Here is a 40,980-nt window from a genome sequence, read left to right on the forward strand (position 1 = left end):
GCAACCTCCAACTGCTCTACCAGGGCCGATCCCCCAGCTCCGGCGGAGACTACGGCCTCCTGCCCTACCGACCCGGCCTACTCACCCTGCAACGCTGACGGGTGAATCTGTTGCGGCGGGCTCGGTGCGTGCCGAGCCCGCCGCGCTCGACGTCGGACGTGCCTACGAGCTGAACAGCTGCTGCCGGGAACAGCGCACCGGGGATGCGGCCGTCATCGCTTCGCGGCCCAGAAGACGTAGACCGCGCCGTACGGCACGGCCGCCGTCGCGCCGTCGGTACAGGCACCGGCCGGGGCGACGCCGCCCGAGGTCAGCAGGCGGCTGATGTACGCGACGTCGCTGAGCGCACCGGCGCCGCTGTGGGTGTCCACCGTCAGCAGCAGCTCCGGGATCGTCCCCGAACGCGGACTCTCCGCGGTCTTCTTCGCCGTGATCAACGAGTTGTCGCGCTCGGACTGCCAGCTCGGGCCCTTGAAGTGGTGGACCCGGCCGCCCGTGCCGATCAACTGGGCCTCCGGCACGGACGCGCCGGTGAACACACCGCCGACACACGTGTAGGTCTGCGTTCCGCCAGTGACGACGTACGCGCCGACGGGGCGAGAGCCCGCCGGTGGCTTGATGGCCGGGGCGATGCGCGGGATGGTCACCCGGCGCGCGTCCGTGGGGGCCGGCGCGGCCACTTCGGCGGCGGACGCCTGATGGGTGATCGCACCGATCGCCGTCATGACACCGGCCATACCGACGACCGCAAGCGCCCGAACCCGGGAGCGAGACGTGCTGAGCATGCGATTCCTCCGATTCGGGTAGGCGCACCTGCACCCACGTAATCCTTAACGGACGGAATGCGCACACCGATCAGCGGCACACCGGAATTGACCGATCGTTCATCTGGCCCGGCGCTCTCGTCAACACATTCGTGAGCTGATCAACCGGTGGGGGCCGTCAACCTACGGGCGGTCCGTGCACGGGCCGCCCAGCGCCCGTCCTGATACTGCACGTCGATGGAATGCGCGAAGGCCGCGGACACATTCTCGGTCGTCACGGTCACATCGGCGGGACCTGCCGCGACGGCATTCCCGCCCCTGATGAGCAACGCGTGGGTCGTCGTGGTCGGGAGTTCCTCGAGATGGTGGGTGACCATGATCGACGCGAGGCGAGGGTGGGTCTCGCCGAGGAGGTCGATGGTCTCGAGCAACTGTTCCCTGGCCGCGACGTCGAGACCGGTTGAGGGCTCGTCCAACAGCAGCAGCCGCGGTTGACTGACGAGCGCCCGGGCGATCAGAGCACGGCCGCGTTCGCCCTGCGAGAGCGTGGGCCAGCGCTCGTCGGCGGCACCTGCCAGGCCCAGTGTGCGGAGCAGGGAGTCGGCCCTGTCGAGGTCGTCCCGGGTTGGTTGCCAGCGCGGCGGGATGTCGACCGATCCGACGAGTCCGGTCAGAACGACCTCGCGGATGGTCAGGGGTGACCGCAGCGGGTGGCGCGGGTTCACGTGACCGATCGACCTGCGCAGCAGTTGCATGTCGACGCGGCCGAGTTGCTGGCCGAGGACCCGGGCGGTGCCGGAGCTCGGATGCGTGACCGCGCCGCAGAAACCCAGAAGCGTGCTCTTGCCCGCTCCGTTCGGCCCGAGCAGGGCCCAGTGCTCGCCCTCGCGCACGGTGAGACCGATGCCGTGCAGGATCTGCTTGCCATCCCGTCGGAACGTGACGTCGCGCAGTTCGACGACGAACGGAGCGGGGTGTCTGCCTGTGGTCATGGAAACGCGTGGCCTTCTCTGTCGAGCCGGGGCGAGTGGCCGGTCAATGCTGGCGCGGCTGACTCGCACGGTGCCACCGAGAATGCGCCGGCAATCAGTGATGAAGGCCACGCCACCTACCGACCAGCGCCTCCCGGTCAACTGCCGCGCACCCTGCGTTCACGCACACAGTTCTGATGTAGTTCAAACGAGGCGTGTCGCTGCACGTGTTGGCCGCCGCCTCCGAGACCGCCCAGCGGTACGCGTACTCGAGTTTCACCGTGCCGGCGGTCAGCGTGGGGGCGACACCGACGCGCTCACTCGACGGTGTGCTGACCCGCCTTGATCACCTGGTCATACTCACTGCGTCGGGCGTCGTAGGCGGACTCCAGGAACGCCTCCGAGTCCGGTCCGATCGGCAGCCGCAGCGGCGGCGAGTCCATCTGGCCGAGCCGCCAGACCACGTCGGCGAAGAGTTCGGGGGAGTTGATTTCCGCCTTGGCGTTCATGCCACGTAGCGCGCCGAGCATGCCGTCGTCGACCGGCGTGTAGTCGGCGATACGGTGCTCCGGCATCACCAGGTTGGCGCTGTAACCGGTGGCGAAACCGCCCGGCTGCAAAATGGTCACCTTCACCCCGAGGTGCGCGGCCTCGACGGCCAGCGACTCGGCCGCCCCCTCCACCGCGAACTTGCTCGCGGTGTACGCGGCAAGACCCGGGAAGGGGACCATGCCGGCGACCGAGCTGACGAAGATGGCGTGCCCGCCGTGCTGCGCCCGCCACACCGGCAGCACCGCGCGGGTGAGCCGCCAAGGCCCGAACACGTTGGTGTCGAACTGCGCGGCGAGTTCCGCATCGGAGACCTCCTCGAAGGTGCCGAACTGTCCGTAGGCCGCGTTGTTGACCAGGACGTCGACGCCGCCGAAGGCGTCCACCGCCCGCTCGACGGCTGCCGCGCACTGCTCCGGATCCCGTACGTCGAGGGCGGCGGCCACCACGTTGCCCGGGTGCCGCGCCACCAATCCGTCCAGGGTCTCCGACCGCCGGGCCGTCGCCACCACCTGTTCGCCCTCGGCGGCCAGCCGGCCCGCGAGAGCCAGACCGAGCCCGCTCGAACACCCCGTGATCAACCAACGCTTCGTCATGCCCTCGGCCCGCCCTATCCATTGAGTAATTCAGCGATTGCAGAGTGTCAAAAGCAGCGTGAGAGGTGAAGGTGAATTGACCGTCGCCAACCGGACGAGTCGGGTATCCGGCACGACGCCGTCGGTGCGGCTCGCACTGATCACAGCAGCGACCGGGGCGGGTTGGACCACACCGCCCACGCCGGACCGTCGGGTCAGATCACACCCGCGCCGGCCGGCGGAAACGCCCGGCACTGCCCGTCCTAGGCTCGACAGGGTGTGGCGACGGGAGTGGGTGCGTCAGCGTGCCGCATAGCGTTCGGGGCATGAGCGGGACCGCGATGGCCCGCCGCCGGGGCGTTGCCGTGACCCTGGCGCTGGAAGTGCTGCTTGTCGTGCTGGGCTTCGGCGTGGCGCAGCAGGTCGATGTCGACGGTGAGAGCAAGCCCCAGCCCGTGGCCAACCACCTCGGCCGCGACTTTGTCGACATCAGGTCCGTGCCGTCCGCCCCCACCGCTACCGCGACGGTGCCCGGCGCGGCCAGCGGTACCTTCACGTGGGACTGCGGCCGTAATGAGGTCGGCCACCGCAACACCGCCAACATCGTGATGGCGCCCGGATATCCCGGCCAGGCGCATCACGTGCACGACTACGTCGGCAACGTCTCCACCGCCGTCAACTCGACCCCTCGCACCCTCGCGCGGGCGGCGACCACCTGCCACAACGGTGATCGGTCGACCTACTTCTGGCCGGTGCTGCGCACAGTCGGGGCCGGCGGGGCGACGGGCCACGACGGTGAGATCCAGGTGCCGGTGCAGTTGACACTCACCTACTTCGGCAACCCGCGGGGAAACGTGGTTGCGATGCCGCAGCAGCTCGCCGGCACGGTCGGAGATGCCGTCGCCGTCACCAGCGGCGGTGCGAACGCGGCAGCGACGTGGACCTGCTCCAGCACGCCGGAACGCCGTACCACGGCGTATCCCGTCTGCCCGGGAGGCGACTCGGTGCTGCGGGTCTACGACTTCCCGAGTTGCTGGGACGGTCGGCGGACGGACAGCCAGAGTCACCGCGCCCACCTGGTATTCCCCTCTGGAGGCGGCGACTGCCCCCACAGCACGTTCCCGGTGCCGCGGCTGCGGCTGACCATCGCGTACGACATCCCGCCGGGCGTCCGGTTTCAGATCGACGCCTTCGACGGTCAGCGCAACAGCCCCCTGACCGACCATGGATTCTTCGTCAACCTGATGCCGGAGCCGCTGATGGCGAAGGTCGTGACCTGCCTCAACACCGGGCGAGTTTGCCGGGAGGGCTGATCGCCGCCAGGACGGTGGGCCGCTCCGGCCCCTCGCCCTGGCGGCTTGGCCGCCGGCACCCGGGCCGGCGTTACCCGGCGGCCCGACGTACGCCCTGCCGCTGCCTTACTGCGGGCGGCCGACCTCGAACCGGCCGTCGGGCGACTTCACCGTGACGCTGACCGTCTTCGGCAGGCCGGCAACCTGGGCGGAGCAGGAGAAGCGACTGCCCACGGTGACCGACTGCCCCGTCGGGCAGGCGACGTTGTTCGCGTCGAGCTGGTAGTCGTCGCGCAACACGGTCAGCACCCCCTGCTGGAGCGCCGCCGTGTCGAAGACCTTCCGGTTGAGGAAACCGGGCCAGACCAGGCCGAGCACGGCCACCAGCGCGACCAGGGCCACGACCGGGCCGGCCAGGCCCGCCACGAGCTTCGGGGAGATTCGCCGCCGACGCTCGGCGCCTGCGCCCGGGGCCGTCGAGGCCGGTCCCCACTGCGGCGGTGGTGCCGGTGCCCAACGGGGGGCGGGCGGGGATACGCCGTTGTCGTCGGCTCCGAAGCTCCCGTACGGGTTGCTCATCGTCGTCTCCTCCGGGTTCAGCGAGCGGCAGCCGGGGTGGGCACGTCGACCACCTCGGGCAGGGGCTTGGTCTTGCCCCCGGTCGGATTGATCGCGAACCAGGTGCCACCGACGCCCTGTCCCTTGATGTCGCCCGGCTTGGTGTCCTTCGAGAACAGGTAGACCGGCCAACCGGCAATGGTCACCTGGCAGGTGCCGTCCGCCCGCTCGACGTAGCCGACCAGCTGCGGGTTGATCCCGCTCGGGTAGATCTGGCCGGGCGACTTGATGAGCAGCGGGGGCCAGGTCTTGGCGCAGTCACCGTTGCAGTTGGACTTCGATGGCTTGGCCGTGTCCTTGTCGAACCGGTAGAGCGTCATGCCCCTTCCGTCGGCGACGTACGTGCCGATGTCGGCGGACGCGGTCCCGTTCAACTGCACGATGTTGCTGCCCCGCCCCATGTTCGGCGCGGGCGGGAGCGAGACGTCCGACGGCCCGCTGTAGATCTGCACGCGACGCTGGGTCTTCGCCACCGTGGGTTTCGGCAGCGGGGTCACCGGAGCCTCGATCACCTCGGGGTTCTCTTCCGGGGTCGCGGCGGCCGAGACGGTCGGGCTCGGCTGGCCGACCGTCGGAGCGGCGGCCGGCGCCGCCGATCCGGCTTCCTTGTCACCACACGCGGCCAGGGCCGCCAGGCTGGTCAGTGCGATCGCGGCCCGCGCGATCCGGCTGCGCAACAACATCTGTGCTCTACCTCGTGTTCGGGGAAGAACCGTGCCCGTATGCGCGGTCCGGCACCCACACGACTCGATCGGCGAAGTGGTTCACCGCGGCGGCGGGAAGAGCCTCCGGTCACGAAGCCGAACTTTCCGCTGAACCGTTTCGGGTCGCCGTCCGTGTGGGTGGCGGCAACGGCGAAAGACGGTTCACGACAGACCGCCTGACGAGCCGGAGAGACCCGAAGAAACGAGGGAGCGGAAACGTGGCTACTTACCACATCGTCAGCGAGGACATGCAGGAGTCGGCGAGCTGGCTGAAGCAGAACATGCAGACGCTGCTCGACGGGATGACCCAGGCCAAGAGCAAGATCGACACGCTGATCCAGGGCGGCTACAACACCCCGGGGGCACAGCAGCAGTTCGGCCCGTACTTCGAGGAGTACAAGGGCAGCGTGGACCAGACCCTGCACGGCATGGAGGGCATCAGCCAGTACCTCACGCAGGTCAGCGACGCCTTCTCGGACACCGACACGCAGACCGCCAGCAGCCTCGGCCGCTGACGACCGGACGGTCTCGGGGCCGCGTGGTGAGCACATCACCACGCGGCCCCGACCGTTTGTTCCGACGGACCATCCGACCAGGAGAACCACGTGCGCCTGTTGCTCACCGTTGCGGATCCGTCCACCGTCGTCACCGACTACCAGGTCGAGGCGAGCCCCGAAAACACCGTCGGGGAACTCGCCGAGGCACTGGCCGCGCGTCGCGCGGAGCCCGGTGACACGCCCCCGACGATCTTCGTCGCCGGAGCGCCGCTGGACCCCCGGCTCACCCTCGCCGAGGCACCCCTGCGCCAAGGCGCTGTGCTCGGCCTGGACCGACCCGTACTCGAGGCTCCCCCGCAACCGCCCGGCCTGCTGGAGGTCCGCGTGGTCAGCGGAACCGACGCCGGCAGTGTCCACCAACTCGACATCGGCGAGCACGCGATCGGTGCCGCGAGCATCAGCCGCATCCGCCTCACCGATTCCTCCCTCGCCGCCGTGATGGCCTGGATCCGAATCACCCCGGATGGCGAGTGCCGCCTACGCCCGGCCCAGCCCGGGCTGCTGCTCGACCGCGCCGAACTCGACGGCGAACAGATGTGGCCCCCCGGTGCGCAGCTTGCCGTGGGCTCGTCCATGCTGGAACTACGCCGCCCGGTCCGGGCGGAGGCCGCACTGCAGATCTCCGAGGACCGCACCGGCCTGGACTACAACCGCCCGCCGCGGTTGCTCCCCGCAGCCCGGACCACCCAGTTCTCCCTTCCAGGGCCACCGTCGCCACCCGATCGGCGACCGATCGCCCTGATCACCGTGTTGGCCCCGCTGGTCGTGTCCGGGGCTGCCTACCTCGTCACGCGGAATCCGCTGACCCTGCTCTTCGCCGCCCTGTCACCGCTGGCGTTGATCGCCAGTCAGGTCGGTGCCCGCCGCCAGGGAAAGGTCACCTACCGCACCCGACTCGCCGAGTACGAGGCGAAGAGAAGGCGGATCACCGCCGAGGCGCAGGAGGCGCTGACGGCCGAGCGGCTGGCCCGGCGGGACAACTTCCCCGACCCGGCGGCGGTGCGCCTGATCGCCGTGGGGCCGCAGCGCCGGCTCTGGGAACGGCGCCACACCGACCCGGACTTCCTTGAATTGCGAGCCGGTAGTGCCGACCTCCCGTCCGAGGTGGTGCTCCGGGATCCGAGCCAGGACGAGCACCGCCGCGAGATCCGGTGGAGCGCGCTCGACGTACCGGCGACCGTGCCGGTGCGCCAACACGGCGTGGTCGGCGTCGCCGGCGGCGCGGTCGCCCGCGCCACAGCACGGTGGATGGTGGCGCAGGCGGCCACCCTGCACAGCCCGGAGGACCTGCAGATCTATCTGCTCGCCGCGCCGGCGACGAGGAGGGCTGGTCGTGGGCCGGCTGGCTGCCGCACGCGACACCGCGCGACGGCCAGGACACCCTCGCCACCGTCGGCGCCGACACCCAGACGGTGGCCCGGCGGGTGGCCGAGCTGATCGCCGTCATCTCGGCCCGCTCCGCCGAGCGAACCGACGGCGCCTTCCGCGACATCCTCGTGGTGCTGGACGGGGCGCGCCGGCTGCGTTCCCTGCCCGGCGTGACGCAGATCCTGCGGGAAGGGCCGTCGGTCGGTGTGCACGCGATCTGCATCGACACCGAGGAGAAGCTGTTGCCGGAGGAGTGCCAGGCGGTCGTCGCCGAGCAGGCCGACGGAACGCTGCTGGTAACCCGGACGCTCGCCGCCCCGGTCTCCGGGGTCCACCCGGACCTGATCTCGTTGAACTGGCTGCGCTCCGTGGCCCGCGCGCTGGCCCCCCTGCGCGACACCGGCGGCGCGGACGACGGCGCTGCCCTGCCGGACGCGAGCCGGTTGCTCGACGTACTGGGCATGGAGCCGCCGGAGCCCGACGCGGTAGCGGCGCGGTGGACCACCGGGGGCCGGACCACCGAGGCCGTGCTGGGCGTCTCGCTGGACGGGCCGTTCGCCCTGGACCTCAAGCGGGACGGGCCGCACGCCCTGGTGGCCGGCACCACCGGCTCCGGAAAGTCCGAGCTGTTGCAGACCCTGGTCGCCTCGCTCGCCGTCGCCAACCGACCGGACGCCATGACCTTCGTCCTGGTCGACTACAAGGGTGGTAGCGCGTTCAAGGACTGCGTCCTGCTGCCACACACCGTCGGCATGGTCACGGACCTCGACACCCACCTGGTGAGCAGGGCGCTGACCTCGCTCACCGCGGAGCTGCGGCGGCGGGAACACATTCTCGCCGAGGCGGGCGCGAAGGACATCGACGACTATGTCGACCTGCTGCGCCGCGAGCCGACCCGGACCCCGATGCCGCGGCTGCTGATCGTGATCGACGAGTTCGCGTCGATGATCCGCGACCTGCCGGACTTCGTGGCGGGTCTGGTCAACATCGCTCAGCGGGGTCGGTCACTCGGCATCCACCTGGTGCTGGCCACCCAGCGCCCGGGCGGTGTGGTGTCACCCGAGATCCGGGCGAACACCAACCTGCGGATCGCGCTGCGGGTGACCGACAGCAGCGAGAGTCAGGACGTGCTGAACGCCCCGGACGCGGCCTCGATCTCCAAGTCGACGCCCGGCCGCGCCTTCGTACGTCTGGCGCAGTCGTCGCTGGTGCCGTTCCAGGCCGGACGGGTCGGCGGCTTCCGTCCAGGAGTTCGCACCACCGCCCGGCAGGTTCCGTGGCTGGCACCGCTCTCCTGGCCGGACCTGGGGCGGTCGGCGCCGACCCGGCCGGGCGTCAAGGCCGAGCCGTCCGCCGAGCTGACCGACCTCGCCGTGCTGGTCGAGGCGATCCGGGGCGCCAGCGTTCAGCTGGACATCCCGCCGCAGCACAGTCCGTGGTTGCCGGCGTTGCCGAACAACCTGATCGTGGACGCGCTTCCCGCCGCACGCGGCAGCGGCTACCACCTGCCTTCGGTGGCCTACGGCCTGCTGGACCTGCCGGCCCAGCAGGATCAAATGCCGCTGGAGCTGGACCTGGGGACGCTGGGACACCTGCACGTCATCGGTTCGTCGCGCAGCGGCCGGTCGCAGACGCTGCGGACGATCTCCGGGACGGTGGCCCGTACGCACTCGGCGGCGGACGTCCACCTCTACGGCGTCGACTGCGGCAACGGGGCCCTGCTGGCCCTCAACGACCTGCCGCACTGCGGTGCGGTGGTGCAGCGCACGGAGGCGGAGCGCCTCGGTCGGCTGTTCGGCCGCCTCGTCGCCGAACTGGGACGGCGACAGCAACTGCTCGCCTCCACCGGCTCGGCGAGCCTCGTCGAGTACCGGGCCGGCGTGGCCGAGGGAGAACGTCCGCCACACGTCCTGCTGCTGCTCGACCGGTTCGAGGTCTTCGACAAGACCTTCGCCGACTACGACAACGGCAACATCATGGCGGCGCTGCTCACGCTGCTGCGGGAGGGCGCCGGTGCCGGGATCCACGTGGTGCTGGCCGGTGACCGGAGCATGTTCTCCACCCGAATCTCGTCGACCACTGACGACAAGCTGGTGCTCCGACTGACCGAGCGCAGCGACTACAGCATGGTCGGCATCAACTATCGGCAGTTGCCCGATGAGATCGAGGCGGGCCGGGCGATCCGGGCCGTCGACAGCGCGGAGGCGCAGATCGCCCTGCTCGCCGAGGACAGCTCCGGTCAGGGCCAGGCGCGGGCCCTCGCCGAGATCGCCGAAACCGCTGGCCGGCGGGACGCCGATCTCGCCGACGCCGCCCGCCCCTTCCGGATCGACGTGCTGCCGGACGAGCTGACCCTGGCGGACACCCGGACGCTGGTGCGGCCGGCCTCGCCACTCTGGACGATGCTCGGGGTGGGCGGCGACGAGCTCACGGCGATCGGCCCGGACCTGGAGAACATTCCCACCTTCATCCTGGCCGGACCACCACGCTCGGGTCGGAGCACCACGCTGCTGACGATGGTCGCCGGCCTGCTGGAGAAGGGGACGCCCGTGGTGATCGCGGCCCCCCGCCGGTCGCCACTGCGGGAACTGGCCGGCCTACCCGGGGTGCTCGACCTCGTGACCAGCGAGAACTTCACCTCTGCGGGACTCGCGGCGGCGCTGGACGGGCGGACCGGGCCGGCCGTGGTCGTCCTCGACGACGCCGAGCAGCTGCTCAAGTGCGACGCCGGCAGCGACCTCGGGGAGATCGCGCGGGCCGGGGCGGAGAAGGGCCTCGGCCTGATCATGGCTGGGTCCATCGACGGCCTCGCCGGCGGCTTCGGCGGCTGGCACGTCGACGCCCGGCGCAACCGGCAGGGCGGGCTGCTCAGCCCACAGGGCCTCGGCGACGGGGAGCTGATCGGCGCCAAGCTTTCCCGCGGCCAGCTCGGCGGCGGGCGGGCGGGCCGGGCGCTCGCCCACTTCGGCGACGGCAAGCTGCACCTGGTGCAGGTGCCGCGGACCGAACCCGCCGCGCTGCGGGCACTGCTTGCGGACGCCGGGTCCCCGGTCACCGAGCCGGCGGAAGGCTGACCTCGGGCCGGTGAATCGGCCGACATGAGGACCGACGTCGGCGTACAGGTGGGGGCGACGAGTCAGGCAGCGAGTCGGTGCCGAGCTGGGCGACGAGCCTGCTGATCGCCGGCATGTCACGTCCGTGAGGGTGACATGCCGGCGGCACCGGAAGCCGGCGGGTGGAAACAAATCGGGGGGGACACCGCCCCCAGGTGTCCCCCCCGACGCGGAGTCGACAGCTACCCCCTGGTTGCCGACTCCTGCGGGGACGCCGGCGGTGTGAGCGCCGGGCCATCACCGTCCCAGGTGAGCTCAAGTGTCCCGGTGATCGTGGCAAAGAGCTCGAAGAGCTCCTCCGCCTCCGCGAGGTTCGGGCTCGACCCGGTCACCACCAGGACGTTCGCGGAGCCCGGCAGCGGTACGACGGTGTGCATCACGGCGCAACGCATGGCTGCGCCGTCCTGGGTCACGTTTTGGATGCCGTGCACCCGGCCGACCGTGCCGACCGCGGGGATCTGCGCAGTGCTCACCCGGCGCCAGGTCCCGTCGGCGTGAGCCGGCTGCCCGACCGCGGTCAGCGCGCCGAGGATGTCACCGGTCGCCGGTGGGGTGACCACAGAGACCAGCAGGGAGGCGGTGAGCGGGCCGTCCTCGTACAGCTGGAAGACGCCGGCGGCGTGCATCGCGCCGGCGCGGCGGGCCTCGCGCACGGACCGGCGCAGCTGCTCGGCGTACTGCCCCGCCTGCTCCTCGGTGAAGCCGCCTTCGCGGGCCCGCGTCCACACGTCGTTCGCCATCCGGTTCTCGCTCGCCTCGTCGGCGACGGCGTAGTCCACCCAGTCCTCCGGCGTGCGCAGCCGGAAACCGTTCGGGGTCGAGACGGTGGTCGTCGCGCCGGTCACTGAACTGACTCCTTCACCGCTGGTCAACTTGCCGCCCCGCTGTCCGGGTTCGTGAGTGCGTTGACGGTCTGCTCGTCCGTCTCCCGGAACGCGTCCGCCACCGCCTTCGCGGCGTCGCGTACGCCTTCGAGGTCCTTCGCCACGACGTGGCGACCGTCACCCCATCGCTTCTCGAACTCGTGGGCCGCCTTCTGCAGGTCGCGCTGCCCGAGCGTGTCGACCACATGGCCCATGGACCTGATCGGCGCGCTGTCCATCAGGTCCTTGGTGCGCTGCAGCAGGTCGTGCACACGCTCCAGTTCGGCACCGGGTACGTCGATCACGCTCATGCCAGCACCGCCGCGCCGACCCTGCCGGTTCGCTCGCTCATCTCCGACTCCCTTCGGACCGTCACAGCAACTCCGCGCCGTACACGGACCGGCGGGCAGAGCGGTTCAACCCTGAACCGATCTTCCATCGCCTACGTGTGCAGGTCGGCTCCTGCGCCGGTTGGTTGCTTCCAGGATGCCGAGACGGTGCGATAGGGGAGGTTGGTCATGACGCGTCCAGGGGACGCCGAGTGGTCGGTGTTGCAACTCGACTCCGATCCGGTGCCTGGTGATCCAGAGTCCTTTGAGGAGATCACCCGCGCCTACCAGGAGTTGGCCAGGACCACCCAGGAAGCTCACGACCTGCTCGCCGGCGGCGGCCAGATCGACGTCGGGCAGGGCAAGGCGATGGAAGCCTTCCGGGACCTGATCGGCAAGCTGCCACCGCGGCTGGACCGGATGGCCCACTCCTATTCCGCCGCCGCCGACGCGTACCTGCGCTACCTTCCCTCCCTCGAAGAGGCGCAGACGATGTCGCTGCGCGCCCTGGACCAGGCCCAGCAGGCCTCCGGCGACCAGGGATCGGCGCAGGCGGCGGTGTCGTCGGCACAGGCGGCGCTGACCGCGCTCAGCGGCGACGCGGACGCTGCGAAGGACGCGAAGGACAAGGCCGACGACGAGGTCGCCGCAGCCAAGCGCCGAGCCGACGACGCCCGGCAGGCCCTGGACCAGGCCAAGGCGCTCCTCGGTCAGGCGACCGCGCTACGCGACCAAGCCGCCCGCTCGGCGGCCGAGACGCTCCGGCACCTGGCGAAAGACGCCCCACAGCGGTCGCTCTGGGAGAAGATTGCCGAGGCGTTCCACGCGTTCGTCGAGTTCCTGCGCAGCACCGTGATCCAGTGGATCACCACCGTCCTCGACGTGCTCTCCGTGATCGCATCGTTCATCTTCCCGCCACTCGGCGAAGCGATCGGCCTGCTGTCCGGCGCGATCGACCTCGCGTCGGCCGTGCTCGGCGGAGACCCGGCCGAGATCGGTCTGGCCGCCGGCGGTCTGGCCCTCGGTCTGATCCCGGGCGGCCGGGCCGCCGCGCTGGTCATGAAGTTCGCCGCCAAGGGCGGCAAGGCGCTCGGCCTGGCCGGCGACGGCGTCAAGGGAGCCACGCGAGGCCTGGACGGCGGCGGAGGCAAGACGATCGGGGGTGCGCTGCCCGGCAGGGGCGCAGGCGCCAACCGCCCGCCCGTCCCGAAGGACACCTCCCTGTCGATCGATGTACGCAAGTGCGTCACCGATCCGATCGACGTCGCCACCGGGGAGATGGTGCTCTCCCAGATCGACCTGGAGTTGGCCGATCCGCTCCCGCTGGTGCTGGAGCGAACGCACCTCTCGTCGTACCGGGCGGGCGGTTGGTTCGGACCGAGCTGGGCAGCCACCCTCGACCAGCGGCTCGAGTGGGATGCGCAGGGCGTCTGCTACTTCGCCCCCGACGGCACGATCCTGGTCTACCCGCCGGCTTTCCCCGGCGAGCCGGTCCTCCCCGTCGAGGGGCCGCGATGGCCACTGACGGTGCACTCCGACGGCACGGCCGTGGTGACCGACCCGGTGGCCGGTCGGTCGAGCCTGTTCCTGGTCTCCGGCGCGGTCGGCCGGGTCGCGGCGGTTGTCGACGGTGACGGCAACCGGCTGGAGGTGGTGCGGGACGAGCGACACGCGCCGGTCGCGCTGCGGCACGTGAACGGAGAGTGGATCGCCGTCAGCACCTCGGGCAACCGGGTCACCGCTCTGCACCGGACGGGTCCCGGCGGGCGGCCCACCGAGCTGATCGCCGAATACCGCTACGACGAGCAGGGCCGGCTCGTGGAGGTCCTCAACACCTCCGGCCAGCCGATGCGCTTCGGGTACGACGACGCAGGGCGCGTCACCGGCTGGCGCGACCGCAACGGCGTCGAGTACCGGTACACGTACGACGCCGCCGGGCGCTGCGTGCGTACCGAGGGTGCGGACGGGTTCCTGAACGGCACCCTCGCCTACGACCACGCCGAGCGGACCACGACGTACACCGACTCGCTCGGCAACGTCACCGTCTACCGGCTGGACGACCTGCGGCACGTGGCGAGCGAGACCGACCCGCTGGGCAACACCACCCGGTACGAGTGGGGCCGGTACAACCAGCTGCTGGCCCGGATCGACCCGCTGGGCCGGACCACCCGCTACGAGTACGACGCCGACGGCCAGTTGAGCACGGTGATCCGTCCGGACGGCACGGAGGCGCAGTTCACGAGCGGTGGCGACGCCATGGCCACGACGATCGCGGTGCGGGCCGGGGACCGGGTTCTCACCCGTGACTACGGCACCATGCCGGACCCGACCGTGGGGCAGGTCGGGGTGGCCGAGCCGTTCGACTACGACCGGCTGCGCGCGGACGACCTGGTCCGGGAGTCCGCACTCGCCGGCGGCCTGATCCACCGGATCGGCGCGCGCGGCCGCGTCGAACTGGTGCGCTACGACGACGAGGGCAACCCGGTCGAGCGGGTGGACGCGGCTGGCCAGGTCACCCGCACCGAGTACGGACCCTTCGACCTCGTGCTGGCCAGGGTGGACGCCGACGGCGCCCGGACCAGCTACGGGTACGACGCCGAGCTGCGGCTGATCCGCGTCACCGATCCCCGTGGCCTGGAGTGGCACTACACCTACGACGCGGCGGGCCGGCTGGTCGAGGAGATCGACTTCAACGGCCGGGTACGGCGGTACGACTACGACGCGGCCGGCCAGCTGATCCGGTCGACGAACGGGCTGGGTGAGGTCACCGAGTACGAGCATGATCTGCTCGGCAACGTGGTCGAGCGCCGAACCGTGTCCGGCACCACCCGGTACCGCTACGACGCGGTCGGCCGGCTGGTGGCGGCCGAGAACGCCGACGCCGAGCTGCTGATCGAGCGCGACGAGCGCGGGCGTGTGGTGGCGCACACCACGAACGGCCGTACCCTCTCCTTCCGTTACGACGACCGCACCGGCGCCCGGCACCGCCGCACCCCCAACGGATCGGAGAGCGTCTGGGCGTACGACCCGTTCGGCAACCTCGATTCGTTGGTCACCGCGGGGCGCACACTCGGCTTCCGGCACGACTGGCAGGGCCGGGAGCTGCGCCGCAGCCTCGACGGCCAGGTGGTGCTCGAGCAGACGTTCGGCACCGACCGGCAGCTCGCCGCACAGGTGCTGCCCGGCCTGCGGCAGCGCCGGTTCGACTACCGGGCCGATGGCCTGCTCGCCGGCATCGACGACGACGTGACGGGCCGGGTCGACTTCACACTGGACGGCGCGGGCCGGGTGCTCGCCGTCCGGGGCGCGGGCCGGGTTGAGGACTACCGGTACGACGCGACCGGCAACCTGACATCGGCCGGTGTGGCCGGCCTGCCGTACGCCGGGGAACTGCGCTACGACGGCAACCTGGTCACCGAGGCGGGCGGGGTCCGCTACCGGTACGACGCGCAGGGCCGGATGGTCAGCCGGACGCTGACGACCCGGCGGACGGGGACCGCACCTGGCACTTCGAGTGGGACGCCCACGACCGGCTCGTCGGGGTGTTGACCCCGAACGGCGACCGCTGGCGCTACCGCTACGACCCGCTCGGCCGCCGGATCGCCAAGCAGCGGTACGCGGGCGACGGCACGACCCCGGTCGAGCGGATGGACTTCGTCTGGGACGGGTCGCTGCTGGTCGAGCAGGTGCACACGGACGAGCAGGGCCGTACCCGGGTGACCACCTGGGAGTACCACCCGGACGAGCAGCGTCCGGTGGCCCAGACCGTCCGGGACGAGCGTGACCAGATCGAAGAGCGCTTCTACGCGATCGTCACCGACCTGGTCGGCACGCCCACAGACCTGGTCGACGCGGGCGGGAATCTTGCCTGGCGGAACGACGCCACCCTGTGGGGTGCGTCGACGGCCGACGGTGCCGACCCGGGCGTGATCCCGCTGCGGTTCCCCGGGCAGTACCTGGACCCGGAGACCGGGCTGCACTACAACGTCTACCGCTACTACGACCCGATCAGTGCCCGGTACGTCAGCCAGGACCCGCTCGGCCTCGCGCCGGCACCGGATCCGGCCGGCTACGTACCCAACCCGTACGCGGCGGCCGACCCGCTCGGCCTGGCCTGCACCGCCGGCTCGTCGAGCAAGACCCCGGGTTCGCCCGGTGGCGGCACGGACGCCGGGCACCTGCCGGACACCAGCTCTGCTCCGCCCAGCCCGCGTGGCCCGCAGCCGAACACGCCGTCGACGTCCGACGTGGCGGGGCCGAGCAACGCCGATCCCCTGGCCAAGGTGACGCCGCAGCCCGTGCTCCCGGGCCCGAACAAGCCCGACGTCACGTTCCACGGCTCCACCGTCGGACCGTACGACATCGACAAGGACGGGAAGCTGATCGGCATCTTCGCCAACGGGTTGAAGTCCGACGCGATGCGGTTCGACAAGGTACCGCACTACAACCTCGGGAAACACCAGCACAAGCCCACGGGCAGTGGCTTCGTCTCCACCACCGGAAATCCGGATGTCGCCCTGCAGTTCGTGCGGCCCACGTACACGGACACCGGCGGGAAGATCCTCCGGCCAGGCCCAGACAAGGGCTGGTTCGGCGGTCCACCCGACAAGTACGAGAAGCATGACGGCTGGATCTACGCGGTCGACGCGAAGAACACGCCGATGGTCCACGCACCGTCACAGAACTACGAAGGCCTGAATCACATGAAGTACCAGGATGAGTGGGCTGCCATCGACCAGATCCCGCCGGACAAGATCCTCGGCGCGTATCGCGTCAATCACCACTACAACCCCGTCGGCACGCAGAAGGACGGCCTGAACAGCGTCCGGATCGACCATCACCCCGACGAGGGCTTCTCGATGAACCACTTCGTCAAGAACTACGGCTACACCGACCCGCACGCATCCGGTTCCGGCGCGGCGAGCGGTTCCGGCGCGGCGAGCTGACGGCGGGAGCAGGCGATGAGCGAGCAGGACCGAATTCAGGGCGAGGAGATGAGTGCAGTGGTGACAGCAGGACCACCCCCGATGGTGACCGACGAGATGCGTCGGCAGGCGAAGCAGGCCCCGGACACCTGGATCTACGCGGTCGACCCGGCGTTCGAGGGCGCCGGCGACGTGCCTGGCTGGGCGGTGATCGGCGCGTTCCGGGTGGACGAGCGGGGTGAGATCAGCGACGAGTTCCAGCGGAATCCCAACTACCAACCGACACCTGTCGCGCTCGGCTTCCCGGCCCCGGCCAATGAGGTGGAGAACGCGTTGCAGTTGGCCGTCACCGGCCTGGGCGGCGACGAGAAGGTCCGCGTGGCCCTGCTGACCGCGACCGTCTTCGTGCCGTACGTGCCCGGGGTGGGTATCGCCGACCTGGATGCGGGCCTGGACCGGCCGGTGGTGCACGCGTTCACCTCGGAGCAGTACCTGCCCGATCCGGCCGACTGGCCGTACTGGGAGCGACGCGCCGTCCGGGACCTCATCGAACCGATCGGTGACCGGTACCTGGTGCTCAACCCGGGGAGTTCGCTCGAGCTGCGGCTGCCCGCCTCCGATCTCCGCTGACCGACCGCCGTACCGACCGGAGCCACGACGACAGTGAATGAGGTAGTCATGCGCACGCCGCTTCCCGCCGCTACATGCCGGTCGCCCAGGGCGACGCGAGGTGGGTTGCTCGCCATCGCGGCCGCGCTGCTGTTCCTGCTGCTGCCGCTGAGCCCGGGCACGGCGAGCGCGGTGGAGCCGTCGGTGCCGTACTGGGTGGTGCCGGGCGAACCCGGCACGGAGAGCGATCTGACCCTGGCCGGGGTCGCCGACCGGGTGCTCGGCGAAGCCCGGCGCGCGCCGGAACTCTTCGAGCTCAACAAGGGACGGATGCAGCCCGACGGTCTCGCGTTGACCGATCCGGGGCAGCCGATCATGGCCGGTTGGGTCTTCATCCTTCCCGAGGGCGCGGTCTCCGGCGAGATCCGGATCGGCACGCCGCCGACGGTCACGCCGACAGCGGGCCAGCAACCCGCCGGCCAGCAGCCGGTTGCGCCGCCGGGGGGCGGTCAGCCCCAGCCGGCCGCCCCGGCAGCAGCGCAGCCGGCCGCACCGGTGGATAACGGCGAAACCCTGATCCTCGGTCTCCGACCGGTCACCGCGGGGCTGCTCGGCGTGGGCGCGGTGCTGGTGCTGGCCGTCGTCGTACTGGTGCCGATCCTGCTGGGACGGCGCCGGCGCACGGCCGGTCCGCCCGCCCGGCGCCGCGCCGGGCTCCCGGGCGGTCCTGGACCGCGCGTTGCGGCAACTCGCCCTGCAGGCCAGCCAGGCCCAGGTGTACGCGGCCCTGATCGGCCCGGACCGGGTCTCGCTGCGACTGGCACCGGCGCTGCCGGAGGCCCCACCTCCGTGGCAGGCGCGGCAGCAGGGTGCGATCTGGGAGGCACCGACCTGGCAGCTCGACCAGAACCCGGACGACACCGCTGGTCTGCCGCTGCTCGCCACCGTAGGAACGGTCGGGGGCGAGTTGACCGTCGTCAACCTCGGGCGTGCGCCGGGCATCGTCGCGCTCACCGGGGACCCCGCAGCCTCGATGCGCGTCGCGGGCGCCTTCCTCGACGAGATCGGCCGTCATTCCGCAGCAGCCTCCGTGACGATCAGCCTCGTCGGCACGGCGCCTCCTCCGTGGCCGGTTCCGGAGCGGGTCCGGGTCGTCACCGACGCGCGGAACATCCTGGTGCAGGCCGGCGACGGCGGCGCTCACCAGTCCGAGACGCTGCGCGACCACCTGGTGGTGGTCACCACCCCGATCCCGCCGGCTGAGCTGGAGCGCCTCGGCGCGCTGGCGGCGGTGTCGGACGGGACGGCGGCGGTACTGGTCGTCGGCGACGCGCCGAACGCCGCCTGGCGGTTCGAGGCCGAGGCCGACGGGTCTCTCGACGTCGGGGTGCTCGGGTTGCACCTCGATCGTCCGACACCGCGCGGTCGGCTCGTCCCGGGTCGTGGCTGACCGGCTCTCTCCTGTCCGAACCTGTCGATCGATTGGTGTGGCGATGAAGGCACTCATTCCCCGTACGCTGCTCGGCTCCCTGGCGCTGTCCGTGGCGCTGCTCGCGACCGGGTGCACGACCACGGTGACCGATCCGGTCGCCATGCCCCAGCCGGACTCGGCCGGCAGCACCCAGCGGCCGGAGACCGGTGCCGCCCAGCAGCCGGAGACCGGTGCCGTGCAGCAGCCAACGGGGGACAGCCCGCAGAACGGTCTGGGGCAGCGCAGCCCCGACAACGGTTACTGGCCGGCGTCGGTGCAGCTCGGAGACAACCCGGAACTCGGCCCGATCGTGCTCGACGGGCAGGGCTTCACCCTCTACCGGTTCGACAAGGACAGCTCTTCGCCGTCCCAGTCGAACTGCACGGAAGGTTGCCTCATGGAGTGGCTGCCGGTGCTGGTCAGCGAAAAGATCAAGTTCGAGAACCTCGACCCCGCCAAACTGGGCGCGATGGCCCGTCCCGACGGCACCCAGCAGGTGACCGTGGGCGGCTGGCCGGTCTACCGCTACGCCGACGACAAGGTGCCCGGGCAGATTTCCGGGCAGGGCGCCGACGGGCTCTGGTTCGTGGTGGCCCCGGACGGCGCCAAGGCCGCCGCGCCGGGCGACCAAGGTATTTGACGGCGCAACAACGTGAGCAGAAATACACATTCGTCTGCGATCTCCCGTAAACGGGAACGCGACAGGCATCCTGATGCCCTGTGGGCACCGGTGGGAGCCGGCGTCGTGGGGCCAACAGAGGGTGGTACGTATGGCGGGTTTGAGGCCCGTTCGTCGTCAGGCAGTAGCAGACGAGGCCTTGGTCCGATCCCTCTACGAGGAGCACGGACGCGCGATGCTCGCGTACGCGACGCAGCTGACCCGGGATCGCGCGGCCGCCGAGGACGTGGTCCAGGAGGCGCTGGTACGAGCGTGGCGTCACCCGGACAGCCTGGTCAACGGCAAGGGCTCCGTACGGGGGTGGCTGCTGACCGTGGTGCGCAACATCGTCACTGACACGGTGCGCGCCCGCAGGGCGCGACCGACCGAGGTCGCGGAGAGCCCCACAGACGTCGCGACCGAGCGTGACCACGCCGACCAGGTGGTCAACTCGATGGTGGTGATGGACGCCCTCAACCGCCTCTCGCGCGAGCACCGTGAGGTGCTTGAACAGGTATACCTACTCGGGAGTACAGTCGCGGAAGCCGCAAAGGCGCTGGGTATCCCGCCGGGCACGGTCAAGTCACGCTCCTACTACGCACTCCGGGCGCTGCGCGACATCGCGGGACGCCCCGCCGGGGTGGAACGGTCTGCCTCATGAAATCCGACAGCTCGATGCCAGCCAATGACCACACGGACATTGGCGGCTACCTGATGGGCGAGCTCGACGATGAGCAGATCCGGCAGGTAGAGGAACACCTGGCGGGCTGCGCGGATTGCCGGACAGAGGTCGAGTCGTTGCAGGAATGGACGACGGCGCTGCGGGCAGTGCCGGACGCGATGCTGCTCGACGGGCCGCCGGAGGGCGGGGACCTGCTGTTGCAACGCACCCTGCGCCAGGTCCGGAGTGAATCGTCCGGGCGGCGCCAGCGCCGAGGCGTGGCGCTGAGCGCCGCCGCGGCAGTGGTCCTGGCCGCCGCAGTCTCCGGCGGCGTCGTTCTCGGCCGCACGACCAGCGAGGCTCCGGACGTCGAGGCTCAGCCCGGGCCGTCCGCCTCGGTGTCCTCTGCCGACCCGGCGACCCGGTACGCCAGCGCGTCCGACCCGGGCACCGGCGCCCGGCTGACCGTCGCGATGACGCCGGCAGAGGGCTGGGTGCGGATCAACGCCGCCGTCTCCGGGATCCCCCAGGGGGCGCGCTGCCACCTGCTCGTCGTCGGCAAGGACGGCAGCACCGTGCTGACCGGCAGCTGGCTGGTGTCCAGCAAGGGGGCGGCCGACGGCACCACGCTCGACGGCAGCGCCCTGATCGACCCCGCCCAGGTCGACAGCGTGCGGGTGGAGACCACCGACGGCAAGCCGTACGCCAGCGTGAAGCTGTAGCCGGACGGGCCGCCCCGACGGACGACTCGGCCGGGAGGACCCGCCGACGCAGGCGTCCTACCGGTACTTCTCCAGGCACGGCGCGATCTCACCGGCGGAGAAGCCGTCGCGGAACGCCTCGACCCGGGCGAACCCGGAGGGGATACCGCCGCCGTTGACGTCCGCGGCGATCAGGCTCCGCGGTGCGAGCATCTCGGCCACCGCCTCGTCCAGGTCGCCCGGGGAGAGCTGCAGGACCGCGCCCCGGCCCGCCACGATCGTCGCCGCCCAGACCCCGGTCATGCACGCCGTGCGCTGTGCCGTGGCCAGCCCGGTGAGCGGATAGCCCTCCGCCTGCTGCCGCGCGAGCGCGTAGCGGGAGGCGACCTCGGCGAATGCGGCGAAGTCCCCCATGCCACCCTCACCCCGCTCCGGGGCGGTACCGAGGCGACCCAGCTCGGCCAGGTCCAGCCCGACGGTGTTGGTGGCCGGGCAGTAGGAGGCGGGCGTCGTCACGGCCACCTCGGGGCACGGCGACAGGGCCTGCCTGATCGCCGGCCACCGGGCACCCGACCGGTCGAACACGGCCCGCAGCGTCTCCTGCATGGCGAGCAGCGAGTCCGGGTCGTCCACCGGCAGGTTGCCGGTCACCTCGTCGGTCGGCGGCGACTGGCCACTGGCCGGCTGGGTGATCCGTCGCCGTACCTCGGTGTCGTCGATGCGGGCGCACCGTTCGGGGCCGTCGCCGAAGCCGAACTGGAACGCCGAGACCCGGTCGAAGGCGTTGCCGTGTGCCCCCTCGGCGTCGAATCCGGTGCCGGCGCCGTCGCGGATGAAGAACAGCGTGGCGAGGATCTGGTTGAGGCCGGGCCCGGTGGACAGTTGGAAGTGCGGGGCGTTGCCCTCGGCCACCCACCGGAAGAAGCTCCCCGCGTAGCAGTCGGCCTGCTGTTCCTTGACGATGGAACTGGTCTGCCCGTCGACCGAGCCGAGCTGGAACTGCACGGCGTGCCCCACCTCGTGCGCGAGGACGGCCACCACCGCCATCGGCCCGAACGAGTCGTTGAGCGTGGGAAGCAGTTGTCCCCGGTCCCAGGCGACCGAGTCGTCCGGCGCGCAGTAGAAGGCGTTCACCGCGCCGGCGGTGCCGGTGTTGCAGACGGTGACCTCGGGGCCCGTGGAGTCGTAGGAGATGAGCCGGGTGACGGGGTCGAACCGGCGATCGAAGGCGGCGGGCAGCTCGTCCGCCCAGTACTTCTGTACGTCGTCGACGGCGTTGCGGGCGAGCCGGTCCAGCTCGCCGCCGTCGCTACCCTCGGCGACCAGGCGTGTGTCGGGTTCCCCGGGCCGGGGACCGCTCTCCCCCGTGGTGATGTCCAGGCCGGCGACCTTGGTGGCGCTCCAGCGTTCGGCGGCACCGGTCCCGTCCACGGTCCGGGTGCAGCCGACGAGAAGGGCCGCCACGGCGAGGGCCACCCCGCCGAGAGCCGTCGCCCGTCCGCCGCGCACCGCCCGCTTGTTGCGAAACGTCATCTTCCAGCACCTTCTTGACGTCGCGGCACAGTCAGGCGCCGCTGTTGAGGGGAGGCCGGCCGGAGCACGTCGGGCCACCGGCGCGGCGGACACGAAAACGGGTGTGCCGGCCCGGCGAAGAGCCGGACCGGCACACCCGCTGGGTGAGGTCGGACGGTCAGCTGAAGCGGACCGAGGCGACGGCGTTGTCGAAGCCGATGGTCGCCAGGTCGGTGACGTCACCGTTGATGACCTGCGACTTGCCGGTGCAGTTCGGGCCCGTCCAGATCTTCAGCGAGCCGGGCGCCGCGACGGAGGAGGCGACGCCGGGACGCGCCAGGTTCTGGCACTCGTTCTTGCCGGCGGCCCCCTGGGAGGCGCCGTTGTCGCTGAAGTTGGCGTCGTCGAAGAAGACGGCGCTGGTGGCGGGCGGGGCGGTCGCGTCACCGTTGTCCGGGGTGGCCTGACCGCCGTCGTTGACGCCAGCCTTGCCGCCGTTCGGAGTCACGCCGAACCAGGTGCCCCCGACGCCCTGGCCGAGGGTGTCACCGCGCTTGGTGTCCTTGGCGAACCGGTACACCGGCCAGCCGTTGATGGTGACCTGGCGGGTGCCGTCGGCACGGCGGACCGTACCGACCGCAGACTTCTTGATCCCCGCGATGAAGATCTTGCCGCCCGGCGTGACCGTCACGGGCGGCCAGGTCGTCGCGCAGTCCCCGTTGCAGTTCGAGGTGGGCGGGTTGTTGCTGTCCTTGTCGAAGCGGTACAGGGTCAGCCCCGCACCGTTGACCACCACCGGGTCGAGGTCCCCGGCCTTGCTCGCGGTCAGCTGGACCCATTTCTGCGCCGCCTGGAGGGCCGCCCCGGTCGCGACGCCGCCGTTCGGCACGGCCCAGTCGCCCATGCCCGGGGCGGAGTTGTTGGACTTGGCGGTGCCGGGGAGCAGCGACAGGTCCCCGCCGGTCCCGTTGACGGGGGCGGCGACCTGGCTGCTGGCCGCAGGGGAGGCCTGGGCCGGTGCCGGCGCCTCCGGGGTCGAACTGCACGCGGTCAGCGCCGCGAGGCCGGCTGCCATCACGGCGACGAAGGGCACCAGGTGCTTGCGCATCATGTGGAATCTCCAGGTTCTACCCGGCTCCAGTACCTCCGGAAGCCGTTCGGCATCCACACGGAGCCCGCCCGAAAACGGTTCAGTCCACTCTCGACCGGTGAGCCAATCGGTATGCGGAAGCCCAGCCGGCGCCGACGTAACGGCGTTTACGATCTTGGCGCTCCAACAGAGGGACGCCGATGATCCCGAGGATCGGGCCGCCAACCCGGTCTTTCCCTCCAACGCGAGGAACTGATGTCCGTCAAACCCCGCTCCACTCGCCAGCACCTACTCCGTAATGGCCTCGCGGTCGGCGCGCTCGCCGCGCTCGGCACCGGCCTGCTGCCCGCCGCCCCGGCCGGCGCCGCCCTCGCCCGGGCCGATCTCGTGGTCACCACCTCCGTTGACCCCGTCGAAGTGCCAGCCAGCGGTGGCTCAGCAACCCTCACCCTGGACCTGCGCAACTCCGGCACGAAGGCTAGCCGGGACGTGACCGTGGCGTTCACGCTGCCGGCCGGCGCCTGGTTCTTCACCGACGGGTTCGTGATCCCCCCGAGCTGGCACTGTGACCTTCTGGGCACCGCGACCTGCACCCACGCCCCGCTGGCCGCCGGGGAGGTCGCCGACGCGCTGAACATCCCGTTCGGGCTCCCGGCCGGTACCGCTGGCGACACGCTGACCGTCAGCGCCACAGTCTCGGCCGGTGCCGAGTCGTCGCTCGCCAACAACACCGGCCAGGCAACCGTGCGCTACATCCCCAGCACCATGGATCTCGAGTTCGTGCCCGCCGCCACCAGCCAGCAGTTGCTCCCGAACGAGTATGTGAATGTTTCCGCGTCGGTCCGGAACACCGGGAACTCGCCCTCGGGCGAAGTGATCGTCACCATCCCGGTACCGGCCGGGATGCAGGGCTTCGAGACATCGAGCGAGGGGTGGGACTGCACGTTCGGCGACGGTGTGGCCGACGGCCAGACCGGCTCGCGGTGCCTGCACCGCCCGCTGCGGCCGGGCGAGACCAGCGAGCAGCTGTACTACGGCGGAATGCTCACCGCCACCAACGCCGGCGACGTCGTGACGATGGAGGCGACCGCGGCGACGACGTCGCCGGAGACGACCCTGGAGAACAACACGGCGCGGCACACCGTCACGGTCGAGCAGGGGGCAATCATCCGCGGCACGGTCTGGGTGGACGGCAACAACAACCGCGTATGGGACTCGTGCGAGGTGGGCGCCCCGGTCGGCTCCGACGGGATCTCCCGCATCGACGTGGTGACGGCCCCCGGCCAGTCCGGCTCCGGCGGGCTGACCACCATCAACCCCGACGGCACCTTCACCGCGTACGTCCGCTCGGGCACCTACCGCGTGCAGTTCCACGTGCACGACCCGCACGACTTCATCGACTCGGCCGACTCGGATCTGATCTACTACTGGAACGAGACCGGTGGCGCCAACTACGGCCACACCGACTGGGTCACCGTAGCTACGGGTGACGAGGTGACGCTGGACGCCGGCGTGAGGTCACGCTGGATCGAGACCTGCTAACACTCCTCGGCGTCATGCTGGCAACACCCGGGCGGTCCGGCCTTCGTGGCCGGGCCGCCCGATCTCGCCATGGGCTGTAGGGGTCAGCGAGCAGCTACCTATCAAACTCGGCTCTCCTGTGGCGCCAAGCCCAGAGCCTCAGTTTGGAAAGACGAAGATCATCGCCCCGAGAAGTCGGGAACGCCAGCTTGTGGCGCGAGAGTGTTCACAACTCAAGCCCGCTCATGCCGCCCCCTCGGAACGCCGAGTACTGGCACGTGGCTGGCATGCTGATCCTCCCGCCTAAAACCCCTAACCTCCTGATCCGTAGGCGTCCCTTGTGCACAAATGCCCCGAACTGCGGAGACACAAGATCGAAAGCTGGGAAACCCACCGAGGTTAGAACGTCTGCGAACCCCAGCCGAGCGGCTGAGGAGATCCCGGCTGCACGCCTGGAGACCGGGTGATCGCGATGTCTGCGCAGATCGCCACCGGTCGCGGCACTTGGGCAGAGCTGGTCACGCTGCCCGCGCATCTGCTCGCACCAGCGCCCGCGACGGTGAGCCTGGTCGAGACCGCGACGCTCGCGCTAGCGGGCTCACCGCCTGGCAGGCGCTCGACGCCCTCGGCCCGGCCCCGGGACAGCGGCTGCTGATCACCGGCACCGCCGAAGCTTGGCGGGCTGGCCGTTCAGCTTGCCCGCCGGAATCACGATAGATGCGCTGGTGTCACGGCCCAACCACCTCCCCGCGGCTCGCGAGCTGGGCGCCGACCGGGTGGTCTGCGACCCCGGCAGATCTGCCGATGGCCACCTACCCAGCGGTGTTCGACACCGCCGGAGTCGACATCTCCCACGCCACAACCAGCGGTGGCCGCCACTGTCGATCTCCGACGACCCGCTGCCCGACATCCCCGGCGCGGCCCGAAGCTCGCGCACAGTCTCGCTTGAGGGCTCGGCCCGGGATCGCAATGGGCATGGCCCGACCACCCGGTCAGGCTGGAGTTTTTCGGGCGCTGTGCCGTTTGGCGAGCCACAACGTCGACAGGCCGGCGGCGAGGAAGAGCGCGGCTAGCGCCGCCCAGCCGGCTCGGCCGTGCTCAATGGCGGTCGCGGTTACGACCAACGGCGCGAGCATCGTGCCCACGGCCATTCCCATCTGGCTCACCCCTTGGTACGCGCCTGCATTGGTGGGGTCGGCCAGTTCGAAGGCGAGCGTCCATCTGCCGGCCTCGGACTGGATCTCGGCCAAGCTATGCGCGATCGTCGCGAGTGTCAGTACAGTTACGGCCACCACGACCGAGCGTTCGGTGGCCGCCGCGTAGAGCCCGCAGGCCACGGCGAGCAGGACGCCGCCTCGGGCTGTTGCGCGCCCGGCCGCGCGTATTGTTTTCGCGCCGCGGGCCGCCCAGACCTGCAACAGCGACACTATGGCCGCGTCCAGGGTTAGCAGCACCGCGACGGTAACTGCCGGAGCGTTCGTCCAGCCGGATATCCACAACGGCACGCCCACCGTCAGCATGCCGAACTGCATTGTCGTGACGGCGTAGAGCCCGGTGGCGACGAGGTAGGTCCGGTCACGCAGCGGCGACCGCCGGACCTGCCGGGCCGGCCCGGACGAGGGCGCTACCACCGCTCGGGGCACGCGGCGCAGCGGAACGACGGAGACGACCTGCAGCACGCCGGTCGCGGCCATCGCCGTGAGATAGGCCGGTCGGGTACCGACGGCCAGCGCGACGGCGGCCAGCCCGGTGCCAACGCCGATGAAGGCGTTGGTGACGGCCCGCAGCCGGGCACGCACCTCGATCCGCTCGGACCCGGTGAACGACTCGGCGATCGTCGTGGCCAGCGCCGTGCGCTGCATGGACGACAGGCTTACGGCAACGCACGCGACGACGACGAACGCGACCGGTGTGCGCACCACGAGGTAGCCGCCCAACGCCACCCCCTGTCCGGCGGCGGTGGCCATTAGTACCGAGCGCGCACCGACGAGCCGGGCGAGGTAGCCCGCCCCGAGCGCCGCACCGACGGCGACTGCACCGGCGACGGTGAGGGCGACTCCCACGGTGGTCGCGGTGAACCCGGCGACGCGGGTGAAGAACAGGACGCTGACGCTGAAAAAGACCGCGCGGGACAGCGAGGAAGAGATGGTGGCCCAGGTCAAGGCCCGCGCGACCGGATCGTCCGGACGCAGGTAGCGCTGGAGCCACCCGGACAGGGCAGCAGCGGGGCGGTTTGCGACGAACAGCACGCCACAGTTGTTCCAGGATCCTGAGGTTCCGTACCAACGATGTAGCGTATTGCTTCATGGTTCGGTACCAGCTGATCGGCATGGACCTGGCGGACGTGCGATTCGCGGTGTCACCACTCAACGAGCTCGTGCGGTCGCTGCGCGCCGTGCGCGATCCGGGCCGCTTCCCGTTGCACCTGCGTTGGCTGCACGGTCTCGACGAGGCGCTGGGCAAGCTCGATTCGGCGCTGCTGCTCGCGCTGACCAACGCGCGGCTCTGGACGCCGGACTTCCTCAACCCCCGCCCCTACTCACCGCTGACTCGCTTCGACGACGAGCTGGCGCGCATCGCCGCCACCGACCCGGTCACCGTCCAGCGCGACCTACGGCTGGTCCACGGCGGCGCACCCCTACCCGCTCCCCTGCGCGGCAGGCCGGCGCCGGCGCTCGCCCGGATCGTCGACGCGCTGGCCGAATATTGGCAACGCTGCTTCGAGCCCCACTGGCCGCGCATGCGCGCATTACTAGAAGGTGATGTCACGTTTCGCGGCCGGCAAATCGCCCAGCACGGCCTGGCGGCCATGTTCGCCGGCCTGGCTAGCACAGTCCGGCTCGTCGACAACGTCGTCGAGGTCCAGCTCCACTCGAAGCTCAACTACACCACCCCCACCACTGGCGGCTTGACCCTCGTGCCCACGCTGTGGGCCACGACCGCGTCGACCCCCATCTCGCCCGACGAGCCCCCGATGATCCTCTACAAAGCACGCGGTGTGGCGACGTTGTGGGAACCGCAGCCGCTACCGTCCCCGGACGCGCTGTCCGCGCTGTTGGGCGCCACGCGAGCCGGCCTGCTCATCCACCTCTACACCCCCACGTCGTCGACCGAGCTCGCCGCCCGCTTGGGCGTCACCACGACCGCGGTAAACCAACACCTGCGCGCTCTGCACGTCGGTGGCCTCCTGGTCAGCGCAAGACACGGCCGCTCGGTCCTCTACCGCCGCTCCGACCTCGGCGACGCCCTTGCCGCCGCTCAGCCCCCGTCGCCGACATAACCGATCACCGCAATCGCCAACATCCGAGATGGATCCGCCTGCGCGGAGCTCCACAGAGAGTGGCTGCTCTAGGAAAGCCAACAATCGAGGGCTGCTCGCCGGCATCAAACGGCTGGAACGACACCCCTCGGTCCTCGGCTGGACCCGGCGAGCGGTACCAGCAGATCGCGATTCTGGCCCTCGGCGAACTGACGCTGATGGCAACGCTGAAATTCGCCAGCGCGGTGCACACCCCCGCCCGGGCCGCCGCCTTCCTCACCGCGATCGCCACCGCGCTGCTGTTCTGGCAGATCTACGTGCGGCAGAGCAACACGCTCGTCGACCGGTCGGCGCACCAGAGTCCGCGCCAGGCCGTGCGCATCGCGCCGTACGTCTATGCCGTTGTGGTGACCGGGGTCATCGCCACGTCAGCCGGGGTGGACCTCGTCCTCGAGGAACCCCGCGGTACCACGCCCGCGAGCTGGCTCGTCCTCATCGTCGGCGGGCCGGCTCTGTTCGTGCTCGGACGGATGGGTTCCGAGTACGTGCTCCTCGGCCAGCTCCTGCGGTCGCGGCTGGTCTGGCTGGCGCTGCTGATCGGCGCCACCCCCGCGTTGACCATGCTGGGACCGATCCTCGTCGTGGCCGTCACCGCGGGCGTCCTGTTCGGTATCACGCTCAGCGACGCATGGCGTCTCCGACAGGGAGCCTCGGTGGGGTAGCCACCCGAGCTCGAGGTGCGGGGACGACGGTTCAGGTGCCCCCGCGGTGACCGCGACGGGTTGCAGTTACCCGGCCGGCGGGCCGAGGAGTGCGGGCGTTCTTGGTCGGGCAGACGGACACCGCGAGGTCTCCGGCATTTCAGGTTCCTCATGGTCGATGAACCCGCTACCGGAGACCTCGCGGCCTGGACGTCAGACAGCTCAGCCGATGGGCTCGGCCACGATGAGCTGGAACTTCTTGAAGGTCAGCTGCACGGTGTTGCGCTGGGCATCGACGGTGCCGAGGGAGACGCCGTTGAACGGGTCGGTCAGGCGGTACCTGCCCCGGCCCAGACCACGCAGCTCGACCGTCCCGTTCCATTGGTCGGCGTAGAAGGCGTAGTGCAGGGCCTTGTCCTTGGTGACGACATGCGCCTCGGGCTTGTCGAAACCGATGTCATACAGCTCGCCCCGGTACTCGCCGGTGGGCAGCATGTTGCGCTTGTACAGGTTCACCCACTTGCGCCAGAGCGCATCCTTCTCCGCGGTGAGCAGCGTGTCGTTGTCCGGGCCCTCCGGGTAGGTGAACTTGGTCGACAGGACGGCTCCCACCCCGTAGCTGGACGCGAAGTCGTCGCCGCCGTCGCTCAGTTCGACGTGGTCGCCGGCGTAACTGGCGCCGTGACCCATCATCGCCTTCATCGTCTTGCCCTTGGTCCGGACCTGGTACGACGACTCCGGGTCCGAGCCCGGGTACTGGTCGATGTAGGGCAGGTTGTGGAACGCGAAGGCGGTGCCGCAGGGGCAGAGCTCGATGACCGCGTTGCGGTTCGCCTCGCGCGCGGCCTCGTGCACCGCCTTCCAGAACTGCGCCAGGCCCTCGGTCGACTCCTCCGGGCGGGCGTGCTTGTGCGCGGGGTTGTAGCAGGGGGTGACGGCGTTGAGGTGCTGCCCGTCGATCTTGAGTCCCTCGTAGCCCCACTCACCGATGAACTTCTTCACCTGCCCGACGAAGTAGTCCACCGTCGGCTGGTAGGCCGGGCACAGTGTGTAGGCGTCCCACCAGCTGACTTCCTGCATCTTGCCGTCGCGGTCCAGCAGGAGCATGTCGGGGCGGTTCTTGAACAGGTTGCTCTCGGGATCCGCCGCCAGCGGGGCCCACCACAGACGCGGCCGCAGACCGGCGTCCCGGATCTGCTTGGTGAAGGCCTGCATGTCGGCCTCGCCGCGCGGGAACTTCTGCGGGTTGAGGTCCCAGTCGCCCTCGTTGGTCTGCCAGCCGTCGTCGAGTACCGCCCACTTGAGGCCGATCTCACGCGCCTTGGGAAGCGTCCCGATGACCTGCTCCACGGTGAAGTCGCGCTCGTAACCCCAGGCGCACCAGATCGGGTCGAAGGCCGAGGCCGGCGCCTTGTGGGCGCGCTGGCCGATATCACTCATGTAGTCGCGGTAGCGCTGGAGCGGCGCGAAGTGGTCGCCCGGGTGCGCCGTCAGGAAGGTGGTGTCGGTGGTCAGCTCCTGGCCCGGCTTCAGGGTGCGGGCGACGTCGCCTTCGACGGCGATGCTCGCCCCGTTGGCCGTCTTGCGGACCGGCAGACGCAGGATCCTCGCCACGGGTTCGACGTGTCCGACGGAGATGCCGGCGCCCGAACGCCAGACGGACGCCATCGGCGTGCCGCCGCCGTAGTCGGAGGCGTCCATGCCGAGCGAGTTCTTCTGGTTGAACCCGTCCGTCACCGGCTGCACCCAGTCGCGACGGTTCTCATAGGTCGTACCCGAGAAGGTGTAGAAGCCGCCGGGCTTCTCCAGGAGCTCGTGCGCCCCGCTGCGCCACCCGGTGACCTTCAGCGCGGCACCGGAGATGTTGGTGTAGGTCACCTTCATCACGATCATGCCGGCCAGGTGCTGGAAGGAGGTGAGCTCCACGGTCTTCCGCACGCCGGTCGTGGAGTCGCCGCGGACGGTCGCCTGGACGCCCGCACCGTGCCGGGGATGCGTGATCTTGCGGGTCTCGTGACCCCGGTAGGTGAAGTCGCCGACCGTGGTACCGCCCAGTAGCAGGGTTTCGCTGGCGTCGAAGCGGGTGACGTTGACGCCCTTCAGGGCCACCCGACTGTGCAGTTTGTCGTCGAACTCCACCGTGATGGAGGTGTCGCCGACCCCGACGACATCGGGACCACGGTTCGGTGCGGCGGCTGCGGGTGCGGCACCCACGGCCGCGGTCACCGCGGGGACGGCAGCCAGGCCGGCGCCACCCAGTGCCACCTTCAGTACGGTCCGCCGATTGATGTCGGCCATCTCAAACTCCTTCGGGCTCGTGGCGCGGCTCTGACGACCAGGCCGCGCCGTGTGCTCGTCGATGTGGATCAGCAAGATCGAGCCACCTTGAACGTGCCGGTACGTTCTGCGGACTCGAGGACAAGGTCACGAAGATCCGACGGCCGCATGCCCGGGTAGCCGTCGAGCTGGTCGACCTGGTTCGACGTCGCATCCGACAGCGGCGGAGCGCCATCGTGGAAGGACTGCGCCACCGCCGCCTCCGTCACCAGCGGATGCACAGCAGCCCAAGGGGGATACCAACCGAACCGGGACGTTGGCGCCGACAAGATCGAGCAGAAGCTCCGGATAGAGCACCCCCCGTTCACGTCGGGCTGGTCTGCTCGACGAACGTAAGTGGTATGCTGTTGGCCTGTCAATGGTCGGTTCCCGGTAATTTCTGGTCGGCCGCCACACCTTCGTTGAGGCGGGGGCTCGCCCACGGGCGCCTGGCTCGGCGATCGATCGAACCGGTATGGTTGGCTGGTTATGAATGTTGCGAGGACGCGGATGCCCCGTGCCCTGTTCGCCGACGACGCGCTTCCTCTCTACGAGCGCACCGCCGCGCAGCTGCTCGCCGACCTGCGCGCCACCGCCGCCCACGTCGGCGACCGACTGCCCTCCGAGCGGACGTTGGCGACTCGGTACACGGTCTCGCGCGTGACGCTGCGAGCCGCCCTCGCCGAGCTGGAATCGCGAGGCATCGTGCGACCGGCGTCGTCGCGCGGATGGTTCGTCGCCAACCTGGACCAGCCCTCTGACCCGGCGGTGGCGTCCACTCCGGCAGTCCCTCAGGTGCAGGGCCTCGCCGACTTCGCCCGCGTCAACGGTCTGACGCCGAGCAGCCGGGTTCTGTCCGCCACGGTCCGTCCGGCAACGGTGTCCGAGGCCGAAGACCTGCGCATCGCTCCCGGCGCCGACCTCTTCGAGCTCCACCGACTGCGCTTCCTCGACGACCTGCTGGTCGCACTGGAGCACAACCGGCTCCCGTTGGCGGCCTGCCCGGCTCTGGCCGAGACCGACTTCAATACCGCCTCGCTCTACGCCACTCTGCGCGGGGCCGAGCCGCCACAGCTGCCGCGCGTCGCCGACTACTCGTGCGAAGCCCGCCACCCGACGCCACGAGAAATCGACCTGTTCGGGATCAGCGACACCATGCCGATGCTGGTCGCGACCACGCTGACCTTCAACCAGGCAGACCGCCCGATCGAGCTGACGGTCCAGGTCTACCGGGGGGACCGCTACCGCTTTCGCGCCTCCATCACCAATCGGCCGTGATCAGCATTCTCCTCGGCACCATCGTGACCGGCGTCAGGCGGTCGCCGGTTGACCATGCCCCTGCACCGAAGCCTCGCTCCCGACCACAGCCCTGAGCTGGCCGGCGGTCTCGCGACCGCACGTCGGTCACCCGCGCGAGCCCGCGTCGCATCGGGCAACGAGGACCGTCCCGCAACCGCCATCTCGTCGATCGACTGTCCGCTCTCCACGGTGTACCGGGCGCTTCCGAGCCACCCAGCCGACCGGGCGGAAATCGCGGCGCGGTCGTCGCGCTGCCCGGCGGTAGCGCCTTGGCACAGCAAAGCGATGAGCTGACGAAGAGTCCGATGGCGATACCAGTCTCCGCATCAGTCGATGTCGACCGATGCGGCGTTTTCGTCGGCCGACATCGGTGGCGCTCGCTGAACCAACCCGGGACGCTGCATACCAGATTAAATACCAGCCAGACAGTAGCCGACCAGAAGGAATACCAGTAGGGTCCACTACCAGCTTCGGAACGGCGAGGAGGAGGAACCGGCCCGTGAGTAACCCGCTCGACGCCATCATCGCCCGGCACAAACAGGGGGAACCGGTCGGCGTCACGTCGATCTGCTCCGCCCATCCCCTGGTCCTGCGGGCCGCGATGGCTCAGGCCCAGGAAGACGGCGACCTGGTGTTGATCGAGGCGACCTCGAACCAGGTCGACCAGACCGGCGGCTATACCGGTATGCGACCGGCAGACTTCCGTGACCTGGTCCACCGGGCCGCCGATCACGCCGGCCTGCCTCGCGAGCGGGTCGTGCTCGGCGGCGACCACCTTGGCCCGAACCGGTGGCGTTCACTGCCTGCCGAGCAGGCCATGGCGCGCGTTGACGTGCTCGTGGCGGCGTACGTCGAGGCCGGCTTCACCAAGATCCACCTCGACTGCAGCTATCCCTGCGCGGACGACCAGACCCCGCTGACCGACGAGGTGATGGCCAGCCGCGCTGCCCGCATGCTCGCGGTCGCCGAGAAGACCGCCGCCGCGATGGGTCGGGCCGGGGAACTCCGGTACGTCATCGGCACCGAGGTCCCGGTTCCCGGCGGTGCCGAGGAGACGATCGAGGAGCTCCTACCCACCACCGCCGAGTCGGCCCGTAGCACCCTGGCCCGACACCGGGCGGCTTTCGCCGAGCAGGGCCTCGATCACGTGTGGCCGCAGGTGATGGCCCTGGTCGTCCAGCCGGGCGTCGAGTTCGACCACCTCCGGGTGGTCGACTACGACCGGGACCGCACCAAGGACCTGCAGCGGGTCCTGGACGACGAGCCGACGATGGTCTTCGAGGCCCACTCCACGGACTACCAGACCGTCCCGCGGCTGGCCGCGCTGGTCGAGGATCACTGGGCGGTGCTCAAGGTCGGACCCGGCGTGACGTTCGCGCTGCGGGAGGCCCTGTTCGCGCTGGCCGCGATCGAGGCCGAACTCGTTGGGGAGCACGACCGCTCGCGCCTGCCAGAGGTGGTCGAGCAGCGAATGCTCGCCGAGCCCGGGCAGTGGGCGAAGTACTACACCGGCGACGACGCCGAGCAGCGCCTGGCCCGGCGGTACAGCTACAGCGACCGGATGCGCTACTACTGGCCGGACCCGGAGATCCAGGCCGCCGAGCGGCGCCTGCTGGGAAACCTGGCCGACCGGCACATCCCGCTGCCGCTGCTCAGCCAGTACCTGCCCGACCAGTACCAGCGGGTCCGCGCCGGCACCCTCGACAACCACCCCGTCGAGCTCGTGCTCGATCGCATCCGCGACGTCCTGCGCGGCTACCGCCGCGCGACCACCTCTTCCGAACGGCGGCGGGCAGCATGAGCATTCTCCTCGGCCACGACCCTGACTACCTGCGCCGGCGCGACGCCGTCCACACCAGCCGCGAAATCGCGCAGCAGCCGGCCGTGTGGCGGCAGATCGGCCAGCTGGCGGCGGAGTCGGATACGGTGACCGCCACGTTCCTGAAGCCGCTGCTCGAACGGCCCGACCTGCGCATCGTGCTCACCGGCGCGGGCACCTCCGCGTACGTCGGCGAGGTCCTGGCGCCGTCGCTGCGCCGGCGGCTGGGCCGCCGGGTGGACGCCGTCGCCACCACCGACATCGTGGCCGACCCGCTGGCCTGCTTCGCGGAGGACGTCCCGACGCTGCTGGTGTCGTTCGCCCGCTCCGGTGACAGCCCGGAAAGCGTCACCGCCACCGAGCTGGCCACCGAGGTGCTGACCGACTGCTGGCACCTGGTGGTGACCTGCAACGAGCACGGCCGGCTCGCCATTCGGCACGCGGATCGGTCAACCGCGCACGTGCTACTGCTGCCCGAGGCGGCCAACGACCGGGGCTTCGCGATGACGTCCAGCTTCACCGGGATGGTGCTTGCCGGCTTGCTGGCTCTCGGCGGCCCCGACGATGCCCTGGTGGAGCGGCTCGCCACCGCGGCCGAGCAGATCCTGGCCACCCGGCCGGCCTCGGCAGCCGACCTCGCCGCCCGCGGTTACTCCCGGATCGTCTACCTCGGCAGCGGCGCCCTGCACGGCGCGGCCAAGGAATCCGCCCTGAAGGTACTGGAGCTGACCGCCGGCCGGGTGGTGGCCCTGGCCGAGTCCGCGCTGGCCTTCCGGCACGGACCGAAATCCGTGCTCGACGAGCAGACCCTGGTGGTCAGCTACGAGTCCAACGATCCATACACCAGCCAGTACGACCGTGACATGGTGACCGAGCTGCTGCGGGTCATCCCGGAACGGAACCTTGTCACCGTCACCGGTCACGCCGGAAAGCCAGCCGGGGAGAACGCCTGGACGCTACCCGGCATCGAGGACGTGGAGGACGCCGCGCTGGCGCTGCCCGCGGTGCTCTGCGCGCAGCTCATCGGCCTGCACTTCTCCCTGGCGCAGGGGCTCACACCCGACAACCCCTTCCCCGGCGGGGAGGTCAACCGGGTCGTCCAGGGCGCGATCATGCACCCCCTGTCCGCTAGCTCGCGGCCAGGCCAACAGGTCCGGATCAGGGCCATCCCGGCCCGGACGGGCGACAGAGCTGACGTCAGCAGTGGCGCCAGTCGGAGGTGAGACACATGTTCCTCGGCGTGGACGGTGGCGGCACCAAGACCGCCTTCTGCCTACTGCGGGCTGACGGCTCGATCGTGGCCCAGGCGACGACCGCCAGCAGCTACTACTTCACTGAAGGCATCGGCCTGGTCACCCGGGTCCTTGAGGAGGGGATCGGCGCCGTCTGCGCGACGGCCGGCAGCACACCGGCCGACATCGACTTCGCGTTCTTCGGGATCCCGACCTACGGCGAGGTGAGCGGAGACGTCGCCGCCCTCGACGCTGCGCCACGGGGGGTCCTCGGCCACGACCGGTACCGGGTCGACAACGACATGCTCTGCGGCTGGTCCGGCTCGCTGGGCGCCGCGGACGGCATCAACGTGATCAGCGGCACCGGATCGATGACCTACGGCGAACGCGCCGGTCGTGGCCTGCGCGTCGGCGGCTGGAGCGAACTGTTCGGCGACGAGGGCTCGGCGTACTGGATCGCCACCCGCGGCCTGCAGACGTTCTCCCGGATGAGCGACGGTCGACAGCCCGGCGGCCCGCTGCTGGAAGTCCTCCGCGACCACCTGGGGTTGTCCGCGGACCTGGATCTGATCGACATCGTGCTCAACCGGTGGCAGGGCGACCGCGGCGAGATCGCGGCGCTGAGCCCACTGGTCACCCGCGCCGCCGACCAGGGCGACAAGGCGGCCGCGGCGATCCTCGCCGAGGCCGGCCAGGAACTCGCCCATCTGGTGGAGACCACCCGTAGCCGACTCGGCTACCCCGCCGAAGAGCAGGTGCTGGTGTCCTACTCCGGCGGCACGTTCAACGCGGCACAGGTGCTCGAGGCGTTCCAACAGCACCTCCACACGCTGCACGACCGGTACGACCTTCGTCAGCCCATCTATTCACCGGTCGTCGGCGCGGCGCTCTATGCCGCGAAACAGGCCGGCAGCCCGTTGGGCGCCGATGCGCTCGCTCGTCTCCGGACCACCCCGACCGCCACCGCCGCCTGAGGAGGCGCAGATGCCAACAACTATTTCCCGCATCAGCCGTAGCTGGATTCCGTACGCGGGCCTGCTTGTGCTGTTCTGGGGCGTCTGGGGAGCCTTCTCCGCCGTCCCGACCAGTGACTACGGCTACCCCGACGGCATGGTCTACGTCGTCTGGTCCATCACCATGATCATCCCTGCCGTCGCCGCGCTGCGCGGCAACCGGCTGGACCGTCGCCCGATCGCAGCCGTGTACGGCCTGCTGGTTGGCCTGACCGGCGCCGGCGGCCAGTTGCTGCTGTTCAAGGCGCTCACCATCGGCCCGGCCTACCTGATCTTCCCGCTGATCGCGCTGTCTCCGGCGATCACCGTGCTGATGGCCACCGCGCTGTTGCGCGAGCGCATTCCGCGGCTCGCCGTGGTCGGTGTGATCGCGGCGCTGGTCGCGGTCGTGCTGTTCAGCGTGAGCGGCGGCGACGGTTCCGCCACCGGTGGGATGTGGTTGCTCCTGGCCATCGTGGTCTGCGTCGCCTGGGGTGTGCAGGCCTACTTCATGCGCAAGGCGGCCACGGTCGGCGTCAACGACGCCACCACCTTCACCTGGATGACGATCAGTGGTCTGCTGCTGGCGCCGATCGCCATCTGGATGGCGGGCGGCCTGGCGCTGGACGCGCCCTGGCAGGCGCCGACCCTCGCCGGGGTCACCCAGCTGCTCAACGCCGTCGGAGCGCTGTTCCTGGTGATGGCGTTCAGCCGGGGCAAAGCCTCGATCGTGGCCCCGACGACCAACGCCCTGGCGCCCGTGCTGACCGTGATCCTCTCCCTGATCGTCTACCAACGGATGCCGTCGGTCTACGCCGCGATCGGCATCGTGCTCGCCATCGTCGGCTCCACCCTGATGGTCTACGCCGACGAAAAGCGCGGCGAGGCCGCGGCGGCGAACGTGGCGGACCCGGTCACGCTCGACCGGGGCGGCTCTCCGGACGTCGCCGTACGGTAATTGTCAGACCGACCCCGGCGGCCGTCTTTTGTGGCGCCGCCGGTCAGCACCTCGCTGACCCGTCGCTCACGAGATCGTGGTGACCAGGTGGGCGACGGTTCGGGCGATCGCGTCCCGTGCCGGCGCCAGGTACTTCCGTGGATCGACCACCGGCGCGGCGGCCAGCTTGGCCCGGACGGCCTCGGTGAAGGCCACGTTCAGGATGGTGCCGACGTTGATTTTCACGATTCCGGCGCGCACGGCCCGGACCAGGTCGTCGTCGGGGACGCCCGAGGAGCCGTGCAGCACCAGCGGCACCGGCAGCGTCTCCCGGAGCCGGCCGATGAGCGCGAAGTCGAGCGCGGCCGTCCGGTCGGTCATCGCGTGGGAGCTGCCGACCGCCACGGCCAGGGCATCGACTCCGGTCGCGGCAACGAACTCGGCCGCCTCGGCCGGATCGGTGCGGACCCCTGGTGCGTGTGCGCCGTCCTTGCCACCGACCTCCCCCAGCTCCGCCTCCAACCACAGCCCCCGCGCGTGCGCCCAGCCGACCGCCGCCGCGGTGGCGCTGACGTTGTCGGCGTAGTCCAGTTTCGACGCGTCGAACATCGCCGAGCTGATCCCGGTCCCCTCCGCCGCGTGCAGCAGGTCCCGGCTCTCCACGTGGTCGAGGTGTACGGCCACCGGCACGTCGGCGAGTTCGGCCAGCGCGGTGACGGCGGCGGCGATCGGGGCGAGTCGACCGTGGTGGAAACGGACGGCGTTCTCACTGATCTGGAGGACCACGGCCCGGCCGGCCTGCTCGGCCCCGGCGACGATCCCCTCGGCGTGCTCCAGAGTGATCACGTTGAAGGCGGCGATCGCCCTGTTCGCGGCACGGGCACGGTCAACCAGTTGACCGGTGGCGACGAGGGGCATTGATGCTCCGTTTCCAGGGTGGCCGGTTGTCACCCCGGGGGCGGAGCGGCCCACCCTTGACAGTTTCCCAACGAAAAGCAAGTATCCCCAGCATTAAACAAGCCAATGGCACCGCATCACAAGGAGGTGACCGGGTGGCGACTCCCCTGCTCGTCGGCCTCGATGTCGGCACCACAGCCAGCAAGGCGGTCGTCTTCACCGACACGGGCCAGCCGCTGTCCCAGGCCGCGGTGACCACACCGTGGACAGTCACCCGGACCGGCGCCGAACTCGACCCGGCCGCCCTGCTCCGCGCCGCGGTAGAGGCCCTGGCCGGTGCCCTGGCCGCCGCCCCGCCCGGCCCGGTCGCCGGGCTCGGTGTGGCGAGCATGGGCGAGTCCGGAGTGCTGCTGGACCGTTCCGGCGAGCCGGTCGGCCCGGTCGTCGCCTGGCACGACACCCGCGACGAGACGGAACTTGCCGACCTGCACGCCCGGATCGGCCCGGAGACGTTCGCCCGGACCACCGGCCTGCCGCTGCGGCATCAGTGGGCGCTCACCAAGCACCGCTGGCTGCTCGCCCACCACCCGGAGACCCGATCTGCCGTACGTCGGCTCAACATCGCCGAGTGGGTGGTCCGCGCGCTCGGCGGAGCGGAGGCCACCGAGCAGTCCCTCGCCTCCCGAACCGGCTGGCTGCGGCTCGACGGCCGGGACTGGTGGCCCGAGGCGCTGGAATGGTCGGGGGCGCGCGCCTCGCAGATGCCCGACCTGGTGACCGCCGGAACCGCGCTCGGCACCGTCAGGGCGGGGGCCGGGCCCGACCGGCTCACCGGGGCCACCCTCACCGTCTGCGGCCACGACCACCAGGTCGCCGCGATCGGCGCCGGCGCGGTACGTCCCGGCGACGAACTGGACAGCTGCGGTAGCGCGGAGGCACTGGTCCGTTCGGTCCCGCCCGGCCTGCCCGCGGAGACCGTCGCTGGACTGGTCGCCGCCGGGGTCACCGTCGGGTGGCACGCCCTGGCCGGTCGCTGGTGCCTGCTCGGCGCCACCACCGGCGGGCTGGTGCTGCAACGGGTGCTCGCCGGGCTCGGGCTGGAGCGTGCCGACCTGCCCCGCTCGACCTCCTCGCCGAGCGGGTCGAGCCGGGCCGGGTCGCGGTGCGGATCGCCGACGAGGGGCGGTCGGTCGTCGTACCGGCGGGGGAATCCGCCGAGCCGGCGGAGGTCTGGCGGGCCGCGCTGGAGACGGTCACCGACGAGATCGCCGTCATCCACGACGCGATGACCGCGTACAGCGGCGACCACCACGAACTCGTCGCCGTCGGCGGCTGGTCGCGCAGCGAGGCGCTGATGGCGGCCAAGGGCCGCCGACTCGGCCTGGTACGCCGCGCCCCGGTCGTCGAGGCCGGGGCGCGCGGCGCCGCCCTGCTGGCCGGGCTCGCGGCCGGGGCGTACGCCAGCGTGGACGACTTCCCGGACGCCGTCGACAGCACGGCAGGCGCCCACTCCGGCAACACCGCCGCGACCGGGAAGAGGGACGTCCGATGAGCAGCCCAGCCGGCACGACGACCAGCCGACCGCCGTACGCGGACGAGCGTAAACAGCACATCCTCCAGGCGTTGCGCCGCAAGGGCCGGGTCGAGGCCGGCGAGGTGGCCGTCGCGCTCGGGGTCACCGGGGAGACCGTCCGCAAGGACCTGATCCAGTTGGAGCGCAACGGCCTGCTGCGCCGGGTGCACGGCGGCGCGGTACCGGTGGAGAGCCTCTCCTACGAACCGGCGGTCTCGGTCCGGACCGAGTTCGGCGCGGAGAAGGAGCGCATCGCCCGGGCCGCCCTGGCACATGTGCCGCCAGGCGGCTCGGTGCTGATCGACGCCGGCTCCACCACCGCGATGCTCGCGGAGATGTTCCCCGGGCATGCCGAGCTGACCGTCTACACCAACGCGTTGCCGATCGCGCTGACCCTGATCAACCGGCCCCGGCTGACCGTCGTCACGCTCGGCGGCCGACTACGCAACCCGACCCTGGCCCAGGTCGACGACTGGGCGATCCGCGCCCTCGCCGACATCAACGTCGACGTCGCCTTCCTCGGCACCAACGGCATCTCCCTGGAACGGGGGCTGACCACACCGGACCTCGCCGAGGCGGCCGTGAAACGGCACATGATCACGTCCGCCACCCGCCGGATCCTGCTCGCCGACCACAGCAAGTTCGGCCTGATCCGGGGCATCCGGCACGGCGACCCGAGCGACATCGACCTGTTCATCACCGACACCGGCCTCCCCGACCTGCGACGGCGCGAGCTGGCGAGCGCCGGTCTACGGATGGAGTACGCGTGATCCTCACCCTGACCCCCAACCCGAGCGTCGACCGGACGGTCTTCGTCGACGCCCTACCCCGGGGCGCGGTGATCCGCAGCAGTCGCGGCTGGAGCGAACCCAGCGGAAAGGGCGTCAACGTCGCACTGGCCCTGCAACGCCACGACCGGCCGGCCACCGCGGTCCTGCCGGTGGGTGGTTCGGTCGGCGCCCAGCTCTCCCAGATGCTCCGACTGATCGGTCTGCCCGTCCGGGAGGTGCCGGTCCGGGGCGAGATCCGCAGCAACATCAGCCTGGTCGAGCCCGACGGCACCGTCACCAAGGTGAACGAACCCGGTCCCGAACTGGACACCCA

The 40,980-nt window shown here is 70.6% G+C and carries 35 protein-coding genes and 1 pseudogene; 23 read left to right on the forward strand and 13 right to left on the reverse strand.

The genetic code is table 11. The annotated features are described in order from the left end of the window. Positions 1-212 precede the first annotated feature (212 nt). The 3 genes from JNW91_RS10740 to JNW91_RS10750 form a co-directional block, all read right to left on the reverse strand. Positions 213-725, reverse strand: a complete 513-nt coding sequence (locus JNW91_RS10740) for a DUF3455 domain-containing protein (RefSeq protein ID WP_238424751.1) — start codon at positions 723-725, stop codon at positions 213-215. Between the two features lie 200 nt (positions 726-925). Continuing rightward, the gene (locus JNW91_RS10745; RefSeq protein WP_309244311.1) at positions 926-1,867 is read right to left on the reverse strand and encodes an ABC transporter ATP-binding protein; all 942 of its coding nucleotides are present in this window, start codon (positions 1,865-1,867) and stop codon (positions 926-928) included. A gap of 185 nt (positions 1,868-2,052) precedes the next feature. Further along, complete coding sequence (locus JNW91_RS10750; RefSeq protein WP_203174733.1) at positions 2,053-2,880, reverse strand: SDR family oxidoreductase; 828 nt, start codon at positions 2,878-2,880, stop codon at positions 2,053-2,055. A 305-nt stretch (positions 2,881-3,185) separates the two neighbouring features. On the opposite strand from JNW91_RS10750, the gene JNW91_RS10755 reads away from it, so the two are divergent. Then, positions 3,186-4,172, forward strand: a complete 987-nt coding sequence (locus JNW91_RS10755; protein ID WP_238424752.1) for a DUF1996 domain-containing protein — start codon at positions 3,186-3,188, stop codon at positions 4,170-4,172. A gap of 105 nt (positions 4,173-4,277) precedes the next feature. Here the strand turns inward: JNW91_RS10755 and JNW91_RS10760 are convergent, their stop codons facing one another. After that, the gene (locus tag JNW91_RS10760; RefSeq protein WP_203174734.1) at positions 4,278-4,730 is read right to left on the reverse strand and encodes a DUF4333 domain-containing protein; all 453 of its coding nucleotides are present in this window, start codon (positions 4,728-4,730) and stop codon (positions 4,278-4,280) included. A 17-nt stretch (positions 4,731-4,747) separates the two neighbouring features. Then, positions 4,748-5,452: a hypothetical protein gene (locus JNW91_RS10765; RefSeq protein WP_238424753.1), complete on the reverse strand. Its 705-nt coding sequence runs from the start codon at positions 5,450-5,452 to the stop codon at positions 4,748-4,750. A gap of 239 nt (positions 5,453-5,691) precedes the next feature. Between JNW91_RS10765 and JNW91_RS10770 the strand changes: the two genes are divergently transcribed. From JNW91_RS10770 to JNW91_RS32140, 3 genes are all read left to right on the forward strand, one after another. Next, positions 5,692-5,988 (forward strand): WXG100 family type VII secretion target, encoded by a 297-nt coding sequence (locus JNW91_RS10770; RefSeq protein ID WP_203174735.1) that lies wholly within the window; start codon positions 5,692-5,694, stop codon positions 5,986-5,988. A gap of 90 nt (positions 5,989-6,078) precedes the next feature. Next, the gene (locus JNW91_RS32135) at positions 6,079-7,467 is read left to right on the forward strand and encodes a hypothetical protein (protein WP_238424754.1); all 1,389 of its coding nucleotides are present in this window, start codon (positions 6,079-6,081) and stop codon (positions 7,465-7,467) included. Next, entirely contained in the window at positions 7,443-10,472 is a 3,030-nt protein-coding gene (locus JNW91_RS32140; protein WP_309244312.1) for an FtsK/SpoIIIE domain-containing protein, read from the forward strand. The genes JNW91_RS32135 and JNW91_RS32140 overlap by 25 nt, the downstream gene beginning before the upstream one ends. A gap of 221 nt (positions 10,473-10,693) precedes the next feature. Here JNW91_RS32140 and JNW91_RS10780 read toward each other — a convergent pair whose 3' ends face one another. After that, a complete protein-coding gene (locus tag JNW91_RS10780) occupies positions 10,694-11,356 on the reverse strand; it encodes a hypothetical protein (RefSeq protein WP_203174736.1) in 663 nt (220 codons plus the stop codon). Positions 11,357-11,379: 23 nt separating this feature from the next. Beyond that, positions 11,380-11,685 carry a hypothetical protein gene (locus JNW91_RS10785; protein ID WP_203174737.1) on the reverse strand — a complete coding sequence of 102 codons (306 nt, stop codon included), beginning with the start codon at positions 11,683-11,685 and terminating at the stop codon, positions 11,380-11,382. A 207-nt stretch (positions 11,686-11,892) separates the two neighbouring features. On the opposite strand from JNW91_RS10785, the gene JNW91_RS10790 reads away from it, so the two are divergent. The 7 genes from JNW91_RS10790 (at position 11,893) to JNW91_RS10820 (ending at position 20,749) form a co-directional block, all read left to right on the forward strand. Next, the gene (locus JNW91_RS10790; protein ID WP_203174738.1) at positions 11,893-15,252 is read left to right on the forward strand and encodes a DUF6531 domain-containing protein; all 3,360 of its coding nucleotides are present in this window, start codon (positions 11,893-11,895) and stop codon (positions 15,250-15,252) included. Continuing rightward, positions 15,246-16,649, forward strand: coding sequence for an RHS repeat-associated core domain-containing protein (locus tag JNW91_RS10795; protein ID WP_203174739.1), 1,404 nt, complete (start codon positions 15,246-15,248; stop codon positions 16,647-16,649). The genes JNW91_RS10790 and JNW91_RS10795 overlap by 7 nt, the downstream gene beginning before the upstream one ends. A gap of 15 nt (positions 16,650-16,664) precedes the next feature. Continuing rightward, complete coding sequence (locus tag JNW91_RS10800) at positions 16,665-17,258, forward strand: type VII secretion system-associated protein (RefSeq protein WP_203174740.1); 594 nt, start codon at positions 16,665-16,667, stop codon at positions 17,256-17,258. A gap of 718 nt (positions 17,259-17,976) precedes the next feature. Next, positions 17,977-18,687 (forward strand): hypothetical protein, encoded by a 711-nt coding sequence (locus JNW91_RS10805; protein WP_203174741.1) that lies wholly within the window; start codon positions 17,977-17,979, stop codon positions 18,685-18,687. 43 nt (positions 18,688-18,730) lie between these two features. Next, positions 18,731-19,348 (forward strand): COG4315 family predicted lipoprotein, encoded by a 618-nt coding sequence (locus JNW91_RS10810; protein ID WP_203174742.1) that lies wholly within the window; start codon positions 18,731-18,733, stop codon positions 19,346-19,348. A 130-nt stretch (positions 19,349-19,478) separates the two neighbouring features. Beyond that, a complete protein-coding gene (locus tag JNW91_RS10815) occupies positions 19,479-20,027 on the forward strand; it encodes a sigma-70 family RNA polymerase sigma factor (protein ID WP_203174743.1) in 549 nt (182 codons plus the stop codon). After that, the gene (locus tag JNW91_RS10820) at positions 20,024-20,749 is read left to right on the forward strand and encodes an anti-sigma factor family protein (RefSeq protein WP_203174744.1); all 726 of its coding nucleotides are present in this window, start codon (positions 20,024-20,026) and stop codon (positions 20,747-20,749) included. Before JNW91_RS10815 ends, JNW91_RS10820 begins: the two co-directional genes overlap by 4 nt. A 57-nt stretch (positions 20,750-20,806) precedes the next feature. Here JNW91_RS10820 and JNW91_RS10825 read toward each other — a convergent pair whose 3' ends face one another. Further along, positions 20,807-22,261 (reverse strand): neutral zinc metallopeptidase, encoded by a 1,455-nt coding sequence (locus JNW91_RS10825; protein WP_203174745.1) that lies wholly within the window; start codon positions 22,259-22,261, stop codon positions 20,807-20,809. Between the two features lie 157 nt (positions 22,262-22,418). After that, complete coding sequence (locus JNW91_RS10830) at positions 22,419-23,351, reverse strand: hypothetical protein (RefSeq protein ID WP_203174746.1); 933 nt, start codon at positions 23,349-23,351, stop codon at positions 22,419-22,421. Positions 23,352-23,585: 234 nt separating this feature from the next. On the opposite strand from JNW91_RS10830, the gene JNW91_RS10835 reads away from it, so the two are divergent. Beyond that, a complete protein-coding gene (locus JNW91_RS10835; protein WP_203174747.1) occupies positions 23,586-24,872 on the forward strand; it encodes a DUF11 domain-containing protein in 1,287 nt (428 codons plus the stop codon). 971 nt (positions 24,873-25,843) lie between these two features. Here the strand turns inward: JNW91_RS10835 and JNW91_RS10840 are convergent. Next, the gene (locus tag JNW91_RS10840; protein ID WP_309244313.1) at positions 25,844-27,100 is read right to left on the reverse strand and encodes an MFS transporter; all 1,257 of its coding nucleotides are present in this window, start codon (positions 27,098-27,100) and stop codon (positions 25,844-25,846) included. Between the two features lie 56 nt (positions 27,101-27,156). Between JNW91_RS10840 and JNW91_RS10845 the strand changes: the two genes are divergently transcribed. Both JNW91_RS10845 and JNW91_RS10850 read left to right on the forward strand, forming a co-directional pair. After that, the gene (locus JNW91_RS10845; protein ID WP_203174748.1) at positions 27,157-28,131 is read left to right on the forward strand and encodes an ArsR/SmtB family transcription factor; all 975 of its coding nucleotides are present in this window, start codon (positions 27,157-27,159) and stop codon (positions 28,129-28,131) included. A 59-nt stretch (positions 28,132-28,190) separates the two neighbouring features. After that, the gene (locus JNW91_RS10850; RefSeq protein WP_203174749.1) at positions 28,191-28,832 is read left to right on the forward strand and encodes a low temperature requirement protein A; all 642 of its coding nucleotides are present in this window, start codon (positions 28,191-28,193) and stop codon (positions 28,830-28,832) included. 201 nt (positions 28,833-29,033) lie between these two features. Here JNW91_RS10850 and JNW91_RS10855 read toward each other — a convergent pair whose 3' ends face one another. Continuing rightward, positions 29,034-31,109 (reverse strand): glycoside hydrolase family 36 protein, encoded by a 2,076-nt coding sequence (locus JNW91_RS10855; protein ID WP_203174750.1) that lies wholly within the window; start codon positions 31,107-31,109, stop codon positions 29,034-29,036. Positions 31,110-31,177: 68 nt separating this feature from the next. Next, on the reverse strand, positions 31,178-31,369 hold the full coding sequence (locus JNW91_RS10860; RefSeq protein WP_203174751.1) for a class II D-tagatose-bisphosphate aldolase non-catalytic subunit: 192 nt from the start codon (positions 31,367-31,369) through the stop codon (positions 31,178-31,180). 268 nt (positions 31,370-31,637) lie between these two features. Here JNW91_RS10860 and JNW91_RS10865 point away from each other — a divergent pair, with 268 nt between their 5' ends. From JNW91_RS10865 to JNW91_RS10885, 5 genes are all read left to right on the forward strand, one after another. Further along, positions 31,638-32,405 carry a GntR family transcriptional regulator gene (locus tag JNW91_RS10865; RefSeq protein WP_203174752.1) on the forward strand — a complete coding sequence of 256 codons (768 nt, stop codon included), beginning with the start codon at positions 31,638-31,640 and terminating at the stop codon, positions 32,403-32,405. 520 nt (positions 32,406-32,925) lie between these two features. Next, positions 32,926-34,227, forward strand: coding sequence for a D-tagatose-bisphosphate aldolase, class II, non-catalytic subunit (locus tag JNW91_RS10870; protein ID WP_309244314.1), 1,302 nt, complete (start codon positions 32,926-32,928; stop codon positions 34,225-34,227). Continuing rightward, positions 34,224-35,468: an SIS domain-containing protein gene (locus tag JNW91_RS10875; protein ID WP_203174754.1), complete on the forward strand. Its 1,245-nt coding sequence runs from the start codon at positions 34,224-34,226 to the stop codon at positions 35,466-35,468. Before JNW91_RS10870 ends, JNW91_RS10875 begins: the two co-directional genes overlap by 4 nt. A gap of 5 nt (positions 35,469-35,473) precedes the next feature. Continuing rightward, positions 35,474-36,451 (forward strand): N-acetylglucosamine kinase, encoded by a 978-nt coding sequence (locus JNW91_RS10880; RefSeq protein ID WP_203174755.1) that lies wholly within the window; start codon positions 35,474-35,476, stop codon positions 36,449-36,451. 10 nt (positions 36,452-36,461) lie between these two features. Beyond that, positions 36,462-37,427 (forward strand): DMT family transporter, encoded by a 966-nt coding sequence (locus JNW91_RS10885; RefSeq protein WP_203174756.1) that lies wholly within the window; start codon positions 36,462-36,464, stop codon positions 37,425-37,427. Between the two features lie 66 nt (positions 37,428-37,493). Here the strand turns inward: JNW91_RS10885 and JNW91_RS10890 are convergent, their stop codons facing one another. Next, positions 37,494-38,324: a class II fructose-bisphosphate aldolase gene (locus JNW91_RS10890; RefSeq protein ID WP_203174757.1), complete on the reverse strand. Its 831-nt coding sequence runs from the start codon at positions 38,322-38,324 to the stop codon at positions 37,494-37,496. Between the two features lie 2 nt (positions 38,325-38,326). Between JNW91_RS10890 and JNW91_RS32145 the strand changes: the two are divergent. The 4 genes and pseudogenes from JNW91_RS32145 to JNW91_RS10910 form a co-directional block, all read left to right on the forward strand. Further along, positions 38,327-39,175, forward strand: a pseudogene (locus JNW91_RS32145) (FGGY family carbohydrate kinase); the annotation flags it as partial. A 290-nt stretch (positions 39,176-39,465) separates the two neighbouring features. Continuing rightward, on the forward strand, positions 39,466-39,855 hold the full coding sequence (locus JNW91_RS32150; RefSeq protein ID WP_309244315.1) for an FGGY-family carbohydrate kinase: 390 nt from the start codon (positions 39,466-39,468) through the stop codon (positions 39,853-39,855). Further along, positions 39,852-40,646: a DeoR/GlpR family DNA-binding transcription regulator gene (locus JNW91_RS10905; RefSeq protein ID WP_203174759.1), complete on the forward strand. Its 795-nt coding sequence runs from the start codon at positions 39,852-39,854 to the stop codon at positions 40,644-40,646. Before JNW91_RS32150 ends, JNW91_RS10905 begins: the two co-directional genes overlap by 4 nt. After that, positions 40,643-40,980: PfkB family carbohydrate kinase (locus JNW91_RS10910; protein WP_309244316.1), on the forward strand; the 338-nt coding region annotated here is incomplete at its 3' end. The genes JNW91_RS10905 and JNW91_RS10910, both read left to right, overlap by 4 nt.

Source organism: Micromonospora parastrephiae, from assembly GCF_016802865.1.
Taxonomy (GTDB): domain Bacteria; phylum Actinomycetota; class Actinomycetes; order Mycobacteriales; family Micromonosporaceae; genus Micromonospora; species Micromonospora parastrephiae.

Excerpts from the sequence above, each read along its gene's own strand:
- JNW91_RS10815 (WP_203174743.1), top strand. The coding sequence starts at position 19,479 with ATGGCGGGTTTGAGGCCCGTTCGTCGTCAGGCAGTAGCAGACGAGGCC.
- JNW91_RS10825 (WP_203174745.1), bottom strand. The coding sequence starts at position 22,261 with ATGACGTTTCGCAACAAGCGGGCGGTGCGCGGCGGACGGGCGACGGCT.
- JNW91_RS10800 (WP_203174740.1), top strand. The coding sequence starts at position 16,665 with ATGAGCGAGCAGGACCGAATTCAGGGCGAGGAGATGAGTGCAGTGGTG.
- JNW91_RS10835 (WP_203174747.1), top strand. The coding sequence starts at position 23,586 with ATGTCCGTCAAACCCCGCTCCACTCGCCAGCACCTACTCCGTAATGGC.
- JNW91_RS10810 (WP_203174742.1), top strand. The coding sequence starts at position 18,731 with ATGAAGGCACTCATTCCCCGTACGCTGCTCGGCTCCCTGGCGCTGTCC.
- JNW91_RS10765 (WP_238424753.1), bottom strand. The coding sequence starts at position 5,452 with ATGTTGTTGCGCAGCCGGATCGCGCGGGCCGCGATCGCACTGACCAGC.
- JNW91_RS10905 (WP_203174759.1), top strand. The coding sequence starts at position 39,852 with ATGAGCAGCCCAGCCGGCACGACGACCAGCCGACCGCCGTACGCGGAC.
- JNW91_RS10855 (WP_203174750.1), bottom strand. The coding sequence starts at position 31,109 with ATGGCCGACATCAATCGGCGGACCGTACTGAAGGTGGCACTGGGTGGC.
- JNW91_RS10845 (WP_203174748.1), top strand. The coding sequence starts at position 27,157 with ATGGTTCGGTACCAGCTGATCGGCATGGACCTGGCGGACGTGCGATTC.
- JNW91_RS10820 (WP_203174744.1), top strand. The coding sequence starts at position 20,024 with ATGAAATCCGACAGCTCGATGCCAGCCAATGACCACACGGACATTGGC.
- JNW91_RS10760 (WP_203174734.1), bottom strand. The coding sequence starts at position 4,730 with ATGAGCAACCCGTACGGGAGCTTCGGAGCCGACGACAACGGCGTATCC.
- JNW91_RS10890 (WP_203174757.1), bottom strand. The coding sequence starts at position 38,324 with ATGCCCCTCGTCGCCACCGGTCAACTGGTTGACCGTGCCCGTGCCGCG.
- JNW91_RS10750 (WP_203174733.1), bottom strand. The coding sequence starts at position 2,880 with ATGACGAAGCGTTGGTTGATCACGGGGTGTTCGAGCGGGCTCGGTCTG.
- JNW91_RS10885 (WP_203174756.1), top strand. The coding sequence starts at position 36,462 with ATGCCAACAACTATTTCCCGCATCAGCCGTAGCTGGATTCCGTACGCG.
- JNW91_RS10785 (WP_203174737.1), bottom strand. The coding sequence starts at position 11,685 with ATGAGCGTGATCGACGTACCCGGTGCCGAACTGGAGCGTGTGCACGAC.
- JNW91_RS10790 (WP_203174738.1), top strand. The coding sequence starts at position 11,893 with ATGACGCGTCCAGGGGACGCCGAGTGGTCGGTGTTGCAACTCGACTCC.
- JNW91_RS10875 (WP_203174754.1), top strand. The coding sequence starts at position 34,224 with ATGAGCATTCTCCTCGGCCACGACCCTGACTACCTGCGCCGGCGCGAC.
- JNW91_RS10755 (WP_238424752.1), top strand. The coding sequence starts at position 3,186 with ATGAGCGGGACCGCGATGGCCCGCCGCCGGGGCGTTGCCGTGACCCTG.
- JNW91_RS10865 (WP_203174752.1), top strand. The coding sequence starts at position 31,638 with ATGCCCCGTGCCCTGTTCGCCGACGACGCGCTTCCTCTCTACGAGCGC.
- JNW91_RS10740 (WP_238424751.1), bottom strand. The coding sequence starts at position 725 with ATGACGGCGATCGGTGCGATCACCCATCAGGCGTCCGCCGCCGAAGTG.
- JNW91_RS10830 (WP_203174746.1), bottom strand. The coding sequence starts at position 23,351 with ATGATGCGCAAGCACCTGGTGCCCTTCGTCGCCGTGATGGCAGCCGGC.
- JNW91_RS10880 (WP_203174755.1), top strand. The coding sequence starts at position 35,474 with ATGTTCCTCGGCGTGGACGGTGGCGGCACCAAGACCGCCTTCTGCCTA.